This is a genomic window from Flammeovirga sp. EKP202 (assembly GCF_014534745.1).
Lineage (GTDB): Bacteria > Bacteroidota > Bacteroidia > Cytophagales > Flammeovirgaceae > Flammeovirga.
In genome coordinates, this window is the sequence record NZ_JACVVP010000009.1 from 1 (window position 1) to 57,671 (window position 57,671).

Genomic DNA, 57,671 nt, shown 5'->3' on the forward strand with positions numbered 1-57,671 from the left:
GGTAATTAAATATCTCCTTTCAGACTTTTATTTCTAAATGCAATACGAAATATTAAGATCTATTTTTAAATAGCTTCATGAAGTAAGAGTAGAGGGATCAACTATGGAAAGAGACCATCTGAAAATTTTTAATATGACGGGTCAAGAAGTTACTAGAAACGCTAACCTTATTAGTAATAATGAGTATTTCTCAGTATTTGACCTTTCTAATTTGGAACATGGTATGTATTATATAAAAACAAAATCAACAACAAAAAGAGTTATTAAAAAGTAGTTTTTTAAACTTCACTTTTTTCTGTTTTTACCTAAACTTGATAAGAGCATGATTGGAAACTATTCTAATTTTAGAATAGAATTCGAGAGTGCTCTTTGTTTTATTATAGTAGGAGTAATTAGATAGAAGAAGAGGAGGATTCTTTGCTGTTGGGAGCTTTTTGTTTATTTTTAAAATAGTATTACAAAAATTGATATTTTATAAGTATGAAAAATCCTATACTATTAGTTAAAAGAGCATATTATTTTTGGAAGTTTAATGGAATGTATTGGGATGCAATCAATTCTAAAAAAAAAGATCCTATAGATTCTTGTCAGTTACTATACAAGTCTATAGATCTAATGCATAGATACGATTTGCCATTTAAAAATACAAAGCTTGAAATTTACCACTATGCATGTTTATTTCATTTGAAATGTCATAATTGGGTTAAAGCATTCCAATATGTAGAATTGTGTATCAAAATTGATGCATCAAATTCTGTATATTTCTTAGCTAGAGGTGTAATACATTATTTTGAAAAAAACTTTATAGAGGCAGAAAGTGACTTGCTTCATTCTATTTCTATTCAAAAAAATGACGGTTTAGCCTATTATCATTTATCAAGGACTTATTTACAATTATGTGATTATAGTTCAGCTCTAAAAAATATCAATAAAAGCATTGGACTTGCCCCAAATCATGCAATGGCTCAACTAACAAAATCATTTTGCCTATTTTATAATGATAAGTTTCTAAAAGCAGAGAAATTATATAAAAGTCTCGTGACTTCGAATAGTTTCAAATGGATTAAGTTATTAAAAAACTTAAAGGGAGAAGAACAATTTAATGAGGAGTTTTGGATTGATAACCTTGTTACAGAAACAGGTCAGAAAAGATTTCATGAGATTATAAAACGTATTGAAAATTTTTTTATGATTCAGCCATTTTTATTGAAAGGTTTTCATTATGCTGCAAAGAAAGAATTTGATCATGCTTTAAGAGAGTTTGACATTGTTATTAAGTTAGATTCTAATATACGTTCAATTTATACTTTTATGGGCTATATAAAGTATTTACAAGAAGATTTTGAGGCTACTGAAACTTTTCTTATTAAAGCATTTGAAATGGGGTGCACTGATGCAAAGAGTGCTTTAATTGAAATAAAAATTGAGGATTTTTATAGAAAAATGAATTATTCTCAAACCTTATTTTAATAAAATGATATGCTTTTCTTCAAATTGTTCATTTTAAACAAAAAACTACATCAACAATAAAATCAGTACTATTATGCAAGCTCAAAATCCAGTATTTCAACAATTCTTTTTCGGTTCAGATCTGTTCTATACAATAATTATGTTAGTGATTGTAGGCTTATTAGGTGGTGTTATTAATTATTTCCATGAATTCCCAAGCCAAGAAGATAAACAGCAAACTTTGTTACAATGCTTATTTTTAGGGGTTGGAGCCTCTTTAATGATACCCTTATTCTTAAAGTTTACATCTTTTAAATTTCACCCAGAAACTGCTTCAACAGAAGATTTTTTACAAATTATAGGTCTCTGTCTCATCGCCAGTATTTTTGCTAGAAAGTTCATTACCTCCATTGGTGACAAGGTATTAATGGAGCAGCTTAAAAATAAGATCAATAGCATTGAAGAAGGAGTAGAAGAGATTGTAACTGAAGGGTATGAAGAGAAATTTGCAGACTTCAAAAAAGAAGATTTAAAGGAAATTGCCGGGAATGAATTTCTAATTCTTGAAGCTATGAAAAATAAACTACCTCAAAAGAGAAGGAAAGTAGAAGGATTGACAGAAGATACTCAACTTTCAGAAGCTGATGTGAAAGAAAGCCTAGAGAAATTATTAGACTATGCTTATGTTGACCATCTTGTAGTAAATAAAATGGACCGCTGGGAAATCACTAAAAAAGGGAGAAGTTATTTTCATTATTTCCAGTAAATGATTATGTTCTTTAATATGCCTTGTGATACAAGCTGCTAAATCAATTCATAAGCTATTTCTCAATTTTGAAATTACATCATTATCAATGAAAAACCTTATCCAAGAAATCAAAAAATGCCAACTCTGCTTACCACATTTAGAACATGGTGTTAACCCCGTAATGTCAGCGAGTAAGAAGAGCAAAATTATCATTATTGGGCAGGCTCCTGGAAGTGTAGTGCATAAAACAGGAATTCCATGGGATGATAAAAGTGGTGAGCGACTTCGATCTTGGTTAGGTGTAACAGAGGAAGAATTTTATAATGATGAACTATTTGCTTTAATCCCTATGGGGTTCTGTTACCCCGGAAAAGGAAAAAGTGGCGATTTACCACCAAGGCCGGAGTGTGCACCTTTGTGGCATGATCGAGTTTTGAATGAAATTGAGGAGAAACCTTTGATTCTTTTAATCGGAACCTATGCTCAAAAGTATTATTTGAAGGGTTTGATCAAAAAGACGCTGACAGCAACAGTTCAAAATTATAAAGAGTATTTACCGCAACATTTACCTTTACCACATCCATCCCCAAGAAATAATATCTGGTTAAAAAAGAATGAGTGGTTTGAGGATACTGTTATTCCAGAATTAAAGAGGAGGGTCAAAGAGGTTTTATAAGACTTATTAACTAGATGTTTAAAGAACAGCCTGATTATTTATTCAAAATACCTTGTCATGCATAATCTATCGAAACATATTAAAGAATTAATTTCTATATCCGATGAACATTTGGATGAAATTCTAGGCAAATTCAATGAAAAAGTCTTTCAAAAGCGAGAGCATATTTTACAACAAGATGCAAAAGTAGATGAGGTGTATTTTATCATGAGTGGATGTGTAAGAACTTATGTTTATGACTTGAATGGAGAGGAGCATAATATCACATTTTCCATGGAAAACTGGTGGTTTGGTGACTTACAAAGTTTTATCAAAAGAAATACTGGGGTTTATAATATACAAGCATTAGAAGAGACAAAAGTACTTTCCATTAATAATGATAATTGGAACCTTTTACTTCAAGAAGTTCCCGCTTTTGTGAACTATACAAGAATTCTATTTCGGAACACAATGTTTACCCAAGAGAATAGAATTTTACAAAACCTTTCGTATACAGCTGCAGAGCGATATGATTTTTTCTTAAAGAAATATCCTAATTTATCTCAAAGAATTTCTCAAAAACACATTGCAAGCTATTTGGGGATCACTCCTGAGTTTCTGAGTATGATCCGAAGAAATAAGAAAGACTAACTTCTTAAACTACTTTAATTTTTTTCTAATCGATACTACTGATCTTTGTTTCATTAGGTTTTTAGAACAACATAAAACCATCTCAATACTTTAAATCACTGATAAGTAAAAGCGAATATGAACAAAGTAATCACGTTAGAAAATGTACCAATGAGAGAAGGAAGTCGACCAAGAACAACACCTTCAAATCCTCATATGCAGTTAGATCAACAACCTGAAGATACCTCATTTATCAAAAAATTAATGGAATGGTCTTTCGATTTTCAGAACACCATAAAAAGACCGAGTGCAATCTCTGTTCCCGGTTCCACTGCTTTATGGATGGAAGAAACACATGCTTGTTCATCATGTAATGCTTTTATGATAGGCACTGAGTTCGCACATTTTCATCCTCACCCGGACTTCAGTATGCACTTGGGACTTACAAAAAAAGATGCAGAATTTTTTATTGAAAAAGGTTGGGGAGAATGGCATCCGATGATTAAAAGAGGAATTCTACCTCCCAATATGATCATGTTATATGCCCCAAGAAATGAAGAGGAACTAGCCGTTTCGAAATTAATTTTGAACCGTTCTTACGACTTTGCAAGAGGCGAACTAAAATAGAATTTTCATTTAAATATATAGAGGAATAGCGATTTTTGAACTGTTTGAAAGATCAGTCGGAAGTCGCTATTTCTTTTTCATAACATTAATTCAAACTATTAAATGCGTTTTTACTTGTTAAAATAATATCGAAGTGGTCTAGTTACTATTTTTTAGTAACAACATTTCCTAATTTAGTATTAATGAAAAGATAAGTATTTCCTTTTCATAGAAACTAAACAAGCTGTAAACTAATTTTTCGACTATTTTAACTCTAAGAAATCAGGAGATTTCTGATGATTTGAAAGACACGAATGCCGCTTACGCTTAACATTCGCGCCAGTGAATTTACTACCTTATTAGTACGGTAGTGTTCCCATGGCATTGAAGGGAAAAGCGTTAAGAATTTCATGTATTGAGCCGTAAAAAATGATTTTCTTGTTTGAGCAAAGCGAGTTTAAAATCATTTAGGTGAAAGGAATGAAATTTAGCTTTTGACTTCTAAGCCTAGATTTTTTGCTTCGTTTTTCATCAATGGAAAAATGAAGAAGAAAGAACGGTTGAAAGGCAACCCTAGAAAGCTCATAGAATTGTCATTTGAAAGTTGACGATAATTGTAGTTTTACAAAGTACTAAACCAATGAATACAACTATGCAATCCCATAAAGCATTTCTGATATTTCTATTTGGAATGATGATCATTCTAAATGTAAGCGGTCAAAACAAAGCCAATCGCTATAATGATGCCTATAAACAATATTTAAATGCCACTTGCCCTTTGGAGGAAGATAGTATAAAGCACTTTGTCTATTTTGCAAAGGACAGAGCACTTCTTAAAAATCATCAATTACTAAATATTGAGAGAATAGAAGGTGCCCAAATTATGTATTCTTGGCGTCAGTTAGAATCCCAAAGAGGAACGTATGATTTTAGTGAAATTCGAGAAGATTACGAATACCTTTTATCACATGGTAAAAAGTTATTTATTCAATTTCAAGATTTAAGTTTTACAACAAGTTACATACCCGTTCCTGATTATTTAATGTCTGAAGAATTTGATGGTGGCTGTTCGAAAACATTTACTGATGATGGTGTTCATGAAGGTTGGGTAGCCAAGAAATGGAATCCTGCCGTACAAGAACGTTTCGCTCTATTGATGTTGGAATTAGGAAAGGAGTTTGATGGGTAAATTGAAGGTATAAACCTACAAGAAAGTGCAGGTGGAACAAGTGGGGAAGTTGACAAGTCATTTACTCCTGAGCGTTATGCAGAATGTTTGCGACAAAATATGTTGAGCCTTAAAAAAGGATTTCCAACATCAGTGACGATGCAATACGCCAACTTTATGCCTGGGGAGTGGTTGCCTTGGGATGATAAAGGATATCTCCGTTCTTTATATGAATATGGTAAAGAAATAGGAGTAGGATTAGGTGGTCCTGATTTGATGGTGAAAAGAAAACCACAACTCAACCATACCATTGCCATGATGCACGAAAGTAGGTATTCGGTTCCTTTGGGTATTGCGATCCAAGATGGAAATTATATAGGGAAGACAGGGGCAGATAAAGATTATAATGAAAATAGTTCTGAAAGGCATCAGAGTATCGTACCTCTCTTACATGCATTTGCAAAAGATTTCTTAAGAGTGAATTATATGTTTTGGGTATACCAAGAGCCTTATTTTAGTGATGAGGTTGTTCCTTGTTTAAATGATTAACTACATTGTAAACTAAATTATCGTCAATATTTTATCGAAACATCTTCAAGAATTCACTCTTCTACCTTTTACCTCCTTTCTTCTTCATTTTTCCATTGATGAAAAACGAAGCAAAAAATCTAGGCTCTGAAGTCAAAAGCTAAATTCCATTCCTTTCGCCTAAATGATTTTAAACTCGCTAAGGCTCAAACAAAAAAATCATTTTTAACGGCTCAATACATGAAATTCTTAACGCTTTTCCCTTCAATGCCGGGGTGCTACCAAACGAATAGGGAAGAAATTCCACTGGCACGAATGTTTAGCGTAAGCGACATTCGTGTCCTATTGATCATCAGAAATCTCCTGATTTCTAAAAACCATAATTCAGGAAAACTTAGTTTACTATGTATTAAATGAGATGAAAAAGTTATAAGTCTGTCTCTTTTTTTTGATTGCAAAAGCAGACTGCAATTTTCTCTGAAAAATTACATAATATGGAGATTCATTGATAAAAATTATATTTTGGAATAACGATAAACCTAAAGTAAAATATCAGTTCTACAGACAAGGAATTCTTCTGGATTGAAGATACTAATAGACGATTTGATGGTTATAATTATTTCGGTTTACACCCAAAAAGAATGATTGCCTTTTTTGATAAACACATGAAATAATCAAATAAATGAAAATCGCTTGAGACAATAAAAGAATACTATTTATTGATAGAAATCATAAAAGGCATCAAATCAATTATTTGGAATTTGATGCCTTTTTTGTAATCTACTTTTTAGAAACGATAAAGGATACTGACTTGCCCGACGCCATTATTAAATCTCCATTCAGTTCTTGTGATATCAGAAGTTTGCTGATAGTTCGCATTAAAAGTTCTCACCCCAAGATATTCTTGAATTTCGTTATCCGATGAATATTCCTTGTTTTCTCTTTCACCCGTAGTATACATAAAAGCAGGATTGATCTCTATACCGAAAACCAACTTTTCATTGACTACATAATTAACACCTAATACTAGCTGAACACCAATAGAGTTGGTGACTTCTGATGTTTCTGTTTTTCCTTCAACAATAGTTGGGGCAATTAAATTTCCATTATTATCATAGTTCCAATCATAATAATAATTTTCGTTTTTAGACTCAATAGAATTATGCATGTATTTTAGGTCAAGGCCATACCTGAACTCTAGTTGATTACCAATAGATTTTCTGAATTCTCGACCTAATGCAAGACTAGCTGTAAAACCAGATTGGTTTCTTGATGCACTATCAGCTTTGGTATCGTAGGATGAGCCTAGTGCAGCTAATGTACTGAAGCGCCACATTCCATTAGTATTACCTGTTCTATAAGTAAGACCAAATGAATTGAAATCATTAAAGATTACACCGACTTCTTTTTGCTTTTCTTGTGCAAAAATTGATGTTGAGAGAAATAATCCAAGAGCAATAATTACCAGCTTTTTCATCATTTTAGGTTTGTTTAAGTGAATAATGATTGAAAGTATTACACTTTAATTTTCTAGATGTTATTTCAGAAATGAAAGAGGTTTTCTGCCTTGATGTACTATTGAAGTAACTTTGAAGTAGTTGTTTAATATTTATTAAATCAAATGAAAAAATACTATAAAACGGACGATATTAATGAAGATTAATTATAGAAGTTAGCCATAAAGGTAAATTAACAATGTGTAAGTAATTTTTCTGTGAAATAGAAAGAACATCTCGGTAAAACCAGAGAACACGAAAGTAAAATCAGAAAGGATTTCCACTCGTTTATATAATCATATATCAGGTAAACTGATGTATTATTTGTTATAATTTGTAGAATAGATGAAAAAGATATCCTTACTATTTTTAGCAACCTTAATCTCTTTCGGAGGTTTTGCTCAAAAGAAAAATTCGAACAAAAAGCAACCTAACATCCTTGTGATTTGGGGTGATGATATTGGATTTTGGAATATCTCTGCTTACAACAGAGGTATGATGGGCTATAGAACGCCTAACATTGATAGAATTGCAAATGAAGGAGCAATTTTTACAGATCACTATGCTCAACAATCTTGTACTGCCGGTCGTTCTGCATTTGCTTTAGGAGAGCACCCATTCCGTACTGGTCTTTTGACGATTGGTATGCCAGGTGCTGATCATGGTATTCCTGATTGGGCACCGACAATTGGTGATGTTTTGAAAGAGAAAGGATATACTACTGGTCAATTCGGTAAAAACCACTTAGGTGACCAAGACAAGCACCTTCCAACAAACCATGGTTTTGATGAGTTTTTTGGTAATCTATACCACTTAAATGCGGAAGAGGAGCCGGAATCTGATTCTTATCCGAAAGATCCTGAGTTTAGAAAAAAATGGGGACCAAGAGGTGTTTTGCATACTTATGCTGATGGCAGAATCTCAGATACAGGTCCTTTAACACGTAAACGTATGGAAACTGTAGATGATGAGTTTTTGGCTGCTTCAGTAAACTTTATTGAAAATGCAGTTGAAAAAGATGAGCCTTTCTTTGTGTGGTTCAACTCTTCAAGAATGCACTTACATACACGTTTAAAGCCGGAATCAATCGGTGTTACCGGTAAAGGTTTATACCCTGATGGTATGGCTGAGCATGATCAGCAAGTAGGTACTTTATTAGACCTTTTAGAGGAATTGGGTATTGATGACAATACAATTGTAATTTACTCTACAGATAATGGTGCTGAAAAATTCACATGGCCTGACGGTGGTACTTCTCCTTTCCACGGTGAGAAAGGAACTACTTATGAAGGCGGTATGAGAGTTCCTCAAGTAGTGAAATGGCCAGGAGTAATTGAAGCAGGCACAGAAATCAACGATATCATGTCACATGAAGATTGGTTACCTACTTTAGCTGCAGCAGCAGGATATGATGATGTAGTAGCTGATGCCAAAAAAGGTTTTGAAGCCAATGGTAAAGAATGGAGAGTACATTTTGATGGATTTAACTTCATGCCTTACTTCCAAGGAAAAGAAGAAGAAGGTCCTCGTCATGAGATCTACTATTTTGCTCAGAATGGTAAGTTTGATGCTATCAGAATTGATGATTTAAAAATTTCATTTACGCAATTAGAAGGAAACTTCAGAACTGCAGTTCGTCAAAGTACAGCATGGCCTACAGTGACTAACTTAAGATCAGATCCTTTTGAAACAGCAAAATTCGAATCAGAAATGTACTTCCGTTGGTTGGTAGATCAAATGTGGGTAATGGTTCCTGCAGGTACAAAAGTGAAAGAATTCTTAGGTACAATTGAGGGATATCCTTTCCAAATGGGCTTCCAAGTAGATGTATCCAACTTAGGATATGATACATTCAGAATGAAGAAATTCATGACTGATTTGGAAGAAATGAAAAAGCAATTCGACAAGAAATAATTATTTTATATATATTGTCGTAGTGTTGAGACCTACTATCAAATTTTTTGGTAGTAGGCTTTTCTCATTAAATGTCTTAGCATGAATAATATTCCACATATAGAATTTCAGGAAGGTAGTATTCACGATCTTATTCTTCAATTACAAAATCGTTATGGTGGAGAAATCAAGGATCAGCATTATACACTTTCTCATGATTTACTCCATTTTGATATTAGGTATTTCAGGTTAACAGATGGTATTGAAATCACCCTTAATTCCATCAAGTTCAAAGAGGATCATAAAGTGACTTTTTATGGAAATAAAGGAGATAATAGACATTTATGCTTCCGTTTTTCATATCAAGGAGACTTTATGAGGGGACACACTATTGAAAATTCAGAGGTCCAACCTACTGAAGGAATGGCTATTTTTGATACTGCTCTCACTTTTGACGTTTTGATGAGAAAAGGACAGTTACATCAATGGGTAGGAATACGTGTTTCTAACGAAGTCATTCAAAGTAATTTTTTGATGTTTGGAGACTATTTTGGAGATGTTTTTAATACGGAAAAAACATGGTTGATATACGATCACACACCTTTAGAGATTCTTTTACTTCTAAAAGAACTTTTCAATTTAAAAGACTTAAACAAGCCTGTTCCAGTAGAAAACTCGATTATTATTGCAAGGGCTAGTGAGGCGATTGGCCTTTTTTATGAAAGGATATTAGGAAGAGATATTTCAAAAGGTAAGTTCTTGCATCAAAATGATTTAGAGTCTTTATTTAAAATCAAAGATGATATTCTTAGTTCTTATGAGTTGCCACCTTCCTTAGAAGAAATTGCAGAACAATATGGTTTTTCAGTTTCAAAATTGAGAAGAGACTTCAAAAATGTCTATGGAACATCTATCCATCGTTTTCATCAAAATTACAGATTAGAACAAGCGAAAATAAGTCTTGCTACAGATCACCTTTCTATAACAGAAATAGCAAGGAAATATGGCTACAAATCTATTTCAAAATTTTCCTATGCCTTTAAAAAGAAGTTTGGTAAATCACCTAGTGAATTTCAAAATTCTTGATAGAAAATAACCTAAGATAATTGAGTATTGGCTATTACTTTTTTAAAGAAAGTCTGAGTTATTTTTTGACACCGTAAGGAACTTCACACTCCATAATGAAATGCATTCCCAAAGGTGCTATTCTCATTTCTTCTTGAGAAGGAGAAATCTCGATTAACCGTTTCATCAAAAGATTTTCAAGAATGATTTCAATATCAATTCCAGAACAGTCCAGTTCACGGATAGCCCATTGTTCCATTCCTAAAACAGGTACCCAAATTCTAGAGGTTTCAAACTCTATAAATGAATGCTTTTTGAGGTAATGTAATATTTCTACTTCTTCCAAAGAAGCATCTCTAAGGATTTTTACAAGTGTGAGGTGTTGTTGGCAGGGGTTGTTGAAGGTGACAGCATTAGCAAAAAGTATTGCCCAACGTTGTTGTTGTATTTTTAGAGATTCGAGAGCAGAGTCTGTGATAAAAGCATGAATGGTTTTCAAAGGGATTTTTCGGACGGAGATTTGATGTTCCACCAAAAATTTCCTTGCCATTGTAATGATAGTATGTGAGTTAATTTGTTGCCAATTCTCAAAAGATTGCACTTTTCGCTCAGTATCAGCTACGTGTTCAAGAAATTTGAAATTGTCTTGTATGCTCATCTAGTCTTCTTCGTGATTATGTTGATTTGAAAAGAAATCATTGTCAAACTCTTCATTTTGGCGAATGTAATGACTTATTTTCAATAATGCCATTTCTGGCGTACATAATCCGAAAGGAGAAACCCACCTGTTTTGCATAAACTTAAAAGTGAGTGGATGATAAAAATATTGTTGACGATCTTCATCCCAGAAAGGCATGATCATCCATTGTTGATTTCCTTTTTTGCATGAAACCCATTTGAAATTAGGGTGTCTTGAAGCATTGCCCATTACGGCTACTTCATCAAACTTAATTTGGCTGATGTCAATGATATGTTCTAAATCACCAATAGCTTGATTAATCCTAGTTTCTATCAATTGTACATGGGCAAAGTACGCATTGATAAACTCAGCAATATCTTCTGGTGAATTGGTTTTTATTTCACCCGGAATACCATTTTTTAAATCAAATAAATGAGGTTTAGTAAGAAACGTACCTTCATCAGGTAAATAAATAACCGTGATTTGATGGTATTGACCGATAGGGTATGAGCCATAAATTGGAGCTTCAACGGCTTGAGTGTAATCAAACATATTATGCCAAAGGCTTCCAAAAAATTGTTGTTCTTCGGTGGTATGTCCTTTCACTAAACAAGACTTATTGACTTCATTGACCATTCGTTCTAGGTGAAGAACTGTTTTGAATCTTTTGGTACTTTCAAGATCTACAGTTCCCCAATCATGCCATTTACTATCCCAATCGTAAAAAGCAACATTCGGTAACCTTAGTTTGTAATCAAAACAAGAGGGAAGATCAAGAGTGTAACCAGGGTAATAGAATTCGTGATTATTTTCAAGTGCCCAGTTCATTTCCATAAGCATAGAAATAAAACCAAGTCCATCTTTCTTGTAGTCATAATCATAAATAGCCATCAAGCTTGAGATTGCTTTTTCTCCTACATCAAAAAAAGAGGCGGCAATCAATTGGTTCTCTTTCCAAAAGCTGACTTGCCATGTGTTATACGGAAGGGAATTTAATTCATCTAAGGCATTCACGCCGAAGTATTCTATTAAAGACTTATCCTCCTCCTCAAAACGGTTGAGTCTATACTCTTTGTAAAGTTGTATATGCTTTGGTGTGATATTCAGAGGAGTGATTTCTACATTGAATTTCCTGAATGTCTGATTGATTTTCTTTCGCTGTGATTTGGTAAACATTTGGGGGGTGAGGGCACATCGGAGTGGAAGCACTCCATTCATTTGGTCTTCAAAATACATCATTTCATATGATGCCATATTACGGGCATGTCTGAAATATCCCTCAGCTAAAAGCTCATCAATTCTAGTTGGAGTAATTTGCTCATCATCCGGAGAAATCACACCAAATGCAATATCATAATACATTGTAAGAAAAAAACAGAAATCACACTGAATTCGTTCCCTAAATTAGGTAAAGTATAGGAAGTTTGGATAAAAAAGAGGTTTTTTATTACAAAAGAAGCATGATTTAAGATGGTTTTACATAAAAACATCATTAAATCATGCTTCTTACATTGTACAGAAATAATGGTATTCACCAAAACCACAAAAAAGCCTCGAAGAGATTTATATTACATTCTTCGAGGCTTTTTTATGGAATTGATTAAATCTTTGAGATTATTTTCCCCACTCAGATGGAGCAGATCTCCAAGACTTAAGAGATTCAATATCTTCAGATTTGATGTAATCTTTTTCAAGTGCTAATTCCAACATGGCATTGTAGTTAGAAAGCGTTACTAAAGGAATACCTGCATTTTCAAAGTTTTCAACCGATAAGTCGAATCCGTACGTGAAAATAGCAGCCATACCCAACACTTCAATACCTGCCTCTTTTAGAGCTTCAGATGCTTTTAAAGAACTGCCACCTGTAGAGATTAGGTCTTCGATAACCACTACTTTAGCACCTTCTTTTAATTCACCTTCAATCATGTTGGTCATACCGTGCCCTTTAGGCTTTGATCTTACATAGGCAAATGGAAGGCCTAAAGCATCAGCAATCAATGCACCTTGAGGAATACCCGCAGTAGCAACACCTACAATTGCTTCGGCATCTTCAAATTGTTCTTGGATCTTAGCACAAAGTGCATTTTTGATATAAGTTCTGGCATGAGGATGAGATAATGACAAACGGTTGTCACAGTAAATTGGAGATTTCCAACCTGAAGCCCAAGTAAAAGGTGCATTAGGACGGATTTTGATGGCATTAATTTCCAATAAAAGTGAAGCAACTTTTTTTGCAATCGTATTTTCCATGGTTATTGCTGATGTTGAATTAAAGTGAAAGGCGGACCAAAGCCCACTTTTAAATTTTTGCAAAAATAAGAGAGAAATTCGTAAAATAAATTTCTGATATTTGATTTCTGATAAAATATATGTCAATTGAGCGAAATGAGAGAGGGATTCTTACAAATATTAAAGAAGTTTTGGGGATATGATGCATTCAGACCCTTACAAGGTGATATAATTGAAAACGCTTATCAAGGAAAAGATACGTTAGCACTTCTGCCTACTGGAGGAGGAAAATCGATATGTTTCCAAGTGCCGGGTATTGCCAGAAAAGGAGTCTGTATTGTCATCACTCCTTTGATTGCTTTAATGAAGGATCAAGTGGAGCAATTGACCAAAAGAGGGATTCCAGCCAAGGCATTGTATTCGGGATTGAACAACCGAGAGATAGATATCTTATTGGAAAATGTGGTACAAGGTGCCGTTAAATTTCTATATGTCTCTCCAGAAAGGTTGAAAACGCCCATGTTTTTGGAGCGTTTGAAAAGAATGTCTGTAGGACTTTTGGTGGTGGATGAAGCGCACTGTATTTCTCAGTGGGGTTTTGACTTTAGACCTCAATATTTAAAAATTAAAGAAGTCCGTGAGATTATCCCTGAAGTTCCTTGTATGGCTCTAACGGCAACAGCTACCGCAAAAGCTCAAGAAGATATCATCGAACATCTAAATCTTCAAAAATACACGGTATTTAAAGGTAGTTTTGATCGCCCTAATTTATCCTTCTCCATCTTCAAACAAGATGAGCCTTTTCGTAAATTATTGGACATACTAAACAAGGTACAAGGTTCCGGTATAGTGTATGTACGTACCAGGAAGCAGGCCATGCAGTATGCTGAGTGGCTGAATAATCAATACATTAAGGCAGATTTTTATCATGCTGGATTGCCCACTGAAACGAGAGAACTAAAGCAATCGGCTTGGATCAAAGGTCAGGTTAGAATCATTGTCTCCACTAATGCTTTTGGGATGGGTATCGACAAGCCAGATGTTAGAGTTGTAGTCAATATTGGAGCTCCAGAAAGTTTAGAGGCGTATTATCAGGAAGCAGGGAGAGGAGGAAGAGATGGAGAAAAGGCTTATGCCGTATTATTGGTCAGTAATGACCAAAGAAAGAAGCTATTGGAATGGGTAGAACAGAGGCACCCATCTATTGATTTTCTGAGGCGAGTGTATCAGTGTTTAGGGAATCATTATCGATTAGCTGTTGGGAGTGGGGAGATGACTTCTTTTAATTTTTATATCAAACCTTTTATCAAAAAATATGACCTTCCACCTACGGAAACCTATTATGCATTAAAAAGACTGGAAGAACAGGAGGTCTTATTATTCAATGAAAGTGTATTTCATGATCCAACAGTGATGATCAAATCTACTCCTGAAGATTTTTATGCATACCTCATCCGCCACCCGCATTTTGAGTTGATGATGAAAGGAATGTTGAGAATGTACGGGGGAGACCTCTTTAATAGTTTTGTGAGAATCGAAGAGAGAGACATCGCCTTCAAAAATGGTATCCCTCTCGATAGGGTGACTTCGATGTTGAACGAATTACATAAACTAGAAGTGATCAACTATCAACCTAAAAAAGATAGACCACAGGTGACCTTTATTTTACCAAGGTACCTGCATAATCAATTACCACTGAATAAAAAGTTACTTTCTCAACGAAAAAATCAAGATTACTCTAAAGCAAAATCAATGATTAATTTCATTGAGAATCAAGATAAATGTAGAAGTATTGCCTTAAGAGAATACTTTGGTGATTATGAAGGGGAGAATTGTGGGATCTGTGATAATTGTCTTCAGAAGAAAAAAAATAATCAGTGGAATAAAACTGTAAAATCTTATGATGAGGATATATTGGAAACCTTAAAAGAGGATAGCTATTCTCTTCATGAACTTGAAAGCACTTTATTGCCTGTTGATTTGGAAGGATTCACAAAATCGTTGAATGAATTATTTGAACGAAAAAAAGTAAAATGGTCTGAGGATAAGAAGATTATATTGTTTGATTCCTAAAAAGTAGATATAAAAAGAAAGCACCAAAATATTTTGGTGCTCTCTCCTCGACAATTTCATTAACTACAACAATCTTTCTTTACATGTATTAACGAACAACTGTGAATAAGGTTGCGAAAAATGTAAAAATTTATTGAAGTTTTTTAATTACTGCCTTATTTATATTTTTGACAATAGCAGGACCTTCATAAATAAAGCCTGTATATACCTGTACAAGCTTAGCTCCTGCCTCTAGTTTTTCAATAGCATCTTCAGCAGAGTGAATACCACCCACGCCGATAATATCGAGTGTTTTGCCTGATTTCTCGTAAAGATATTTGATGACCTCAGTGGATCTATTCTTTACAGGAACACCGCTTAATCCTCCCATACCGATGGCTTCCACTTTTTCCTTAGGTGTACTTAAGCCCTCACGACTAATAGTAGTGTTGGTCGCAATTACACCATCAATTTTTGTTTCTTGAACTACTTCAAGAATATCATCCAATTGCTCATTCGTCAAATCGGGAGCGATTTTAAGAAGGATTGGTTTAGGGTTGCTCTTCTTAGCATTTAAGGCTTTCAAAGTTCCTAATAATTCTTTTAGCGGCTCTTTATCTTGTAACGCTCTTAAGTTAGGCGTATTTGGAGAAGAAATATTTACCGTGAAATAATCAACATGATCAAAAAGAGCATGGAATCCTTTTTTGTAGTCTTCAACAGCTTCTTCGTTAGGCGTAACTTTATTTTTTCCGATGTTACCACCTACAATCACTTTTGATTTTCTATTTTTCAGACGTTCTACAGCAGCTTCTACACCTTCGTTATTGAAGCCCATTCTGTTGATTAATCCTTGGTCGGGAGGAAGTCTGAAAATTCTTGGTTTTTCATTTCCAGGTTGTCCTACAGGAGTCAACGTTCCTATTTCAATAAAACCAAAACCAAAACATTCAAACTCATCAATCAATTTTGCATCCTTATCAAAACCTGCTGCTAAACCTACTGGAGATGGGAATTTAATACCGAAAACTTCTCTTTCAAGTCGAGTATCATTGACTTTATACATTCCTTTGGCAATGCTTTTGGCAAAAGGTAATGAGAAGGCTGTTTTTAAATAACCAACTGTAAAATGGTGGATTTTCTCAGGGTCAACCTTAAATAAGAAAGGTCTGACAACAGATTTGTAGAAACTCATTTCGACACAAAATTTTAGACAAAAATGAAAACTTACGATTAGTTTTCGCATAAAACGGTGCAAAGGTAGTTAGAATTAAGCAGATTATGATATGAAATTGTAATTTTTAATGAAGGGGAATAAGGAATGCTTAAAAGATGAAAATATAAAGTTCCTACTTCGAATGAATTATCAACTATTAATCGACAGTGTTTTGTTCATTTGGATGAAATACCGACATTTGCAGTCTTGAAAAATAGAAAGCATGGAAAACGATATTAAATTACCTCAAATCGACCTGGCAGAATACCAGTATGAACTGCCAACAGAAAGAATTGCAAAGCATCCTCATTCACCAAGAGATGAATCCAAGTTGATGCTTTACAAAGGTGGAAACATTGAGCATAAAATATTCAAAGACATCGTAAATGAATTCGATGACACTTTTACTTTATTTTTTAATAATACAAAGGTTTTACCTGCTAGACTTTATTTCAAAAAAGAAACAGGTGCTCAAATAGAAGTCTTCCTTTTAAATCCAGTAGCTCCAACTAAAGATATTTCTGCTGCCATGTTAGCAGAAAGTGGAACAGTTTGGGAATGTGCCATCGGTAATTTCAAACGTTGGAAAGATCAAAAGCTTGAAGCTGCTGTTGAAGTAGAAGGGAAGATTGAGAAGTTGACAGTAAGTCATGAAGACCGCACCAAAAGGTATGTGAAGTTTGAATGGGAAAACCCAAATTTAAAATTCGTTGATATTATTTCTGCAGCGGGTAATACACCACTTCCTCCTTACATTAAGAGAGAAGCGACTGAAGAGGATAAAGATACTTATCAAACGGTTTACTCTAAAAATGAAGGTGCTGTTGCTGCACCAACCGCCGGTTTACATTTCACTGAAGCAGTTTTAAAACAATTAGCGGACAAGGGTGTAAGAGAAGAAGAAGTGACACTGCATGTAAGTGCGGGAACATTTAAACCTATTTCATCTGATATTGTAACAGACCATGATATGCATAACGAGCAAATCATTGTTACAAAGGAGAATATGAAAGCACTGATTGAGGCAGAAAAAGTAGCTTGTGTAGGTACAACTTCAATGAGAACTTTGGAAAGCACATATTGGTATGGTGTTCGAGTATTAGAAGATAAAGATGCTACTTTTGATATTAAGAAACTTGAGCCATATGAAAAGGCGAATCAAAACTTGCCTTCAAGAAAAGAAGCTTTCCAAGCAGTTTTGGATTTAATGGAAGAAAGAGGAGTAGATACTTTAAGTGGTGAAACTTCTATTTTCATTATGCCAGGGTATGATTTTAAAGTGATTGATGCATTGGTGACTAATTTCCACTTACCAAGTACAACGTTAGTATTATTGATCGCTGCGTTTATTGGTGAGGACTGGAGAAATATTTATAATGCTGCTTTGGACAATGACTACCGTTTCTTGAGTTATGGAGATTCTTCTCTTTTATTTAGAAAATAATCTGAGAAATTTGAATATAAAAAAACGCCGATCCTTGTAATAAAGATCGGCGTTTTTGTTTTAAAGAATTGTGATTTCCTAGATACCTGTATAGTTATAAGGAGTAATTTTCTTCAATTCTTCTTTGATATTTTCTGGTACATCTAAGCCGCCGATGAAAGCAGAAATACTCTCCGCCGTAATTTTTTCATTCTTACGCGTTAAATCTTTCAACATTTCATAAGGGTTAGGAATACCTTCTCTTCTTAATACTGTTTGAATTGCTTCAGCAACTACTGCCCAGTTGTCTTCTAAATCAGCTTGAAGTTGGTCAGCGTTTAATTCTAACTTATTCAAACCTTTTTGAAGTGACTGTAAAGCAATAAGGATATGTCCTAAAGGAACACCGATGTTTCTCAATACAGTAGAGTCAGTAAGGTCTCTTTGTAATCTTGAGATAGGTAATTTTACTGCTAAGTGTTCTAAAATAGCAGAAGCGATACCCAAGTTACCCTCAGCGTTTTCAAAGTCAATAGGGTTCACTTTGTGAGGCATTGCAGAAGAACCTACTTCGTTCTTATTGATTTTTTGCTTGAAGTAACGCATTGAAACGTACTGCCAGATATCTCTCGATAAATCAATTAAGATGGTGTTGATTCTTTTGAAACCGTCAAACAAAGCGGCAAGGTTGTCGTAGTTTTCAATTTGTGTAGTGAATTGAGAACGATCTAAACCTAATTGTTCGTTAACAAAGTCATTACCAAATTCTACCCAGTCAATAGTAGGGTATGCTACGTGGTGGGCATTGAAGTTACCTGTAGCACCACCAAATTTAGCAGAGTAAGGAATTTGCTTTAATGCTTCCAATTGTTTTTTAGCTCTATAGCTAAATACTTTGAATTCTTTACCCAAACGAGAAGGTGAAGCAGGTTGACCGTGCGTTAATGCAAGAATAGGTTGTTTCTCCCACTCATTTGCTAATACGTCGATCATTGAGATTACCTCTTCGATCATTGGGATGACAACGTCTTCGTTCGCTTTCTTTAAAGAAAGAGGAATCGCTGTATTGTTAACATCTTGAGAAGTTAAACCGAAGTGAACAAATTCTTTTTGTTCTTTGATACCCAAATCGTCAAATTTCTCTTTGATGAAATATTCAACAGACTTAACATCATGGTTTGTTACTTTCTCAAACTCCTTTACTTTTTCAGCGTCTTCTAAGCTGAATTCTTGATAGATTTTTCTGATTGGAGCGTATAAAGATTTATCAAAACCTTCTAGTTGTGGAAGTGGTGACTCACATAAAGCAATGAAGTATTCAATTTCTACCCAAACTCTATATCTTATCAACGCATATTCAGAGAAATATTCTGATAAAGATGAGGTTTTACTTCTGTATCTGCCATCAATAGGTGATACCGCACTTAGTTGATTTAGCTCCATTTTTGTTATAGGAAAATTGTGAAAAACTTTTCAAGTCGCAAATATAATCACTTGTTCAAAATTCTTGATACATATTAAGTAGAATTTTTTAAGCTTTCCATCGATCTCTATTTGACTCTGAGCCTTAATCAGAAGAAGTGTTTGTTTTCTCTACAGGTTTTAAATCTACGGAAGCCCATTTGATCAATGCACCACAAAGGGCAGAAAGCCCTCCTGTTAACCCACCTATAAGAGCACTGATAATTCCTACAAAGTCATTGGAAGGAAGTTTAAACATCTCAGCTACTCTATGGCTTAACTCTGAACCTGTATAGATTTGGATCATTGCGGCATAAACTCCCCAAAGCAGAGCAATGCTAATGAAACCTGTAAGGAAGATAGGAAGGAAGTTTTGCTTTTGTTTTAAAACACCCAAAGCAAAACAAGGAAAAGCAATAATCCACCAAGGAAAAAACAACTGTAATAAGCTACTTCCTATGGCAATACTTGCACCGTATATTATATAATTATTGTACATGTTAATTTTTAATTCTTTCTGATTTAAGTAATTCTTGAGGAGGCTCTTTTAAATAATCGTCTTTTGCGAAGAATATGACTTTGTACAATTCACCTTTCTCAAATTTCGAAATCATATTGTCATAATAAGGGCTTCCCGCATTGCCAGATTGACCACCCGGCATCACTTGGTAAGCTTCAGGTCCTTGAGGAGTCATTTCCACTAGCATTCTAAAACTAGGACCATGTTTTTCTTTTGTAGCATTGACAATCCCCCTATAGCCTCCATTTTGAACATTCTCGATATTAAACCCAGGAAGACGGCCTAAGTGTTGAACCATGGTATTTTTATAATTCGCCCAAGTTAGATCAAGCGTAGGGTTTTTAGTATTCCATTGATCCACTTTCTTCACTGCTGCCAGAAAAGCTTCTGTCATTATATCTTCAATATTTTCTTTTTTGGCTGTTTCTAATTCATCAATAAAAATTAGATCAGGTTTATGTTGAAGTAAATAGAACGTATTCACTCTTGTTGGGATAGCGTATTCTTTAGAAGGGTGATTGTGGAATTCATCCCATATAATATCACTGACTGATTTGGCCCACTCTTCAAAATAAATAGAAGCACTATTTTGAGGAGAGTAATAATAATCCCAAGTTCTTAATTCAGTATAAATGCTTTTTTGACCGTCAGATAAGTCTATGGTTTTGAGGTGTTCAAGCATGAAAGTTAGATTCTCTTCAGCAAATAAGCTGTAGTTATCATTCATCATACCTGAAAGTTCATCAATAGTTAGATCCTTGGCACTGTCTAATAATTGATGAATACGTCTGTTTCTGTAGTATTCAAAATATTGTCCATAGTGGTAGTAAGGGTAGTTATTGTTGGCAGGGTGTTCGTTTGCAGAACTAACATACCCACTTTTGGGGTTGATTACTCTTATATTGTGCTCGTTAGGAATGAAGCCTTGCCATTTTGTATCTAATCGTGTGCCATCCAATACAAATTTACCTTGGTTTTTCCATCGGTTAGGGAATCTACCTTGAATGTTCATGGCAATTGTGCTGTCTTTAGAAGCAAAGGCGAAATTAAGTGCAGGACCAGAGAAATAACTCAGTCCTTTATCAAATTCTTTATAATCTTTAGCATGATTAATAAGGTAAAGCGATCTTAATTCTCTAGAGCCATCATGTGCTGTCCAACGTAAGGCATAACCTTCTTTTTGGTCCGAACTTCCAAAATTTTGATCATAGACAATAGGGCCCCATCGCGTATAACGAACAGTGTCAAGTAGAGCTTCCTTGTCTCTGATTTTGATTTCTTCAATTCTTAAATCAGCCTTTGACCAATAATTGTCAATCAAATAATGGGTTCTTGATTTGTCCTGAAACAAAATTTTATACCAATCTCTATCATCCCTTCTCGCACTCGTAACGCCCCAAGCTATATCTTCATTGAAACCTACAACAATACACGGGATTCCAGGAATAGACATTCCCATTACATTTCCTTTAGGATGAGTAAGCTGATTAGAAAACCAGATAGAAGGCATTGTTAAACTAAGGTGGGGGTCATTACATAAGATCGGATTCCCACTTTTTGTTTTTGATCCACTCACCACCCAGTTATTACTTCCATTATCAGGGTCATCTTTCTCTACAGCATGTTTCCTTAATCCGGAGAGTAATTTCATATTTTGAGGAGCCTTAACCTCAATCACTTCCAAGTTGTCCCAAATAGAATCATTATTGGCAATAGGTTCTTGGAAGGGTAAAATTTCTGGAAATAGAAGATCAAAATTCTTCTTGCCTAAATGTCGTAAGGAGTTGGTGTTTTCGAAATCGTAATCCGGTCCAGATAGTGAGTATTGAATGAACTTAAAAATTAATGCCGTTTTAAGCGGAGTCCAATATTCAGGTTTATAATTAAAGAATTTATATTCAACAGGGTAATCTGCATAAGACAATTGGTCAATATAAGCATTGACACCGTTAGTATAGGCATTCAATACAGACATCATTTTCTTGTCATTTTTTATGCTTTTGATAAACTGTTCTGCACCATATTGCAGTCCTTGTCTTCTCATTCCTTTATCGTACTTTACAGTAAGATTACCAAAGACTTCAGACAATCTTCCCGCAGCGGCCATGGCTTGAAAATCCATCTGCCAAAGTCTATGTCTCGCCGTTACATACCCTTGCAAATAGTAAAGATCATGTTCATTTTCAGAATAGATATGAGGTATTAATAAAGAGTCATAATAAATAACTCCTTCAGAAATCATTTTAGGTAATTGGATGGATTCTGGAAGTTTTTCATTCTTCACTTCATTTTGCCAAAAACCTTGAAAAGGATCGAGAAATCGACCTAATGGAGGAATATTGTTAATTTTTGAGTCTAAGGCGACGATACAAAAAAAAGTAAATGCTGAAATAATGCCTGCTATAGAGGATCTCATTGTATTTAGATTAGTAAGTGTCAAAACAAATGAAACAGGATCTGTACTCTAGCAAATGTTTTGTGACTTAAAATGAAAAAAGTAAAGTAAAAATACATAAACTTAGATCCGATACAAATTGGAATTTAGATTGAAGTATTTTTACTCTTGAATTTCAGAAAAATAGTGATGAATCTTACGATAGAGATTTTTCTGATAGTCTATTAAATCTAAGATTGGAGACTTACTCAAAACCTTTTGGGAGTTATAGCCCCAACTAACGGCAATCATCGGAATTTGTGCAATCTTGCAAGCCTCAGCATCTCTGACTTCATCACCTATGTAAATCAAATATGGACCAAACTGTTGTTTCAGCTCAATAAGCTTTTTATGTTTGCCGAAAAGTTTTGAAGAAGCATGAATCGTTGAAAAGGTATGTTCTAAACCTTCTTTTTGGAGGATTTTTCTTATTGTACTCGATGCATTTGAACTTAAAATCTGTAATTCATATCCTTCTTCCGTCAGTAGGTTTAATTGGTTTTTAATTTCAGGGAAAAGTACAATGGAAGATTTCTGTAGATATAATCTGAATTTCATTTCCAAAACAAAAAAAGGAACCATCCATTTTTTTAGTTTGATCTTATGCATAATCTCTTTCGCGGGTAAATCTTTATATACACTTATTTTTTGTTCAGAAAGATCTAATCGATACCTGGGGCCAATTTTTTGAATGATACTTTCTACAAGCGGTAATGTGTCCGCAATAGTACCATCAAAATCAAAAAGTATAATTTTTTTTATCATCTAAAAAAGGTCAATCATTCTAAAAAGAGTGACTAAAATTAATACAAAAATCATTTTATGTAGCCATATTGCAAACCGCAATTTGAGGATTACAGAATTTTATGAATAAAAAATATATTGATATTAAATTGATAGGATTGAGCCTTACTATTATACCTCTGTTTTTCATTGATATAAGTATAGGTTCTTCAAATATTTCAATATCAGAGATTATACAAACCCTTTTTGGTGGGGAAGAAGAAAGTAGTATTGCAACAATATTGTGGTTGATTCGAATACCAAAAGCATTAGTCGCAATTCTGGTAGGAATTGCATTATCAATAAGTGGCCTATTAATGCAGGCTCTTTTCAGGAATCCTATGGCAGGTCCCTCTGTTTTAGGTATTAACTCAGGAGCATCATTAGGGGTAGCGTTAGTTTCTTTATCATCAGGAATAGGTTTGGGTATTAATTCAATTTCATACCTAGAAAATTTTGGAATTTGGCTCACTGTCATTGCAGCTTCGGCTGGAGCAGGTATTGTGATGTTTATTATTTTGTTAGTGGCACATAAGGTAAACGACAATGTGGCTTTGCTGATTGTGGGTATGATGCTTGGGGCATTAACAGCATCGCTGGTTGGAATTGCTCAATATTTTAGTCACCCTGATCAATTGCAAGAATATATATTATGGACATTTGGTAGCTTGGGAGGTATAGTTTATGAGCAAATTACGATTTTAACCGTATTCGTAATTTTGGGTTTTATCATTGCGTTAACACTATGCAGGTCTATGAATTTAATGCTGTTAGGTGAGCAATATGCTAAAAGCATGGGATTATCTGTTCAAAAATATAGAATACTCAGTATACTATCTGCAAGTCTGTTAGCAGGGAGCGTTACTGGTTTTTGTGGCCCGATTGGATTTGTGGGTATAGCGGCACCACATATAGCAAGAGTGGTAGCAAAATCTTCAGATCACTTTAAATTATTGCCTTTAAGTGCAGTGATAGGTGCAATTGGGATGCTTATTTGTGATACCATATCACACATTAGCGATTCAGGAGTAGTCATTCCAATCAACTCGATTACGTCCTTAATAGGAGCACCAATTGTTATTATAGCCATGTTAAAAGGAAGAAAGTAATGAATGAAAGTGTATTATCAACTCAGAATCTGATTACAGGCTATCAAGACAAAGGTGAGGTACCAAAGGTAGTAGGACAATACGGAGAATTACATTTGAGGAGAGGAGAGTTTAATGTACTGATTGGTATCAATGGAGTGGGGAAATCTACACTATTGAAAACGCTTTCAGGTGAGATTGTTCCATTGGAAGGACAGGTGAGCATCAATAATCAAATATTAGGTGATCTGAACAATACACAAAGGTCATTATTGATCAGTTTTGTATTTTCTAATACTTCAATAGTGGGGAAATTGACTGTTTTTGAAACAGTGCTGATGGGAAGATACCCTTATGTGAATTGGTGGGGTAAATTAAAAGATTCGGATCACACGATAGCTCTAGATGCTTTAAAAGATGTAGGGGCTGATCATCTACAAGATCGTTATATTAATACACTCTCAGATGGAGAAAGACAGAAGGTAATGATTGCAAGGGCAATTGCACAAAATACAGATGTGATTTTTCTGGATGAGCCTTCAGCACACCTTGATTTGATCAATAGAATTGAAATTTTTCAACTATTAAAGAACATTGCAAGAAAAAAGAAAAAGGCGATTTTGTTGAGTACACATGAAATAGAAATGTCATTGCAGGTCGCTGATAATCTTTGGATTTTGTATGGAAATCAAGTGAAAATTGGTTCACCTTCCGCTATCGTGGCTAGCAATTTTATCAATCAGACTTTCTCGTCTCCTTCAATTGCATTCAATGCCAAAAGTGGTGTTTTTAATTTCTGTGCACCTGAAAGTTTATTTTCTTTTACAATTTCACATTCTGATACCGTTCGTCAATATGATGGAACAATTGATCCAGTGGTATACCTCGAATGGGAATGTAAAAAAATGATTTCAGAAGGAGCTTACACTGATGAAAACCCTCAATTTGAAGTTCTTTTAACCCTTTCAGACGATAAAAAAGCACTGATTTGGAATGTAAATTATAATGGTAAAAAGTATACTTATGATTTATGTAACTGCAATCTATTCAGTGAGTTAATGAAATTATATCAGGCGGATTGAAATAATATTAATTAATTATTGTGGTTTTGCTTCGTTTTCATTTATATTTGGTATAATTACAATTGGCATGAAGTCAAATTTTTTTATCATTCATCCTTACTAATGATGAAGCAAATAAGCAAAAGTTACATATTAACTCTATTTTTACTATTAACAACAACCTTCGGTCTTATAGCTCAAGATAAGGTAGTGAAAGGAGTTGTGATTGATGAAGACCAACAACCGGTATACAATTCGATTGTGTATCTTGAAGGGAAGCAAGTGGCTACTACTAACTCTGAAGGGAAATTTTCTTTTTCAGCTGAAAATCCATCCAAAATTAGGAATCTTAATGTCATAAAGAGAGGGTATAAGATGCAAACATGGGCCTTTGAAGGTGCTGGTGTCATCAAAGTACTTCTTACTTTTGCTCCGGTATATATTGATGGTGTGGTCCTAAAAGATGGAAAACCTGTCAGTGGTAAATTTGTAAAAATTTCTGGTCAGAAGTTTACCGCAGTAAAAACAAATGACAAAGGAGCATTCCAACTTATTGTAGATCGAAACTACAAAGTTCAGAATAGCACAATCTTCTTAGTAGATGGTGACCCAGTCAAGAAAAACTTTACGAAATATAATGCTACTGTAAATAAGGTAACGATTACTTTACCATCAGAAAATGGTCAAAAAGAGGTGAAAGTTGCCAAGAAAACTACTTCTACACCAAAGAAAGTTCAGGCTAAACCTTTAGAGGACGAAATTTATGTTGATCCAATATTAGTCGTTGTTGTATATGATGAGGATATTTCTCCTGCTGATTCTTTAAACGTGAGAATCAATGAGAAAAACTTTATTACAGACAAAAACGGTGAATTTGAAGTATATGCGGATTCTTTAAGTGAAGCCAATTTTGAGATTGATGATTATTCAATCATTAAAACAAAGTATGATTATGAAGATAATTATATGTTTGTTTATATCTCAGATGGTTCCGAAGATGGAGGGCAAGGTGTAACGAATATGGAGTATTCTGAAAACTTCCAAGCAGTATTCAATTCATTAGAAGCAGAGAAGCAATTATTGCAAGAAAATGGTTCTAACCTAAGAAAAGAAATTCAGAAGATTTCAGAAAAGTTAGATAAAGATATTAATCCTAAGAATAAAAAATCTTTAGAGAGCTACCTTGAAAGATTGACAAATTCATTGATCGAAAATGAATTGAGATATGAGGAAGCACAATATAAAACATCACAGATGTTAGATAGAATGCGTAACCAAATCTCTAATCAAGAGACAACAATCGTTCAGATAGAGGAGGAAAAAGAAGAAGTTGAAACGGAAAGAATGCTTTATTTCGTAGTAGCAGCAATTTCACTAATCTTAATTTTCTTCTTCTATAAAAACTCTCAAAAATTAAAAGAACAACGTGATGATTTACAAGAAATCACTGGCCGTTTAGAAAAGGCAAATGAGGAAGTTGTAAAATCACACGAGGAAATGTTATCTGTAAAAGATATCGGTCAGAAATTTACCGCAACGCTAGATTTCGATAAACATATGCTCGATTTACAAGAGAGTGTAATGGAACTGGTCCCTGCGAATACATTTGGTATCGGTATTTATAATAAGTTTGAAAAACGCCTTGAGTTTAGAAATCAAGTTTCTGATGTTGGTTTGGAAAACTATTATAGTGTATCTGTTTCAGATGCTTACAGCTTAGCATCATGGTGTTTCAATAATGAGGTAGAATTGATCATCAATAATTTTGATGAAGAAAGTCCTCTTTACATTCCTCAAGGAAGAAAAATGCCAACAAGAATTAATCAATCTATTATCTATATGCCACTAATTGTGGAGACAAAGGTATTAGGTGTGATTACCATGCAAGCAAAAGAGATTGATCAATACAAAGACATCAATATCTCGAACTTAAAGGCTTTAGCATCTTATGCATCAATTGCTGTAGCAAATTACATTTCTTACAAAGAATTATCAGAAAAGAACAAGAGCATTACAGATAGTATGCGTTATGCAAAAACTATTCAGAATGCCATCTTACCTTCTGAGTCATTACTGAAAGAAAACTTTAAAGATCACTTTATTTTATATCGTTCTAAAGACATCGTTTCTGGTGATTTCTACTGGTTCAAACGTAAAGAAGTGAATGGAACAGTAATGAAATTTATTGCTGTGGTAGACTGTACAGGTCATGGTGTTCCTGGTGCATTCATGTCTATGATTGGTAATACTCTATTGAATGATATTGTCAATGTAAAAGGGGTGACGGATACTGTAGAGATCTTGAATGCCTTGAATGTAGGTGTGAAAGAATCATTACAGCAGGAGAACTCAATGAATGATGATGGAATGGACGTTGCACTAATTGCTATGAAAGAAGAAGCTGATGGCGTGCATGTTCAATTCTCAGGTGCTAAGAGACCAATCTTTGTTTTCACTCAAGAAAAACAGGAGTTAGAAGTAATTCAGGGTGATATTAAGTCTATTGGTTACTCAAGTAGAAAAAATAAAGTGTTCTCAGCACATACAATCGTATTACAAAAAGAAGATATTATCTACCTTTCTACAGATGGATATGTTGATCAAAATAATGCGAATAGAGAGAAAATCGGTTCTCTTAAATTGAAAGATATTATTGCTTCAAATGCAACTAAACCTATGGCAGAGCAAGAAGAAGCTCTAGAAGAGATTCTTGATCAGCACTTGGTTGGGGAAATTGAGCAACGTGATGATATTACGGTAATGGGTGTGAAGGTCTAAACTGATCCCATTCTCAAATTAAAAAGGTAGTCATTCTAAATTTAGAGTGGCTACCTTTTTTACTTTAGAAGTCTTGTATTAATTTTCAAAAAATTGAACAACTACTTCTCTAAAGCTTTTACTGACAGGAAGTTCTTCGCCCGCTATTTCCACAAGTTCTCTATTAAATGCTTTTACATGTTCCATATTCACAATGAAAGAACGGTGAATTCTTATAAAAGTAGAAGGAAGTTTAGTTTCTATTGCTGAAAGTGTCTCTTTGGTTTTCCACTTTGTATTATTGGTACCATAAATGATCAGATAGTCCGCTTGACTCTCGATGTATAAAATCTCATTAAAGCTGATCTTGTGGTGTTTACGATCTGCTCTAATAAATAAATTGTCACCCATGACCTTTTTGAAGTCAATACTGTTGGTCGTTTTTAATGACTCATATTTATCTACTGCAGATTTGAAGCGTTCCATCGAGACGGGTTTTAATAAATAATCAACGACATTCAAGTCAAAACCTTCAATAGCATATTCACGATGTGCACTGATAATAATGACTTTAGGAGGTTTCGCTAAAGATCTTAGAAAATCTAACCCAGAAATTTCCGGCATTTCAATATCAAGAAAAATCAGGTCTACTTCTTTTTGTACAATTTCAGTAAATCCAACTTTTGCATCTGCTGCTTCACCAACCACTTCATAGCCTTCAATTTGTGATAAAAAGTTTTTAGTGATTCTTCTGGAGATGGGTTCGTCGTCTATGATTAATACTCTAGTGCTCATAATTGAATGGAAAGAATGGCTTTATAAAAAGCCTCATTTTGAATAATTTTAAATTGATGTTGATTAGGGTAATATAAATTTAGCCTTCTTTTTAAGTTTTCTAAGCCAGTTCCGCCAGATTTATAGTATTCAACTTGTTGAGGTTTACTATTTTCAACTTCAAAGATAAATTCGTTTTCATGAAAAGCAGTAATGATATTAAGATAGGCAGATTGACTGGTTTTTTTTATTCCATGTTTGAAAGCATTTTCTACCATTGGAAATAACAAAAAGGGAGTGATTTGTATTTCAGGATTAATCCCTTCAAAATGCATATTCAGTTGAAAACGATCGTCAAGTCTTAGTTGCTCCAAAGCAATATATTCTTGCAGTAATTTTACCTCCTTAGCCAAAGCTACTTTATCTTCCTTAGATTGATACACCAAATAGTCTAATAGACCACTCAGCTGTAATAGCACTTTTGGAAGGTCATCACTTTTTTCAATAGCCAAACCGTAGATATTGTTTAAGGTATTGAATAGAAAATGTGGGTGTATTTGTTCCTTTAAGGTATTTAACTCCAATTCTTTTAGCTGATAACCTATTTCAAGTTTCTCTTTTTCGAGTTGATGTATAGTTTCTTTTCTTTCTTGTTCGTCTCTGATTTGAACAAGAGAGGTATACATGGCAGAAATAAATAACTGAACAAACCAAAGTACAGAAAAATCATTTAAGATGGGGTTCATCTGATTGTATTGAAGATCAGCAAACACAATAAGGCAGCCAATTACAAGTATCATCTGAACATAGGTGTTGACTAAAATAGCATATATCAAGTAAAGAATAAACTTAAAGTATTTTTTCTGAATGAGAAACTTCTTTACGAGTGTATTGCTTAAATATAAAGTGAAGCCAATTGTAAAAGGAAACCAGCATAAGCAAAATATAAATGTATTAAAATAGTCTTGATGGAAATGCCCTAAGAATAAGAAATTTATTAAGAAGGAACATCCCCAAAACATCACTTCAAAAGTTGTACGGTGCGATATGAAATTCCTGAGTTGTGTCATATTATAAATATTCGGAATTTTTTTGAGATATTATTTTATTGTCGATATTATTTCCCTTTTTGTAGACTAATAGACAAAGTACGTAGATAAATAGAGTTGTAGCGATTAGTAATCTACAGTTTTAGATTATCCTTCGATAAAAAAGGGTCATTGAACGACACTTTGTATTTAAGATCTTAGAGCGGTTTAAGTTTGGGTATTCTTTAACTTTTTAATCATTAGACTTATGAATGCAATAGCAGAGTTTTTCTACATAGGTGGTATTGAAGCCATGACAACAATAACAATCTCAGGAGTTGTAATGTTACTATTACTTTTGGTTCGAATTTTCAATATAAAGTCAAGAAAAATCACTCCAGAACGAGCACTTTCAGCAGCAGGTGAACTAGCAACATTTTCTCTTGTATTAGGAGTGTTTTTTCAATTGATCGGTTTGTACAGTGCATTTATACATATAGAAGCTGTAGGAAGTGTTTCAATGGGGATGTTAGCAGCTGGCCTTAAAGTGTCATCTCATGCCACTTTATATGGATTCTTTTATTTTCTTGTTGGTAAATTGATGGTGATCATTATACGATTGAATGAGAAATAAGGAGATAGTTGAATAAACGAAAACATGAGTCATCCCATTATTATTGTCATATTAATTAGGGATGACTCATGTTTTTTATACCACTAGAGAAGTCCAGAGGTTACATTATATCGTTTTATATAAAGTAATATCCATGGCTTTATCTTCAGCAATAATATCTTTTGAAAAAGGTATTCCTTTGCTATCCATGTATGTCAGTGTATATTTTTTGCCTTTTTCTAGATAGAATTCAAGAATATCATTCATATCTTTCGTAGGCCCTGCAGTAGTGCCATTATCAATAATCTCATTGTCTTTTGATAGAGTAATTTGTGTTTCTACTCTGTTATCACTAATTAATGTACATTCCTTATTTTTAAACATCTTGACACGAACGGTGATTTTATTTCCTTGAGATGCTCTTTTTGCTTCTTCAGCCTTCCAAAGACCAATATATCTATCTGTGACATTATGAGCATGTACATATTTGATGTCATAGTCCCACACTAATGGGAATGCATGAGTAGCAGGTTTCCATGAAGAAGCATAGATCCAGTTTTCTGGCTTATTGACATCGGCCACACCGGCGTCAGCCAAGAACCATCCTTGATCAAGTCCAGAAGGGTAGTACTCCGTGAAATACCATCGTCCATTTACCCAAACCTCATTCCAGTTGTGGTTTCCTTGCTTTAAGGTCCAATTAGGTGTCCCTGCTAAGCGTGCCGGAATACCAACAGCTCTAAAAGCATCTGCCAATAATACTGATAAGCCAGAACAAGAAGCTAGACCTTGGTCAATCGATTCATAAGGTGATTGGTCCGGCTTTTCTCTTTCTGTTGAATATTTCACTTTTACGACATCAATAATCGTATCATTCACAACTTTGATCGCTTCATTGATTGTTTTGCAATCTTTGACAATAGGGGCAAAACGGTTGTAGAAATCTTGTCGCCAGTCGTCTCTTCTTTCATTCATTAATGCATAAGGTAAAACATCATTATAGAAGATAGAATCAGGAAGGTTTTGAGCCCAAGGAAACTCTGCTTTTGCTTTATAAGCTAATTCCACATTATTGATCAGGTAAGCAGCTGAAAGGCTTTTAAGATCTCTTTCCGGCATATATGAAATTAAGTAAGCCATGCCGTTTTTCTGTTCTTTTGATGCATCACTGATCGCCTTTTCGATTTCCACTTTATTGTCTCCAGCTTTATTAATTGCATTTTCTAATAAAGTGTGATATTGTGTGTCAATACCCTCAAATTTTGATTCCGAACAACTCCATAAAACAAGAGTACAAAGAAGTATAGTAATAATTTCTTTCATGTCATTCAATTAGGTTTAATTGGTGTTATTTTATCGAAACTCAAAATACAAAAACGGCATCATTATGAATAATGATGCCGTTTATTTCTTATTAATAATTGTTTATGCGTTTTTATTCTATACTTTCAAGCTCTTGAAGGATCGTATGTGCCAGCATTGCATGAACATTTTCTTTCTTTTCCAATTCTACTGCCTGTTCTGCTAAAACTTTAGCTTCTTTATACTCTTTATTTTTAAATAATAAACCTGCTTTTGTTTCGAGATTCATACAAGTTGGATGTACTTTGATTGCTTCATTAATCCAGTCTAAGCCCGTTTTTACTTTATCTGATTCGTCATAATAATAGTAGATATTCCAAGCCCAATTTCGATAAAGATATGCTTTGATTTCCTGATTTCTATCCTTTAAAATATCAACTCCTTGAAGCATCTTCGAATAGGCGGTATTATAATCTTCAATGTTAAGGTAAAACGTAGGGTTGTAGGCACAATTTAAAGTTTCACCTTGTTTTCCAAGTTCTTTTTCCAAATACGTCATTAATTCCTGCCAACCTTTAATATCTTTCTTTTCAACGTAAGGTTGCATGGAAACTTTTGCAGCACCATTAATAGTCTGAATGATCTCTTTAGTACCATATTGTTTCTCAATTTCCCTTGCATGTTTTATGACATAAGTTAATGCCTTCGAATGTAAACCATTATGGATGGTCACTTCTTTTAGAGCAAACCAAATCTTTTTTATTTCAATATGGTCTTGTTCAATTTTATTCAAAAATGCTGTCAAGATTTCAGGGTCTTCCATTGATGCTCTATAGGTCACATAAATGTATTCACTCAGATCTTGAATTGATGAGTTTTTATTTATAGTCTTTTTTAAAGTATACAATTGTTGATTAGGGTCTTTTGCTTCTTTGGTACTTTTCATAAACTCATTCTCAGACATATTCCCCACAAATAAATGTAGAGGTTGTTTATCTTGCCCAATAAATAAGAAAGAAGGGTAGTCATGAAGTTTATATTCATCAACTAATTGTTTTCCTTCTTGGCTGTTGGCATCAATGAGTAACGAGATGTAGTGTTGATTGTAGTAGTGGCCTACTTTCCTTTCTTCAAATATTTCTTCCTGCATCATATTACAGGCTTCACAATAAGAAGTGTAAACGGTAATAAATACATCTTTGTTCTCTGTCTTCGCTTTTTTAAAAGCATTGTCTATAGACAAGTTTTTAAACTGAATAGCTTGAGCTAGAACTACCGAAGGAAGTAGAAATAAAAATAGTACAAGTGAGCGCATGAACATTAATAATTGGTATACTAAAGTAAAATAAAAAACTACTCTTATAATTTTTGTATAAAAGTGATGAGAGAAACATAATTAAACGTTTGTAGGAAATCTACCGGTATGAATGTTAAAAATTTAGTGTCATTCGTGCCTTACAGACCATTAGAAACCTCCTGATTTCTAAAAGCTAAAAATTATGTTTCTCCTAATTCTTATTTATAATTTAATAATAAAAATGCAATTATTGACTATCTCGCTAATCTTTTTCTTTGTGGAGTAGGTTTAGGCTTTTTATTTGAAATTGAGAGGATTAATGCAAATAATATTAATTGAATAGGAGCTATAGCCAATTGCGGCCCCATGAACATCCACATTACATGTTCCATATTTGTGTAATGTTCCCAATTCCACCAGGACTTGGTAAACTCTGATCCGGCAAACCAAACAGGAATAAATAGAAAAATACTAAGTAAAATTATTTGTTTCTTTTTCAAAGCGTTTTTACCCATGTTAGGAATGAAACTTAATGCACCACCAACACTAATAGTTATCATAAGAGCCGTAAAAGCAAGTGCATAATAGATCCAAGAAAAATCCATTCCATATTCCATCCAAAGTGTATTTGAGACTTTTAGAATACTATGCATATTGTTTAAGGCTACTTTTGTCAGTAAGGTCATCACTGTTAGTAATATGCCTATGTAGATTAATGCATTTTGAATACTTGGAATCTTAAAAAAACCTCCTAGTAATCTAAAAGGGGCGTTTAATAAACGATATAATGCTGTTTTAAATTTAAATCCAAAATTATTACTGCCTTGAAAGGGCGGAGGAGAAGGAAGAATATTATTTTTTCGTTCACCGATACGGTCACTTAATACTTCATGATAAGCATTTTTATTGCCGTCTGTTGTCCATACATATTTTGCTAAAGTGGCACTCGCATAAGAAAAACCTTGATCAATTGCTCCTTGGAAGACGCTTTCAGGAACTCCCTTTTTTTTGCATTCTACAATCATGTAAGGCTGATATCCTTCGGGGTCGTTATAGGTAATAATATCTGCTTCCTTGGTTGCAGAACCCATTTTTACCGGGACACAAACTCTCACATTTTCAGCTGGATAACCATGTTCATATATTAAAGATAAATAGGTTTCTAACTGTACCTGTTCTTCAGGGTTATTCAATGACCTTGTTTTTGTATGAGGCAAATAGGTGACATCGTTCGTTTTATTATTGATAAAAACGACTCTGTCCTTTTTTGCTTTAGACAGCCACTTCATGATAGTATATAATCTTAGATAAAAAAGTTTGATTTAATTGTAATGTTAAATATAAGAGTAAAAATTATTATTTTAAACATTTAGTTCTTGATTTTAGCTAGTTTATAGTAACTGTCAGTTATTTTAAGTTTATATATTTAACAATTGTCTGATGTTCAATAATTTGAAATAAAAAACTTAATAAACTTCAACTTAGCTCTTTTTAAGAATTCACTTCATTACTTTTGACCTCATTTTAAAACTAGGAACAATTATTTATGAGATTTTTATTAGTATTAGCTTTACTGCTAACTTTTTTTCTTAACGAATCATCAGCTCAAAACTCGAACCAAGGAAATATTGAATTATCAGGAAGCATTGGTCCTGCATTTAGTAATGGAAAGACCACTTTTTATGGCAATGCAGAAATGAATTACTTTATGAGTAGTAATATGTCACTGACTGCAGGGTATGAGTTTTTAAATGAACGCCACTCATTAATTTTAGGTAATAGAATCTACTTTGTCCCTGACTTCCATTTCAGTATGAAAGGTGTTTTGGTTAGTCAAACGGACTTTGCCCTTGGTGGTGGATACTCCAGAGGAATTGCTGATAATATAGCCCTTCAAATCAATGGCGATTGGTATTTTGCTAGAAGGATGTTTGCTTTATCATTTGGCCTGGCTTTTAGAATATAAAAAAAGGTGACCATTGTGTCACCTTTATTTTTTATTGATCTTCTTCCGGTTCTGGGTAATCGTCCAGGGAAGTAATGACTGGAGGTTCGTCTTCAAAAACCTCTACTTTTAGTCCATCTTCTTCCGAAAGTCTTATTTTCAGTTGATTTTCATTTTCAAAAACAAGAATCATCTCATCATTTAGGTAGAAATCTTCCTTAATTTTTGAAAGTTTTACTTCAGTGATCGTTTCATGAAGAACGTCAGCCCAAAGATCCATTTTGATGACTCTAAAGCTTTTGATATCAATTTTACCTTGGAATTGCTCTAACAGTTTTTTTCGCTCTTCAATAATATCAAAGATAACAATTTTGATCCCGTCACTTTCCTCACCTGCAGTAAAAGTCAATCTTGTTTTATCCTCAAAACGAAGCTCTAACCAATCCAAACATTGGTATTCTTCATTGTCTTTGGCAATGTTACTCCAAACATGATAGATGACATCATTGATTTTTGCACCTGCCAATCCTTTTAAAGTGTTGATTTCACTAGCCTGAAATTTTTGAATTTCTCCTTCCATAATGCAAAGAAAAAGCCCTCTATTTTGATAACCAAATAGAGGGCGTATATTTTATTGAAATTGAGATCTATTAGTAGAAATCTACGGTTACATTTGGCATGTTGCTTTTAAATGCATCTACCTTTTTCTGATTCAATTTTGTTTTGTAACATTTCAAACTCTTCAGTTTTGGAAGCCCTACCAAATACTTCAAGTTGTTGACACTTGTGTTGTAACATTCAAAAGAAGTTAACTCTTTCATATTAGAAACATATGAGATGTTCTTCACTTTTACAATACCTGAAACTTTCAGTTTTTGAATCTGGTTTAGGCCATTTAGAGCATCAAATTTTGTGACAATAGTATTGGAGATATTTAGTTCCTTGATGCCTTTTAAAGTAGCAACAGGAGAGATATCTGAAATAGGAGTATTATCACAAGATAATTTCTCCAGTGTAGAAATATTTTTGATAGGGTGAAGATCTGTAATCCTAGTGAAAGAAATATCTAGCACTTTCAATTTGTATAACATTGTTAGTGGAGAAAGATCTTTAATTACCTTATGATTACTTAAATCAATTTCCTCAATGATATTAATTTTATGAAGCTCATATTTTGTAGGTACATCTCCTTTTATTTTTGCTTGCTGATCAAAAACTTTTTGCCATTCAGCATTTAAGCCATCCCACCAAGTAGTTAATTTGTCAGTTCTAAAGATAATTTGAGCAGAACTCTCCTTTGAGAAATTGATAATAGTAGCGTCACTACATTGAGTATTATCCGCTTCTAAAGTTTTCAATGAGCTCAATTTTCTTAAAGAGGAAATTGAACTAACAGGAGTATGATTGATTTTTAGACGAGATAATTTAGGTAATGAAGCCAACGGATCAAGATCTGTTACTTTTGTATTGTCTAAAGTGACTCTCTTCAATAATTTCAACTCTGCCAATACTTCGATGGAATTCACATTGGTATTACTTACATTAAGAACTGATAGATTTGGACAGTTTTTTAATGGGTCCAATGAGTTGATACCCGTATTTGAAGCATTTAATTTTTCGAGGTTGACAAGGAAACTTAAAGGCTCAAGATTTTGGATGCCGTTTGTAGTTGAAAGATCAATCTCCTTGATGTTTGCCAATTGTTGTAATTGTTCTTTCTCAGGATTGCCTGATAAACCTGCTTGTGCCAATAAAACTTTCTTCCATACATCTGACATACCGTTCCACCATTCCTTAAGCTGGTTAGAACCGTAAACCACTAATGTATTTGGATGTTTACGCATAAACGATTGTGCAATTGAGGTATTGATACCTGTTTCATCACAATAAACTCTATCTAAGTTTTCAAGAGCATTTAAAGGAGAAAGACTATTGATTTGAGTCTTATCAGCAGATAGCGTTTTTAGAGCTTTAGTGCTACCCAATGCAGAGAGGTCACTTACATTTGTTTTGTCAATTGTTAGCTGCTCTAGGTTCGTTAACCCCATTAAAGCGTCAATTGATGTAATAGGAGTGTTTGAAATGTCCAATGAGCGAAGTGACTTGCATGAATTTAAAGCATCAATCGAAGCAATCTGTGTGTCATTAGCCCAAACTACTTTTAATTTTTCAAGTCCTTCAAGAGACGAAATATCTGAAATAGTAGTATTGAAGCAATATAATTCTTCAAGATTCTCGAAGTTTTCAACAACAGTAATATCTTCTACTTGTGTGTCATTGATCATTAATACTTCAATATTTGTACAATAAATCAATGGGTCCAATGAGTTGATACCTGTCATCTCACATTTTAATGACTTTAAGTTGGTCAAGGTTCTGATAGGAGACAAATCATTGACACCAGTGCCTGAAATGTTTAATTCCTCTAGACTTCTTAATTTACTCAGCGGAGCCAAATCAATGATAACTGGGTTTAAAGAAACGTCTAATTCTGTTTTTTGCAGGAAGTTTTCAAGATGTTTGAAAATACTTTCATCCAATGCTACAGTACTATCATTTTCTGTAATCATTACTGTGTCAATCACAGAAATCACTTCTCTTAATGGAATGTTGTTTTCAAGTGTAATACCATTTCCAACAATTCCTCTCCATGTGTCATCAAGTTTATTCCACCATAAAGCCATATCTTCTTTTTGGCTTAATTTGGTAGTGTAGATGGAAGCAATCTTAAGATCTAATTCTTCAGGATCAAGATTGATTTCCACAAAGCGTTCCATTGAATTTTCAAGCGTATCACCACTTACAGTGATGCCTTCTAATTTTCTAGTGAGTGTTACTGTAAAATAAAGAACGCCTTCATTAGTAACACTATGGCTAATGTTTTCGATGATAAACTCAAAATTAGCTTGTTTAAAAAAGAAGTCAACATCTTTTAAATAAGCCTGAGCATCTTTGTTGGATACTACTTGACGATTTGGATCTAAATCATCTTCGATTTGAGTTTTGTCAGTAGCAAAAACCTTTAAATAAGTATCATTGATAATAATACCTTTTTCTTGGTTAGTATAGTCTTCACCTGCAATATCATTGAGCATCCCTTCAAAATACATCACCAAATCTTTGGCTTCAGATTTATATTGATTGAGTTTCTCGGCAGGAATATCATTTTCTTGACCATCTTGAGCATTTACTTGTGCAGAAATACCAAAGAGCAAGAGCATTAGAAAAATAAGATACCCGTTTCGCATCTTTAATTATGGTTTACTTACTAAAAATCAACATTTAAATAATTAAGATATAGATTAGTTCTTATGCAGAACATACTTTCTCATAGTTTCTATATCTTCTTCTTTCAGTGGCATTAATTGTGAAATCAACCATCCAGAGTTATAAGAATCTCTTTCAAATTTTTCAACAGTAAAATACCACCCATGAATTTGGAAAATATGAAATTTGATACTTTCAACTGTTACAAATTTCAAGTCGCCCGTTTTTATTAAATAGAAAAGAATACTGGTATAGTCTACTTCATATCCTTTTGAAGCATAGTCTTGTACTTCCTTCTTATCTCCAAAAGCCCTATGCAAGTTCATAAAGTCAATTTCATGACTCATTGGGTGAAGGAAGTTTCTTTTAGGGTCATTGTCGCTGAATAGTGCATTCCAGTTTTCAGAGTGAACTTTTGAAATAGCCCATTTGAAACCTAAACTATCGAGTTCTTTGACCATATACAAAGTAACGTTGACATTACGTCCATTGTATAAAAATCTTGAATTTACTTCTGCAAAATACTCACCATTATATTTCTCAATGTATTTTGGAGATTTTGAATTGGTTACATCATCAATGAAATCATTTTTCATTTGACGAGAAATACCAGTGTTTTGCCCATCAAACAATATTTCAAGATAACTTTTTCGGTAAGTGTTTTCTCTAAATTTATAAGAGCCTGTAGGGTAGGGTTGTCCGTTTTTGTCTTCTTCGTTGTTGAATCGTTTCATAAACTGCGTAAACTGTTTGGTCTCCGCATATAATTTGGACTCATCCCCTTTATAATTCCCTATTGTTTGGGAAAAACTCATTTGACAACAAACGAGTAAAAAAAATAGTGTAAATAACTTTTTCATGTATATGAATAGAGCTTGATTGCTATGTTATCGTCTTAACAATATCATACCAACCAAGCTTTATTAATGCTAATTTTTATTAACCTTTTTTCGTTTCTGATACTCTGATGTCACCTAATAGTACATCCCAGAAACCAATTTCTCTACCACCGATTTGTGTTGTTTTACGCTCCACATAGACAGTGATGTCTTTTTTAGTGATGTCTTTGTACACTAAACCGTCTTCAGTTACACCTGTAAACTTTTGGTAAATAGTGATTACCCCTACATAACGACCATCAGGTTGTTTTTCAAGATCCGAAATATACTGAATGTCAAACCAATCGATATTGACAGACTTGTAGTTTAATTTATTTAAACGCTCTAAGTACTTACGGATTCCAAAGTATCTCACTTGTTTCTTTCCTAACGTAGAAACACCCATTTGAGCATCTTCTACAAAAAGCTCCAAAGCTCTCTCGATTACTCTATTCGCTTCCGAGAAAGAAGTTTCTTTGTCACCAATTTTACTGATGTATTTACTTAAATCGTGTACTTTTTCAAGAGACAAAGAGTCAATGGCTGCTTTTCTTGCAGGAGGCATTGGAGGTTCCTCTTTTGGTGCATCTTGAGCAAAAGCTTGAAGTCCGATCAAGCAGAAAAATAGGATACTTAATTTTTTTATAGTATTCATAATTATATGATTTCAATAATTTTTAAACCTGTAATCCGACCTTTGTGGTCAATACCTTCAATATCTTTCGCATTGATAATGATGCCATGTTCAGGCATTTTACTGACCCTGATCAAATATTTTCGAGGGCTGTATAACTTATCGTCTAAACTTGTTCCCAAATAGTCTACTTCCACTTTTGCTTTAGGAGCAAAAAGACTATTAGCATAATCAATCAGACGTCCCACCTCTTTTGGAGGGGTTTTTCTATCTGAAATGTCCTCAAATATTGCGTTGAGTTTAGTGGCTAATACTTCCTTTGCACTACTTTGTGCATTACAGTAGCTTGAGATAGAGAATAGAAAAACGAAGAATAAAAGATACTGAAGAGATTTCATGGATTATCTTTTCTTTAAGATTAATTCAGTGATTTTACCGTTGGCATCCTTTTTAAATTCTTTGATTTGGTCAGGATTTCGGTTAACGTCCTTAAGGTATTCTAAGTACTTTTGAGCAGTTGTAGGTTTGTCGTAGTCTACAATGTCACCATCATTATAAATTTCAATTAAAACAGGAACGTCAGGAGAAGCAAACATAGCCATTGCTTCAGTGATCATTAAGTTCCCTTCTTGAGTAGAACCTGATCCCGCAATATTATCTAATAAGTAGTAAATGTCTCTTTTCTGAGCTTCTTCCACTACTGTTTTTTGAGCTTCCTCTTTTGCTTTTTGTTCCGCTGCTAATTTCTTTTCTAAAGCTTCGCGAGACAATTGAAGATTTTTTTCCACCTGTCCAATTAATTCCTTTACTTCAGCATCTTCTAAGTTGTAAGATTTAATTTCTTCCAAACGAGCTTCATCGGCAGTCACTTCATCAAGAGTAGCATACTCTTTACCGACCATTGCTTTTAAATCAGCTTGTGCTTTGTTTGTTTTGGCTAGTAATTCTGCTTGCGCTTTCTCCTCCGCAATTTTCTTTTGGCTTTTACATCCTGTAAAAGAAATAGACACAATCAATGCCATGATTAAGGCTGTAAAAATTGATGTTTTGTTCATTTTAGATAATTGTTAATTATTCCTTCATTGAAATTTCAGCACAATTTATGGCTTAATTATAAATAAAAAATGATTCTGCAGAAGAAGCCATTATATTTTTCAATGATTTACAAATTTTAAGATCTTTCATTACAAAAATTGAAAATTATAACTTATCCTATAATTGTTGTCAGACATTGATTTTACTTTGTTTTTAAGTTTTGATTCAGACTGACGATCAAATATGTATTTTCAATCTTGAACTAGAGTAAACTAAAATGATTATCTACATTCAAAAAATACAAACCAATTGGATGAAAAGAAGCAGAGGCTTTCCTCACTCCACCTTGAGAAATAGTGTTCCAGAAATATTGCCAATTGAGCCAATTGATTCTACTGATACTATTGTGTTTCAGGAAACAATTTTTGAAGAGGGATGTTTTGAATCTCCAATTATTAAAAAGTCAATTGTATTGAATGAACATCAGTTAAGAGAACAACAGTTGGAAATCAATAAAACAACAGACAATACACTTGAAATTAGTTTTTGGAATCCATTGAAAATTAAAAAGAAGGTAGGGACATTAAATTACAATTCTTGGTGTCAGATTAAATCCAATTGGAGGTTTCCAATGGAATATACTTGGGGGTATAAAAAGGTGGTTTATAATATTTTTTATGGAGACCCGAATAACGTTTATGCTATTCAAAAAGCAACTATTGAGAAAGATTATCAGTCGTTATTGAGGTAACTAGTTCAAGAAATGAGTTTACATTGATACTAGATAGATAAAAGTGGTAGTGTTAATTTAATTGTGAGCAAAGGAAGTACACTTCTGAGTGTTATAGGTAATAGTTATTTATTTTTCACTTCAAAAGAAACATAAGACCTCAAAAATAAGCTTGAAATATTTATAATTGAATTAGAAGTTTGGCACTAATATTATTGCTACTTAAGTTGAAAACTCGTTGAAAGTATAGCGATGTGAAAATTCTTATTATCAAATAATTACAATATTTTTCTATTCAAAATTCTAAAAACCAAACTATGAAACAAGCTTTTATTTTGTCTATCATTCTTTTATTTACGACAAACATTTTTGGTCAAGTTCTAAAATTTGAAAATTCAGCATATAAATTTTATAATAGTTCTATTAGTGCATCAATAATAAAAAAAGTTCAATTGATTTACTATCAGGGAAGTAATTCAAGTGGAGAAACTGGTTTGTATGAACTTAATATTGGTGATGAGGCTTTTGAAATTAAACCGTTAGATTATTATACGTTAAAAAATCACCTTTCACAATCTACTAATGATTCAATTAATTCTTTGGAAGATTTAGAGATAATTAAACTCTATAATGAATTAACTAAAGTAGAAATGAATGACCAACCTGTTGCTGGAGAATTTTATGTTAAAGATAAAATAGAAATAGACTTTGGGGGAGAGAAAGTAGAATTTAAAATAGATAATTTTACATTTGAAATTAATGATGATCAGATAATCAATGCAAGATTAAAGGTTGAAATAAATGATACACTTAAAAAAACATTATCAATTCTAGAACAAAAGATATTAGAAATCATAAAAGACAAATATTCAAAATATGACTCTTTACTATTAGAATTAAATAAATTACAAGTACAATCGAAAAAAGGAAAAAAGGGAAATAATAAAAGTGATATAACTTCTCTTGAACAACAAATTAAGATATTAAAAGATGATGGTAATGGTAATATTGCTTGTGAAAAACCTAAGAGAAAAGAAAGTACTGGTGAGATAATACAATACCAAAACTATCTTAAGGAAATTGATATAATTCAAAAATCAATAGAGATGGAAAACTTAGTTTTTGAAAATAAGTATCCATTATCATTTTCCACCAAGAAAGATTATGGACGCTTGAAAATAATGTCTTTATACTTAACTCAAGATATTGAAATTTCTTTGGATGCTGTAATAGATTATAATCCTGTTTTTATGCCTTTTAGATCAAACTATGCACCTCTAGCAGGGACATATGTTAAAAAGCCAGGTAAACATTATTTGTTAAAAGAGAAAACATCAAATTTGTTTAAGATCAAGGTATTCACTGATGTAAATGCTGTTGTAGGAAATAACCCAGTGGGTGCCGTTCAATTGGAATTAGAAAAAGATATTCCTTTATATTCAACTGTTTTTCCAAAAGAGCATTTCTATATTATGAGTTTAGAGGAAGTGACACCTTACTTTAAGTGGATTGACTTGGGTTCATCAACAAAAAGCACCGACTTTATTTTAAACGGTGTTGTAAAGTCGAATAATTCAACAACGTATTATACTGATGTGATTAGCTTTAAACAAAATACCAAATATTCAGTTGGTGCAAAAATTAATCTAGCAAGTTTCACAATGCCTGCACTTAAATTGAAAGTTTCAGGTTTGTACAGCTCTCAATTTGATTATTTTGAAGCTAATGGAAATAAATATTCTCAAAATGATGATGGAGAATTATCTATTATACCTAATGATTATAAAGAAGTTAAAGCATCAGCATTTCAACATTCATTAATAGGTAAAGTTTTGTATATGAATGATGAAAGATGGAATGTAGAAATGTTTGCTCAATATTCATTATATAATTTAAGGAGTGATGAGTTATATTTTGTAGATGGGAGAGAAAGAAATAATACTCATACAGCAATAGATGAATTAGAAAGCATAACTACTAAAAAATCATTTTTATTTAAATCAGGTATGAATGTGAATCTTCATTTAAATGCAGATAATAATTTTTTTGTGAAATACTTCTACACATTCGATGCTGACTATAATAATAATAATTTTCATAGAATTTTAGTAGGTTACAGTAAAAACTTGAAGTTTGATAGAAGTAAAATTGAAGGTAAGAAAAAATAAATAGTTGAAAAGGTTTTTCAAACCATTCAACCTAATTCACTGTCAGAATAATAGATAAGCAAATAAATGTATAAAACTAAACCCTATTTTACTCTTAAATGAAATACCTATTTATTCTGACGTTTACTTTAATCTCTTTTCAGCTTTTAGCCCAAAAAGAGATCAAAGAGTATTTGAAAAACAATACAAAAGAGATCAAATCTATTGATATCAATTATGATGGAAATGAAGATTTAAAAGCAGTTAAGAATGCCATTGGAAATGCGAAAATAGTCTTACTTGGAGAACAAGATCATGGTGATGCTTCTACTTTTTTGATGAAAGCTAGGCTTGTCAAATATTTACATGAAGAGTGTGGATTTGATGTAATCGCTTTTGAAAGTAACTTTTATCAGCTACATGGTGCCTTTGAAAAAGATGCTTTCAATTTTGAGGATGCCTATGAGGATATCTTTCCTATATGGACGAGATGCGGAGAGTGTGAACCAATTTTTTCTTACTTGGAAAACTCACTAAAAACGGAAAACCCACTTTTCATTTCGGGGTTTGATATGCAAACCTATTTTACCAAAGATTACGCTTCTGATTTCAGGGAGTTTTTGAAAATAAATAATTTAAAAGTTTCGAATGAAGAACAGTTCTTTAGTGTTTTTGATGTATTGGTTGAAAACAACAATGCCAATAATCTAGAAAAAGAGGAGTTAGAATTTTATTTTAAAGAACTGGATCAATTGTATTCCTCTTATCCTAGAGATGATTTTTGGAAGCAAGAATTACATAGTCTAATTGGTTACTCAAAAATGAGAGTTGCACCCAATATGCGAGAAACACTAAATACTCGTGATAAGTACATGGCCGATAATTTACTGTGGTTGTCGAACAAGCGTTTTAAGGACAAAAAAATTATAGTTTGGGCTCATAATTTTCATATTGCTAGAAATTTATCAAAGAAAACGGTCACGCTTGGAGGTGAGACATACAAAGCACTAGGTGATCAAATCTACAGTATAGGTTTTACTTCATTTAGTGGAAGTACAGGCTGGACTAATCAAACGAGTAAAAGGTTTAATTATGAAATCAAAAAGCCATATAAGAAGAGTATTGAAAATGACTTTCAAACATTGGGTTACAAACAGGCTTTCTTAGATTTTAAATCTTATTCTGGTAAAAAATCAATCTTTTCTATGAAGGGATTAAAACATGGTGTTGAAAGAAGAGATTGGTTAAACATCTTTGATGGCGTGATTTATATTGAAGAAATGACTCCTTGTACAAAGAAGATAGAACCGTTGGTGATCAAATAACTAATGTCAATAGAAAAATATTTTGACACAATTATGAAAGGAATACCATAATTATTGTGTCATTTTTTTAGTTTAGATTTTAAAACTAACTCTATGGATTTAACATAGTGTAGTTGTTGTTTTCTAAAAATTAACCAATTAAGATTTATTATATAAACTTGAGATTGCAAACTGACGCCCGTCATTTTTAATACTTTATAAGCCTTCTACTTTTACGACGCTTTGAACAGGGAATCTGGTGAGAATCCAGAACTGTACCCGCAACTGTAAAAGCTCAAAATGCTTGAATTACAAAGCCATTGTTTTAACGAGAAGGCAATTCAGGAAAAGAGCAAAGTCAGGAGACCTACTTAGCGTAAATAAAAAAGGATGAAACTTCGGGAGTTAAGTATCATATTGTTGCCTCACGGGCAAGTTATGCCTATAGTATTCCTAGAAGTTCATCACACATACTAAAATTTAAAAATGATGAACAAACAATCCACATTCTTCAATCAGATCCTTTTATGTACTCTTCTTTTATTCGCAGGCTGTACTTCTAAAGATGACGTAGAACTAAATATTTTTACAGTTTCGTTTGAAACAAACGGAGGGACTGAAATTCTGGCACAAGAGATCATTAAAGGCGATAAAGTAAAAGAGCCAATTAATCCAGAACTTGCAGGACACGAATTTCTTCATTGGACAAAAGACAATGAAAAATATGATTTTGAAGTAGAGGTAGAAAGTGATTTTACATTAACTGCTCAATGGGAAAAAATCAAGGTGACGTATAGTGTTTCTTTTGATTTTGATAATGGAAATGAAATGACTCAAGTTATAGTAGAGGAAGCCCAAAACGTCACTTCTCCAGAAACTCCCACAAAAGAAGGTTTTGTATTTGACGGTTGGTATCTAGAGGATCAACTATTCGACTTTGAAAGTATAATCACTCAAGATTTAGTCTTAAAAGCGAAGTGGGTAAGCCTTTATGAAACGGTAAACTTAAACGACGGAACACTTACAACAACAAATTCTTTTTGGTGGGGTAAAGGAGGGAATTATTTTGAGACCTTCAATGAATTGGACTGTTATGACGAGAAGATTATTGATGGGAAAGTGAAAATTAGTAATCTTAACTTCTTGGATATGATGACTATCGTTGGATTTGGTTTATCGAACTACGATGCTTCATCGGTTGATCCTGATAACTATCCTGCAAATCAATTGGACGTTCAATATGCAGCATATCCTGCACCGGTCAAAGATGGAGAACAATATATTGTAATGTATAAAGCACCAAAATCTTTTGGCCCAACATGGAATCCAGATAGTTTAGCATTTGTAGAGCCTGTACAAGTGAATACAATCTCTTTCACCAATAACGCATACGGTTATTTAAGTATGACAAAAGGGGATTATATCGCCAAAAAATTTGAAGAGGGAGACTGGTTTAAAATTATTGTAAAAGGATGGGATGTGAATGGACAAGAAACTGGAACCATTGAAGTTTTCCTAGCTGAAGGAGAAGAGATTTTAGATACATGGAAAAAAGTAGATTTATCTTCGCTTGGAGTGGTTCAAAAATTAACGTTTGATATGGCTTCATCTGATCCCGCAGATAGACCACAAGGTGACTTTAAAACACCTATGTATTTCTGTATGAAAGATATTAGTCTCTTCAAGAACTTATCAACTGAGGTAGAATAGCATTAATAAAGATTTTAGCCATTAGGCAATTAAGGTCTGAAAGAAGTTCTTCACAAAAAACACTTCTTTCAGACCTTTTTAATTTAAGTTTTCCTTAAAATTGAGGTAAAATATTGTAATTCAATTTAGAATTGATAGCCGTTGACTGATAATCTAATTTTTCGATTCTTACGCTTCTTTTGAAAGAACATTTTATCAATTCCATACAATACACCTGCTCCGATAGCACCTCTTGTTGCTGTTTTCCAAAGATCAATAGAACAAAACTTATTACCTTCCTCGGTCATATCCATAAGTTCTTTTGATGTTGCAACAATTGTAGTTACGCCGACTGAAATGATTAATTTTTCTTCTGGTTTAATGTTAGGAATTGCAGATAAAGTAAGATAAGAACCTGCTCCAATTGTGTATCCTACAGCTTTATGTAGAGATTTGTCAGGTGTTCTCCATTCTGATTGACCAAAAGAATGAATAGAAATTAAAGTAAATAATATGATAAATAGCTTTTTCATGATAATAGACTCAATAGATTTAATGATTGAGAAGGCATAGTAAAAGAAACCTTAACCATTAATTGTAGATAAGAAATAGGGTGATACATTAATGTATTGAAATAGCAATTAATTGTATCAACACATTGAAATAGATTGTAGACAATGAAAATAGTCTATTCTTCTTCTTCAAAGTGAATTGCTTTAATAACAAGTTGAATATTTCTATTACCATCAGGTGTATCGATCCACTCGAAATAATCAAGATTAAGGTCCTTTATTTCAAGGTTTGCATTTTCAATAAGCTGCAATAAAGTAATACCCGCAATTTCATATTGAACTTCTTGATTTTGACCATTAGTCACATAAATACTAGCATACTCTATACTTTCTTCAAGATAAGTTTGATTCAAATCGCTTTCAGTGACGTTTTCATTGATTTGATAAATAGTTACTCTTCTTGTGCCTGCATTGTCTACTGTTGAACACTGTTCTAAAGTTGTAATAGACTGATTATCCGGAGTAATAATCATTTTACTTCCACATCCTGAAAGAATTAAACTTACTAATGCTGCTAAAATTGTAATTGTTTTTTTCATTTTCTTAAATTTTTTTTGAATGATATGACTTTTTTATTCTAGTATTCTTTATTACTGTAATATGAGATTACTCTTTTTGATAAATGCTGGAAGATCTCTGAAACATTAGTTCTTTTCTTCCAAGCTATTTCTTTTAGGCTATCAAACTCCTCTTGAGTTACCCTAAATTGTATTGTTTTTTTCTTTAATGTTTTCATGTTTTTCCTTTGATGTGTTACAAATGTACTACAGTGTAACAGTGTTACAAAATTACTTAACGTTCATTAGGTAACAATGTTTCCTTTTTTTATTTATTCTGTTTTAAATTTGACTATACCTTTATTTTGTTGTGTTTTTTCAATGTATTTGTGCTTGTTTTCTACCATCTACCGATTATATTTTTTTGTCATAAGCTCATCAACTGCTATTTTTGATGAAAATGTTGGCTCTTAGTATATTTTTAATCTCTTTATAATAGTGTACATTAAAATGAACAAACAAATCATTCTTACTTTTCTTTCAACAATATTTCTGATTATCTCTTGTAATGACATCAATAATGGTTCAACTCAAGACGATCCTATAAGCTCCAAAGAGAAGTGGCTTCACTTTCACCATATTACAGCAGATGCATTTGATATAAAAGGAATGCCATTACAAATCAAACCAGAAGAAGTGAGATATGGGTTATTTGAGGAAGAAGAAAAAATGTATTCCAAAACCTTTATGTATTCACCTGATTCTACTTATTATATTGATATGGATAGCTATGGGTTGGAAATCGCAGAAAATGACGATGGAAGTTTAGAATACTTAGGGAGGGAGATTGATATAAAAGTTCAATTAGTGAACGTTTTAACATCAGATTCTTCGGCGATTGAATTGATGATGTGTGGAACATCGTGTTTCCCTGAAGAAGCATACTGGGAAAATAAAACAACAGTTTCAATTTTAGGGCTTTCTACTGATCGTTCAGAAAAAGTATATCCTACTATTTGGACTTATGATTTGACAAATGGAGCATTTGTGAAATATATTTCTGAAAAGGAAGTAATACCAACTGATGAAAACTATTTTGAAAAATATAGATTAAACAAACTACTCTCTCTTACCATGTAGATTGAAAAGAAAGTGAAAATGATCAAAAGCATATCTAGTATTGAGGAGCTGTACCAGTTTATTGGCTTAAAAAGAACACCAATTGATAAAGGTTTCGATGTTTTTACACACGAAGAAACTTATCCTGGTACCCATAAAATGGTTTCTGCTCATCGTCGTGATTTTTATTCTATCATTTTTTTGGAAACTCAGCAAGATGGTGAAATGCATATCGATCAAAATGTACATTCAAGCCAGCGTGATATATTGTTTTTTCAGTCTCCTCAACATGTTTTTAGTTTTGTGAGGGGGGAGTCTATGAAAGGTTTTCTGATTTTCTTTACACCTGAAATTTTATTGCCACATGTAACTGATGTTGTATCAGAGTTTTCTTTTTTCAGTACGCTTCAAAATAACCTTGTACATCTCAATAGAGAAGAAAAAAAGGAAATTATCACTCTTCTTAAATTCATTTTAAAAGAGAAGAAAAATACTAAACTAGTAAAATATTTGTTGCTCTCTTTATTAGAGAAAAGTAAAATTATTTTTAGTAAACAGATAGATAGCGTAGAGGAAACGTCTGAAAAGCAATTTGTTGAAAAATTTAAGCGTTTAGTGGAGAATAATTTTATCGAACAAAAGTCAGTAGCCTTTTATGCTGAACAGTTAAACTTGACGGCAAACTATCTGAATGATAAAATAAAAGGATATACAGGTTTAAATGCGAAAGAACATATTACCAACAGAATACTTTTAGAAGCTAAAAATATGTTGATCTATACAAATATGGACATTGCAGAAGTAAGTTATACTCTTCAATTTAGTCAGCCCTCTTATTTTGGTCGTTTTTTTAGAAAACATACTAATGTCACACCTAAAGCATATAGAGAGCATCGGTAAAAAGTGACAGAACTTCCTTTTTTTGTATTACTCCTTATGGCCTTATGTATGGTACTTTTGTATCATCAAATAAATATAGATTATAGCCATGAAAGCAGTTCAAATCACTGAAACAGGAGGAGCGGAAGTATTAACCCTCAAAGAAATCAATCGACCTGCACCAAAAGCAGGTCAAGTTTTAATAAAAGTACATACCGCCCCAGTTAACTTTATTGATACTATTATCAGAGAAGGTAATATGCCTCCCGGTATGATGCCAGAATTACCGTTTATACCAGGAGTAGAAGGTGCGGGCATTATTGAAGATGCAAATAATACAGGGCTCAAAGAGGGGAGTAAGGTAGCCTTTTTAGGAGTGATTGGTTCTTCTGTTTATGCCGAATATGCCTTAGTAGATGCGGATAAATTGATCGTCCTAAATGATGATATTGATTTATTGAAAGCGGCCGTTTTACCTGTAAATTATTTTACGGCGTATCATATGCTTAAAAATGTGGCAAGAGTTGAAGAAGGAAAAACTGTATTGATATATGCAGCTTCAGGTGGAGTAGGTACAGCAATCGTTCAAATTTCAAAGCTTTTGAAACTTAACATCATTGCCTTGGAGCGTAAAGAAGAGAAAGTTCAGAATGCTTTAAATAGGGGTGCAAATTATGCGTTCAATACCTCCGATGATAACTGGAAACAAAAAGTAAAGGAAGCAATAGGAGAAAATAGTATTGATTATGTGTTCAATCCAGTGGTAGGTAATTCAGTGAAAGATGATCTAGAGTTATTAGCACCATTAGGACATATCGTCATTTTTGGCTTTTTGGCAGGGTTTGGAGATTTCTCTTTAATGGAAGAAAGTATTAAACATTTCGGAAAGGCTCCAACTATTTCTTTTTCTGAATTATATGCGACTTATCATCATCAATATGAATTAGTAGAAAGTGGTTTAAAAGAATTATTCCAATGGTTAGAAGAGGGTAAGATTAATCCAATTTATGAAACAATGCCATTGGATGAGGTGAAGGCAGCTCATGAAAAATTACAAGCTGGTAAAGTGAAAGGAAAACTACTATTGACAGTTTAGAGATCATCAAATATTAGGTCAGTAGCGTAAATTGGGATTAAGTGTTTCTATTATTTGGGAACCTTGATCCTTTTTTATTTTATTTCTTTTTTGAGGGGTAATAATATGAAATTCAGACTTTGAATGCAGTAGGTAATTAACTACTTTACTAGCATAATTAAGTACCAAGACAAGAATTAAATAAGATCTATTTATGGCTTAGTACTTATTAGATAAATGTGTGCCCTGTTTTTGTCTTACCATTCGGTTGGATTAAAAAATCGATCTGCAGAATTCAACTTTAATAATTACATTTTCGATTACCTAATTATTTTACAAATGAAACTATTGTCAATAACTATATTACTATTCACCATTTTTGAAAATAGACTAATAGAAACCAATGATGATTTATCAAACAAACTCATCAAAGAAATAAGAAGTGCAAATCTCAATCACGAATTTGGTCAAGACGACTTTTTCCGTATTGATCATCTTTTGAAAGATTACCCCATTTCAAACGGTTTAAGTCTCGTAAGAAATAGTCCAGAATATAAAAACTCGATTTGCACTTTTTTAAATTCTCCTAATGAGAACAAAAGGGTATTTGCTTATAGATTGATTGGTGTCGCTAAAGATCATAATTTTGATGATGTTTTAATTGAAAGACTTCATTCTGATGAATCTTCTTTGCTTAAAACTTGTTGTGCTACTACTTTAATGACAAATGAAGTTCAAGAAGCTTCCGATGATTTATTTCAGCTTTTGTCATCATCATCTAGCGGTTTACCCCTAGATATTTTGATTGATAGATATGTAGAATATGACACAAATGCTGTCAAAAAATCTTGTTGGAAGTACATGCATTCCACTTCCAGAAGTGAACAGATAATGTCAATCCAGATCTTAGCAAATTTTGAGTGTGATCATAAATTACAATCTAAACTTATCGATTTTTTAGAGGAGTGGGAAGATGAATATAAAGGTTGGGTGATTTCTTCTATGGCCCTCCAAAAAATGAGTCATTTAAAGCCAATTCTGTCAAAGTATTACGAATTTGAATTCTTAAAAGGAATAATTATTGAAGCGTTAGAGGTTAGTCCATCAAAGGAAGATAATATTTATGCTCAGGAGCTGAAAAGGCTGAATTGATGTATTCTCCAAAGAAGGATGAAAAATTACTTAAAGATGTAATACAAAAACTTTGATTTGAAATGAAAAAACTATTATTTCTCCTTCTATTGATATTAATATCCAATTTCTTATTGGCTCAAAGTCCAACCTCTTTGACGTTCCAAGTAATAGATTCACCTGATGGGTCAAAATATAGTAAAGTGACTGAACTAGTTTTTAAAAAAAACAAAAAAGGTAATTATGAATCATATGATTATACAATAAAAGGTGAAAAAGAAGAACGATTGAAATTAGAGGAAAGTCTTATTATTTCTCAATCTCTAGTAGAGAGAATGCTCTTAACCAAAAGAACCAAAGAGTATTATTGGACTGATTTAGAAAAAGGAAATCAAAAGTGGAATAAGGAATTAATTTTAAGGGAAATAGACTCCAATTATCCAATTTTAATTGATTCTATAAAGTTCTGTAACAAATGGGATGCTTACTCATTGAAAGGGGAGTGGATTGGTAGTCAGAGTATTATTATAAAATCGGATTCAAAAGTCATTTTTGAATACAGTTATGGAGACCGTAAAAATAGAACATTTGATTTAGAAGGTTACCTTTTAACATACCCTTTATTCAATGAACAATTGTCATCTATTATTTCTACGGAAAGGTTTGATTTTACATTTACAAGTTTGATCAGTATTTTAGAATATTACAATAAAACACTAGAATGTGAAGAGTACTATTATGCTGAATTTATGAAGGAGAATCCAGAACGTACAAGAGTTGAAAATAGAATGAGAGTAGGGTGGGACTTTCATCAATATTTAAGTCAAAGAGAGAAGAAATAAGAGAATTGAGAATGAATTTGCTAAGAACTCAATCAACATGCCGTATTGGGAAATATCAAATCTCAGCAGTAATTAATGCGATAAAGAATAAAATTCCTGTTTTAGGTATACACCCTATAAAAATTCTAGATTGAATTTTTGAACTTAGTTATTCAGTTTTCTATTTTGGTTGATATTATCCCAATTCAAAAATTGGTTTATCATTTAACAATAGCAGAGTTGCGAATGAATACTATAAAAACATTTCTAGTTGTAGTCTCAATCATTATGATAGGATTTTCTTGTGCTAAAAACGATGTAAATTCAAATACAATTGAAATTACGGGTGTCATCAAAGCACAAGGAATTACTACTTATCAATATGGAACTCATACCGTATCTGGGTATGCATTGAGAAGTAGTTCTGTGAATCTAGATAATTATATTGATCAGGAGGTGACAATTGTTGGGCAAAAAGTAGAAGGATACCCTGTAGATGGAGGGCCTGATTACATAGAGGTTGAAAAAGTAAAGTAGATAAAAAAACATCTCTAATGTTTGATTTTACCACACATTAGAGATGTTTTTTATTGAATTATAATTCCAATTCAATCGAAGGATCCCAATAAATCTGATCCATATTTTGAATTTTATTGTCTATGACAACAATGCCTTCTTCTTCCAAACGAACTTGCATGGGATTTTTCACATCGAAATGATGTTTTCCTGTAAGTAACCCTTGTTTGTTGACGACTCGATGAGCAGGTACAGTATCGTCTCCATGAGAAGCATTCATAGCCCAACCCACCATGCGTGCACTTCCTTTTCTGCCCAAATAAGCACCAATTGCTCCATAAGAAGTGACTCTACCGGCAGGAATGAGGCGAACAACCTCCCAAACATCTTGAAAGAAGGACGATTTGTCGTTATTCTCTTTTTGGGGCATTATTCTCTATGATTTGATTGTAAGTAACCGTATAGATTTTCTGACCATACATTTTTATTCTTGATAAAACCTCTTCTCCGTTTTCAGACGCAATTCCTTGGTAATCAATATTAAGTTCTTGGGTTTTAATCTTTAAAAGATCTTCAATTAAAAGAAGGTTCTTTTTAGTGTTTTGAGAAAGTGATTTTAATTCAGCTATACTTGCTTCCGCGGCTGATTTAGCGGTTTGTTCTAACTCTATTTCTTGTTTTAAAAGATCATTGGTCAGAAGTTTTGTAGCGGTTGCTTCAATGGAATCCACTTCAGTATCAAAAGCATTGGTGTTGATTTCATCAAAAGAAATTTTCTCTTGTGTTAACTTCTGCTTTAGATTTTCGCTGTATCGTTCAGATAATTCAACGCATTGTTCTTTCTCATAAATATTCATTACAGTCCATGATTTACCCATATAGCATTCCCACATTAAAGTGTCTTTAGGGTTTAACATAAATTGTTCAATGACATTTTCTTTGTTTTTTAAATCTTGAGCAGTACTAATGAATGGTATAATTAAGAAAATTAGATAAAATGTGATTTTTAGTTTCATATGAAAAAAATATTGTATCATTCTGACTAAGTCCATTAATAAATTTAATTTGAGCATAGGTAAGAGCCTACTTAATGGTATATACGTACTTATCAAGAAATTGAACTATTTTTAGTAATAATAAGGCAGTAATTCCAACAAAATAAATGATCAACTGATTTTATTACGGACTTCATCCAATAATATTAAAAAAGTAATCGTTATAGTTTACAATCAAAAATTTGACCATTATATTCATCTTATTATCATACACATTCTTAATTTTTATATGCCTAAGCAAGATTTGATCGGAATTTGCGAAATGTGTGAAAAAAAGAAAGAATTAACCTTTCATCATCTTATTCCCAAAAGTACTCACAAGAACAAATGGTTTAAGAAAAATTTCACAAAAGAAGAAATGACCTTAAGTGGCATAAATATTTGTAGAAAATGCCATAACTTTATACATCATTCATATTCAGAAAAAGAATTGGGAAGGAACTTTAACACCAAAGAGAAAATTCTTTCTGATGAGAAGATTAGTAAATTTGTCGAATGGGCAAGAAAACATTGATTATGAAATACCTCTTTCTGTTTACTTTTTTTATCTATTCATTTCACTCTTTTGGACAAGATCAATTACCTACAAAACCAAAATCTATTTTAGAATTAGGCGTAGGGTTGGGATCTTATAAAGGTGATTTATCTCCAAATTTTTCAAAGGTAAATGGTGGTTTTAACCTTGGGCTAATTATGAGAGCTCAAAAAAGGTTGAATTTAAAATTGGATGTAAGTTATTTATATCTTCAAGGGCAAAAATTAGATGATCCCAACGTACTTCCTCCACTAGAACCACCTTTTCCTAACAACTTTTTTCAATCTCATACACTAAATACCAGTTTGTCTTTGATGTTTAACTTGATAAATAGTAAACACTTTAAGTTGTATGTGGCTCAAGGAGTGGGGATATTTTATTTCAATCCATTGGATGAAGAGGGGACAGAATTAATAGAAAATTTCAAAGATGAAACAAATGGCGTTTTTGAAACCAGAAATAAAAATGAGACTTATTCAAATTTTGCAATGTCCTTACCTACAAGGGTAGGAATGACTTATTATTTTGATAACAATTTTGGGTTTGGTTTAAGTGCCACATTTGTGAATCCATTTACAGATTACCTCGATAATATTTCAGAATTGGGGACAGTAAACGGTAATGATCAAGCAATGTCAATTAATTTTTCATGCTTTATACCATTGTCTTATGGGAAATTATCAAGTCCAAAAAAGGAGAATTAATGCACAAAGACATTAATTCTCCTTTATCATTTATTTGTCAAGATTGGACAATTGATCAAGTTCAATTTTTCTGTAAAAGCAAGATTTACGAGTGATTCCCTTACTATTTTTAGTATGACAAGCTCCATTACCCATCATTTTCACTTTATAAATGAGAGAATCTTGGTCACAATCCGTTAAAATTTCAACGATTTCCAAATAATCACCAGAAGTGAGTCCTTTTGTCCAAAGCTCATCTCTAGAAGTACTCCAAAAAGTAGCCTTACCTAATTCTATCGTTTTTTGCAAAGCTAATTTGTTAGCCCATCCTTGCATCAGGATTTCCATATTTTCAACTTCTTGAACTATAACTGGAACGAAACCACCTCTTTTTTCAAATTGAATATCAATAGCGGTCCCTTCTTCTAAAACTTTTTTATTCATTTGGTTTATTTTGTAGTGTAAAAAATTGCTTAGGTTGTTTTTGTCTGAAAAATATTAACCCTAAATCATAAAGGTCAACAGAAATACCAACACTTGGATGCTTACAGATTTCATTCCATGCCTTTTTCATTCCTTTAGACCAGTAAATATCATCAAAGATGAACAAAGTATTCTCATGAATATGAGGAAGACATTGTTCAAAGTATCTCATTGTGGGTTTATATTTGTGGTTTGCATCAAAATAGACCACGTCTACTTTACCAAAAGCATCTAATGCTGGTTGGAGGTGGTCGTCGATATTTCCCTCAATCAATCTGATATTTACCCCATTCAACTTTTTGAAATTTTCTTTAGCAATGGAGGCAATTGTACTACTTCCTTCAATAGTAACAGTTTGTATGTCTTTGCTATAAGTAGATAGATACAAAGTAGAAATACCAAAAGAAGTGCCTAGTTCTAAAATCTTTTTGTATTTGTATTTTCCTATGATTTCAAACAACAGAGCACCTTCCCTAGGTGAACATAAAGAAGAGGAGGCAATTTTAGAGATTTTTCTATTTTTTTGCTTGATGACTTTTGAACCTGCCCCTAAATCTTCTACCTCTATCTTTTTATCATTATTCAAAAGTTGCTCACGGATATTTTCAATCTCATCAAAAATATAATACTGTTTTTCAGGGGCAATCACCTGTGTATAAAGTTCAAATACAAATGGAGAGTGCAACCCATGAGCATTACCTGCTATAAATTTATATTTTATAAAGTCTAAAACTTGCATATACCTGTCTGTTTAGTCCTCCTCGAAAAAACAGTTTATCCTGCTAGAAGCTTGCAATTTACTACGGATGCTGTTGAATTATTTTACGCTTATGTTTTCGAGGAAGTAATCGCAAATTAATCATAATAAATAGTATTAGATAATTTTGATCGTAGACTTATAGTTAAATATTCCACAGTTTACATTATCTTTGCGCGGAATTCATGCTATTTAGCATGCAAAAATAGACAAAGAATTAATCTTCTGAAACAAGATATAGATCCATGGGATTAAAATGTGGTATTGTTGGTTTACCAAACGTAGGAAAATCAACGTTATTTAATGCTTTAACAAGCGCTGAAAATGCTGAGTCAGCAAACTTTCCATTCTGTACAATTGACCCTAACGTAGGAGTTGTAGTGGTTCCAGATCCAAGAATCAAAGTTCTTGAGCAATTGGTAAACCCTCAAAAAACATTACCAACAGTTATTGAGTTTGTTGATATTGCAGGTTTGGTAAAGGGAGCAAGTAAGGGTGAAGGTTTAGGAAATAAATTCTTAGCCAATATCCGTGAAGTAGATGCTATTATCCACGTAGTAAGATGCTTCGATGATCCAAATATTGTTCACGTTGCAGGTAAAGTAGACCCAGAAGAAGATAAAGCTGTAATCGATATGGAGCTTCAGTTGAAAGACTTGGAGTCTGTAGAGAAAAAATTGCAGAAAAACACTAAAATGGCAAAGACGGGTAATGCAGAAGCGAAGAAAATCGTAGAGGCATTAGAAAAGTTCCAAGCACATTTAGAAAGTGGTGAAAATGCTCGTTCTATAGATGCCACTGAAGAGGAGTGGGAAGTAGTAGCAGATTTAATGCTTTTAACGGCAAAACCTGTTATCTACTTAGCGAATGTAGACGAAGATGGAATTCATGAGGACAATGACCTTGTGAATAATATGAAAGCAATTGCTGAAAAAGAAAATGCACAATTAATCAAAGTTTGTGC

57 protein-coding genes and 1 riboswitch (1 of these 58 running past the window's edge) are annotated in these 57,671 nt (G+C 33.1%); of the genes, 30 read left to right on the top strand and 27 right to left on the bottom strand.

Going from position 1 to position 57,671, the window contains the following annotated elements:
• Nucleotides 1-103: 103 nt before the first annotated feature.
• From IC221_RS29880 to IC221_RS29515, 8 genes are all read left to right on the top strand, one after another.
• On the top strand, nt 104-274 hold the full coding sequence (locus IC221_RS29880; protein ID WP_223241323.1) for a T9SS type A sorting domain-containing protein: 171 nt from the start codon (nt 104-106) through the stop codon (nt 272-274).
• A 206-nt stretch (nt 275-480) separates the two neighbouring features.
• On the top strand, nt 481-1,470 hold the full coding sequence (locus tag IC221_RS07310; protein ID WP_188168328.1) for a hypothetical protein: 990 nt from the start codon (nt 481-483) through the stop codon (nt 1,468-1,470).
• 73 nt (nt 1,471-1,543) lie between these two features.
• The gene (locus IC221_RS07315) at nt 1,544-2,215 is read left to right on the top strand and encodes a YEATS-associated helix-containing protein (RefSeq protein WP_188168329.1); all 672 of its coding nucleotides are present in this window, start codon (nt 1,544-1,546) and stop codon (nt 2,213-2,215) included.
• Between the two features lie 88 nt (nt 2,216-2,303).
• Nucleotides 2,304-2,873 (top strand): uracil-DNA glycosylase family protein, encoded by a 570-nt coding sequence (locus IC221_RS07320; RefSeq protein ID WP_188168330.1) that lies wholly within the window; start codon nt 2,304-2,306, stop codon nt 2,871-2,873.
• Between the two features lie 57 nt (nt 2,874-2,930).
• Complete coding sequence (locus IC221_RS07325; protein WP_188168331.1) at nt 2,931-3,503, top strand: Crp/Fnr family transcriptional regulator; 573 nt, start codon at nt 2,931-2,933, stop codon at nt 3,501-3,503.
• A gap of 117 nt (nt 3,504-3,620) precedes the next feature.
• Nucleotides 3,621-4,109: a luciferase family protein gene (locus tag IC221_RS07330; RefSeq protein ID WP_188168332.1), complete on the top strand. Its 489-nt coding sequence runs from the start codon at nt 3,621-3,623 to the stop codon at nt 4,107-4,109.
• A 631-nt stretch (nt 4,110-4,740) separates the two neighbouring features.
• Nucleotides 4,741-5,277, top strand: a complete 537-nt coding sequence (locus tag IC221_RS29510) for a hypothetical protein (protein ID WP_223241324.1) — start codon at nt 4,741-4,743, stop codon at nt 5,275-5,277.
• A 99-nt stretch (nt 5,278-5,376) separates the two neighbouring features.
• Nucleotides 5,377-5,805, top strand: a complete 429-nt coding sequence (locus tag IC221_RS29515) for a hypothetical protein (protein ID WP_223241325.1) — start codon at nt 5,377-5,379, stop codon at nt 5,803-5,805.
• A gap of 766 nt (nt 5,806-6,571) precedes the next feature.
• Here IC221_RS29515 and IC221_RS07340 read toward each other — a convergent pair.
• Complete coding sequence (locus IC221_RS07340) at nt 6,572-7,264, bottom strand: hypothetical protein (RefSeq protein WP_188168333.1); 693 nt, start codon at nt 7,262-7,264, stop codon at nt 6,572-6,574.
• Between the two features lie 361 nt (nt 7,265-7,625).
• Here IC221_RS07340 and IC221_RS07345 point away from each other — a divergent pair, with 361 nt between their 5' ends.
• Entirely contained in the window at nt 7,626-9,194 is a 1,569-nt protein-coding gene (locus IC221_RS07345; RefSeq protein ID WP_188168334.1) for an arylsulfatase, read from the top strand.
• A gap of 81 nt (nt 9,195-9,275) precedes the next feature.
• A complete protein-coding gene (locus IC221_RS07350; protein WP_188168335.1) occupies nt 9,276-10,259 on the top strand; it encodes a helix-turn-helix transcriptional regulator in 984 nt (327 codons plus the stop codon).
• A 58-nt stretch (nt 10,260-10,317) separates the two neighbouring features.
• On the opposite strand, the gene IC221_RS07355 is transcribed toward IC221_RS07350, so the two are convergent.
• The 3 genes from IC221_RS07355 to pyrE form a co-directional block, all read right to left on the bottom strand.
• On the bottom strand, nt 10,318-10,788 hold the full coding sequence (locus IC221_RS07355; RefSeq protein WP_188168336.1) for a hypothetical protein: 471 nt from the start codon (nt 10,786-10,788) through the stop codon (nt 10,318-10,320).
• 108 nt (nt 10,789-10,896) lie between these two features.
• Nucleotides 10,897-12,279 (bottom strand): hypothetical protein, encoded by a 1,383-nt coding sequence (locus tag IC221_RS07360; protein ID WP_188168337.1) that lies wholly within the window; start codon nt 12,277-12,279, stop codon nt 10,897-10,899.
• 252 nt (nt 12,280-12,531) lie between these two features.
• Nucleotides 12,532-13,167 carry an orotate phosphoribosyltransferase gene (gene pyrE / locus IC221_RS07365; RefSeq protein ID WP_044200907.1) on the bottom strand — a complete coding sequence of 212 codons (636 nt, stop codon included), beginning with the start codon at nt 13,165-13,167 and terminating at the stop codon, nt 12,532-12,534.
• Between the two features lie 135 nt (nt 13,168-13,302).
• On the opposite strand from pyrE, the gene IC221_RS07370 reads away from it, so the two are divergent.
• Entirely contained in the window at nt 13,303-15,219 is a 1,917-nt protein-coding gene (locus tag IC221_RS07370; protein WP_188168338.1) for an ATP-dependent DNA helicase RecQ, read from the top strand.
• Nucleotides 15,220-15,349: 130 nt separating this feature from the next.
• Here IC221_RS07370 and IC221_RS07375 read toward each other — a convergent pair whose 3' ends face one another.
• Nucleotides 15,350-16,393, bottom strand: coding sequence for a quinone-dependent dihydroorotate dehydrogenase (locus IC221_RS07375; protein WP_188168339.1), 1,044 nt, complete (start codon nt 16,391-16,393; stop codon nt 15,350-15,352).
• Nucleotides 16,394-16,637: 244 nt separating this feature from the next.
• Here IC221_RS07375 and IC221_RS07380 point away from each other — a divergent pair, with 244 nt between their 5' ends.
• Nucleotides 16,638-17,858, top strand: a complete 1,221-nt coding sequence (locus tag IC221_RS07380; protein ID WP_188168340.1) for an S-adenosylmethionine:tRNA ribosyltransferase-isomerase — start codon at nt 16,638-16,640, stop codon at nt 17,856-17,858.
• Nucleotides 17,859-17,936: 78 nt separating this feature from the next.
• Here the strand turns inward: IC221_RS07380 and purB are convergent, their stop codons facing one another.
• The 4 genes from purB to IC221_RS07400 form a co-directional block, all read right to left on the bottom strand.
• Nucleotides 17,937-19,280: an adenylosuccinate lyase gene (purB, locus tag IC221_RS07385; RefSeq protein ID WP_188168341.1), complete on the bottom strand. Its 1,344-nt coding sequence runs from the start codon at nt 19,278-19,280 to the stop codon at nt 17,937-17,939.
• A 124-nt stretch (nt 19,281-19,404) separates the two neighbouring features.
• Nucleotides 19,405-19,797, bottom strand: coding sequence for a hypothetical protein (locus IC221_RS07390; protein WP_188168342.1), 393 nt, complete (start codon nt 19,795-19,797; stop codon nt 19,405-19,407).
• Nucleotide 19,798: 1 nt separating this feature from the next.
• Nucleotides 19,799-22,234: a penicillin acylase family protein gene (locus tag IC221_RS07395; RefSeq protein ID WP_188168343.1), complete on the bottom strand. Its 2,436-nt coding sequence runs from the start codon at nt 22,232-22,234 to the stop codon at nt 19,799-19,801.
• A gap of 141 nt (nt 22,235-22,375) precedes the next feature.
• Nucleotides 22,376-23,017, bottom strand: a complete 642-nt coding sequence (locus IC221_RS07400; RefSeq protein ID WP_188168344.1) for an HAD hydrolase-like protein — start codon at nt 23,015-23,017, stop codon at nt 22,376-22,378.
• A 101-nt stretch (nt 23,018-23,118) separates the two neighbouring features.
• Between IC221_RS07400 and IC221_RS07405 the strand changes: the two genes are divergently transcribed.
• The 3 genes from IC221_RS07405 to IC221_RS07415 all read left to right on the top strand — a co-directional run bounded on the left by IC221_RS07405 (nt 23,119) and on the right by IC221_RS07415 (nt 27,962).
• On the top strand, nt 23,119-24,144 hold the full coding sequence (locus IC221_RS07405) for an iron ABC transporter permease (protein ID WP_188168345.1): 1,026 nt from the start codon (nt 23,119-23,121) through the stop codon (nt 24,142-24,144).
• Nucleotides 24,144-25,205, top strand: a complete 1,062-nt coding sequence (locus IC221_RS07410; RefSeq protein WP_188168346.1) for an ABC transporter ATP-binding protein — start codon at nt 24,144-24,146, stop codon at nt 25,203-25,205. Before IC221_RS07405 ends, IC221_RS07410 begins: the two co-directional genes overlap by 1 nt.
• 102 nt (nt 25,206-25,307) lie before the next feature.
• On the top strand, nt 25,308-27,962 hold the full coding sequence (locus IC221_RS07415; protein WP_188168347.1) for a GAF domain-containing SpoIIE family protein phosphatase: 2,655 nt from the start codon (nt 25,308-25,310) through the stop codon (nt 27,960-27,962).
• Nucleotides 27,963-28,040: 78 nt separating this feature from the next.
• On the opposite strand, the gene IC221_RS07420 is transcribed toward IC221_RS07415, so the two are convergent.
• Both IC221_RS07420 and IC221_RS07425 read right to left on the bottom strand, forming a co-directional pair.
• Nucleotides 28,041-28,736, bottom strand: a complete 696-nt coding sequence (locus IC221_RS07420) for a LytTR family DNA-binding domain-containing protein (protein ID WP_188168348.1) — start codon at nt 28,734-28,736, stop codon at nt 28,041-28,043.
• Nucleotides 28,733-29,515, bottom strand: a complete 783-nt coding sequence (locus IC221_RS07425; RefSeq protein WP_188168349.1) for a sensor histidine kinase — start codon at nt 29,513-29,515, stop codon at nt 28,733-28,735. Before IC221_RS07425 ends, IC221_RS07420 begins: the two co-directional genes overlap by 4 nt.
• 496 nt (nt 29,516-30,011) lie before the next feature.
• Between IC221_RS07425 and IC221_RS07430 the strand changes: the two genes are divergently transcribed.
• Entirely contained in the window at nt 30,012-30,377 is a 366-nt protein-coding gene (locus tag IC221_RS07430; RefSeq protein ID WP_188168350.1) for a hypothetical protein, read from the top strand.
• A 105-nt stretch (nt 30,378-30,482) separates the two neighbouring features.
• Here IC221_RS07430 and IC221_RS07435 read toward each other — a convergent pair whose 3' ends face one another.
• The 3 genes from IC221_RS07435 to IC221_RS07445 form a co-directional block, all read right to left on the bottom strand.
• Nucleotides 30,483-31,679, bottom strand: a complete 1,197-nt coding sequence (locus tag IC221_RS07435; protein WP_188168351.1) for a transglutaminase family protein — start codon at nt 31,677-31,679, stop codon at nt 30,483-30,485.
• 112 nt (nt 31,680-31,791) lie between these two features.
• A complete protein-coding gene (locus tag IC221_RS07440; protein WP_188168352.1) occupies nt 31,792-32,973 on the bottom strand; it encodes a DUF255 domain-containing protein in 1,182 nt (393 codons plus the stop codon).
• A gap of 236 nt (nt 32,974-33,209) precedes the next feature.
• On the bottom strand, nt 33,210-34,244 hold the full coding sequence (locus IC221_RS07445) for a type I restriction enzyme HsdR N-terminal domain-containing protein (protein WP_188168353.1): 1,035 nt from the start codon (nt 34,242-34,244) through the stop codon (nt 33,210-33,212).
• 257 nt (nt 34,245-34,501) lie between these two features.
• Between IC221_RS07445 and IC221_RS07450 the strand changes: the two genes are divergently transcribed.
• Nucleotides 34,502-34,921: a hypothetical protein gene (locus IC221_RS07450; RefSeq protein WP_188168354.1), complete on the top strand. Its 420-nt coding sequence runs from the start codon at nt 34,502-34,504 to the stop codon at nt 34,919-34,921.
• 31 nt (nt 34,922-34,952) lie between these two features.
• Here IC221_RS07450 and IC221_RS07455 read toward each other — a convergent pair whose 3' ends face one another.
• The 6 genes from IC221_RS07455 to IC221_RS07480 all read right to left on the bottom strand — a co-directional run bounded on the left by IC221_RS07455 (nt 34,953) and on the right by IC221_RS07480 (nt 40,734).
• The gene (locus tag IC221_RS07455) at nt 34,953-35,480 is read right to left on the bottom strand and encodes a hypothetical protein (RefSeq protein WP_188168355.1); all 528 of its coding nucleotides are present in this window, start codon (nt 35,478-35,480) and stop codon (nt 34,953-34,955) included.
• Between the two features lie 70 nt (nt 35,481-35,550).
• Nucleotides 35,551-38,148 (bottom strand): leucine-rich repeat domain-containing protein, encoded by a 2,598-nt coding sequence (locus tag IC221_RS07460; RefSeq protein WP_188168356.1) that lies wholly within the window; start codon nt 38,146-38,148, stop codon nt 35,551-35,553.
• Between the two features lie 54 nt (nt 38,149-38,202).
• The gene (locus tag IC221_RS07465; protein ID WP_188168357.1) at nt 38,203-38,982 is read right to left on the bottom strand and encodes a hypothetical protein; all 780 of its coding nucleotides are present in this window, start codon (nt 38,980-38,982) and stop codon (nt 38,203-38,205) included.
• A gap of 124 nt (nt 38,983-39,106) precedes the next feature.
• Nucleotides 39,107-39,610 (bottom strand): hypothetical protein, encoded by a 504-nt coding sequence (locus tag IC221_RS07470; RefSeq protein WP_223241328.1) that lies wholly within the window; start codon nt 39,608-39,610, stop codon nt 39,107-39,109.
• 92 nt (nt 39,611-39,702) lie between these two features.
• Nucleotides 39,703-40,077, bottom strand: a complete 375-nt coding sequence (locus IC221_RS07475) for a hypothetical protein (protein WP_188168358.1) — start codon at nt 40,075-40,077, stop codon at nt 39,703-39,705.
• A 3-nt stretch (nt 40,078-40,080) separates the two neighbouring features.
• Nucleotides 40,081-40,734: a hypothetical protein gene (locus tag IC221_RS07480; RefSeq protein WP_188168359.1), complete on the bottom strand. Its 654-nt coding sequence runs from the start codon at nt 40,732-40,734 to the stop codon at nt 40,081-40,083.
• Between the two features lie 257 nt (nt 40,735-40,991).
• On the opposite strand from IC221_RS07480, the gene IC221_RS07485 reads away from it, so the two are divergent.
• The 4 genes from IC221_RS07485 (at nt 40,992) to IC221_RS07500 (ending at nt 46,605) form a co-directional block, all read left to right on the top strand.
• Nucleotides 40,992-41,465: a hypothetical protein gene (locus IC221_RS07485; protein ID WP_188168360.1), complete on the top strand. Its 474-nt coding sequence runs from the start codon at nt 40,992-40,994 to the stop codon at nt 41,463-41,465.
• Nucleotides 41,466-41,761: 296 nt separating this feature from the next.
• On the top strand, nt 41,762-43,612 hold the full coding sequence (locus tag IC221_RS07490) for a hypothetical protein (RefSeq protein WP_188168361.1): 1,851 nt from the start codon (nt 41,762-41,764) through the stop codon (nt 43,610-43,612).
• A 98-nt stretch (nt 43,613-43,710) separates the two neighbouring features.
• The gene (locus IC221_RS07495) at nt 43,711-44,916 is read left to right on the top strand and encodes an erythromycin esterase family protein (protein ID WP_188168362.1); all 1,206 of its coding nucleotides are present in this window, start codon (nt 43,711-43,713) and stop codon (nt 44,914-44,916) included.
• A gap of 182 nt (nt 44,917-45,098) precedes the next feature.
• Nucleotides 45,099-45,285, top strand: a riboswitch (cobalamin riboswitch).
• Between the two features lie 96 nt (nt 45,286-45,381).
• A complete protein-coding gene (locus IC221_RS07500; RefSeq protein WP_188168363.1) occupies nt 45,382-46,605 on the top strand; it encodes a DUF4465 domain-containing protein in 1,224 nt (407 codons plus the stop codon).
• Between the two features lie 125 nt (nt 46,606-46,730).
• Here IC221_RS07500 and IC221_RS07505 read toward each other — a convergent pair whose 3' ends face one another.
• The 3 genes from IC221_RS07505 to IC221_RS07515 form a co-directional block, all read right to left on the bottom strand.
• Complete coding sequence (locus IC221_RS07505) at nt 46,731-47,117, bottom strand: hypothetical protein (RefSeq protein ID WP_188168364.1); 387 nt, start codon at nt 47,115-47,117, stop codon at nt 46,731-46,733.
• 155 nt (nt 47,118-47,272) lie between these two features.
• Complete coding sequence (locus tag IC221_RS07510; RefSeq protein ID WP_188168365.1) at nt 47,273-47,695, bottom strand: hypothetical protein; 423 nt, start codon at nt 47,693-47,695, stop codon at nt 47,273-47,275.
• A 38-nt stretch (nt 47,696-47,733) separates the two neighbouring features.
• On the bottom strand, nt 47,734-47,892 hold the full coding sequence (locus IC221_RS07515) for a hypothetical protein (RefSeq protein ID WP_188168366.1): 159 nt from the start codon (nt 47,890-47,892) through the stop codon (nt 47,734-47,736).
• Between the two features lie 271 nt (nt 47,893-48,163).
• Here IC221_RS07515 and IC221_RS07520 point away from each other — a divergent pair, with 271 nt between their 5' ends.
• The 6 genes from IC221_RS07520 (at nt 48,164) to IC221_RS07545 (ending at nt 53,215) form a co-directional block, all read left to right on the top strand.
• Nucleotides 48,164-48,793 carry a hypothetical protein gene (locus tag IC221_RS07520; RefSeq protein WP_188168367.1) on the top strand — a complete coding sequence of 210 codons (630 nt, stop codon included), beginning with the start codon at nt 48,164-48,166 and terminating at the stop codon, nt 48,791-48,793.
• 18 nt (nt 48,794-48,811) lie between these two features.
• Nucleotides 48,812-49,672, top strand: a complete 861-nt coding sequence (locus tag IC221_RS07525; RefSeq protein ID WP_188168368.1) for an AraC family transcriptional regulator — start codon at nt 48,812-48,814, stop codon at nt 49,670-49,672.
• An 88-nt stretch (nt 49,673-49,760) separates the two neighbouring features.
• Nucleotides 49,761-50,747 (top strand): zinc-binding dehydrogenase, encoded by a 987-nt coding sequence (locus IC221_RS07530; protein WP_188168369.1) that lies wholly within the window; start codon nt 49,761-49,763, stop codon nt 50,745-50,747.
• Nucleotides 50,748-51,065: 318 nt separating this feature from the next.
• A complete protein-coding gene (locus IC221_RS07535) occupies nt 51,066-51,878 on the top strand; it encodes a hypothetical protein (RefSeq protein WP_188168370.1) in 813 nt (270 codons plus the stop codon).
• A 62-nt stretch (nt 51,879-51,940) separates the two neighbouring features.
• Nucleotides 51,941-52,699, top strand: a complete 759-nt coding sequence (locus tag IC221_RS07540) for a hypothetical protein (protein ID WP_188168371.1) — start codon at nt 51,941-51,943, stop codon at nt 52,697-52,699.
• Nucleotides 52,700-52,924: 225 nt separating this feature from the next.
• Nucleotides 52,925-53,215, top strand: coding sequence for a hypothetical protein (locus IC221_RS07545; protein WP_188168372.1), 291 nt, complete (start codon nt 52,925-52,927; stop codon nt 53,213-53,215).
• Between the two features lie 58 nt (nt 53,216-53,273).
• On the opposite strand, the gene IC221_RS07550 is transcribed toward IC221_RS07545, so the two are convergent.
• Both IC221_RS07550 and IC221_RS07555 read right to left on the bottom strand, forming a co-directional pair.
• Complete coding sequence (locus tag IC221_RS07550) at nt 53,274-53,624, bottom strand: MGMT family protein (RefSeq protein WP_188168373.1); 351 nt, start codon at nt 53,622-53,624, stop codon at nt 53,274-53,276.
• Entirely contained in the window at nt 53,605-54,210 is a 606-nt protein-coding gene (locus IC221_RS07555; RefSeq protein WP_188168374.1) for a hypothetical protein, read from the bottom strand. Before IC221_RS07555 ends, IC221_RS07550 begins: the two co-directional genes overlap by 20 nt.
• A gap of 268 nt (nt 54,211-54,478) precedes the next feature.
• Between IC221_RS07555 and IC221_RS07560 the strand changes: the two genes are divergently transcribed.
• Together IC221_RS07560 and IC221_RS07565 are read left to right on the top strand one after the other, a co-directional pair.
• Nucleotides 54,479-54,763, top strand: coding sequence for a hypothetical protein (locus IC221_RS07560; protein ID WP_044200848.1), 285 nt, complete (start codon nt 54,479-54,481; stop codon nt 54,761-54,763).
• Between the two features lie 2 nt (nt 54,764-54,765).
• The gene (locus tag IC221_RS07565) at nt 54,766-55,488 is read left to right on the top strand and encodes an outer membrane beta-barrel protein (RefSeq protein WP_188168375.1); all 723 of its coding nucleotides are present in this window, start codon (nt 54,766-54,768) and stop codon (nt 55,486-55,488) included.
• Between the two features lie 30 nt (nt 55,489-55,518).
• On the opposite strand, the gene IC221_RS07570 is transcribed toward IC221_RS07565, so the two are convergent.
• Together IC221_RS07570 and IC221_RS07575 are read right to left on the bottom strand one after the other, a co-directional pair.
• Nucleotides 55,519-55,911 (bottom strand): phosphoribosyl-AMP cyclohydrolase, encoded by a 393-nt coding sequence (locus IC221_RS07570; protein ID WP_188168376.1) that lies wholly within the window; start codon nt 55,909-55,911, stop codon nt 55,519-55,521.
• Nucleotides 55,904-56,689, bottom strand: coding sequence for an O-methyltransferase (locus IC221_RS07575; protein WP_188168377.1), 786 nt, complete (start codon nt 56,687-56,689; stop codon nt 55,904-55,906). The genes IC221_RS07570 and IC221_RS07575 overlap by 8 nt, the downstream gene beginning before the upstream one ends.
• Before the next feature lie 263 nt (nt 56,690-56,952).
• Here IC221_RS07575 and ychF point away from each other — a divergent pair, with 263 nt between their 5' ends.
• Nucleotides 56,953-57,671: the 5' portion of a redox-regulated ATPase YchF gene (ychF, locus tag IC221_RS07580; RefSeq protein WP_188168378.1), read on the top strand. The gene runs 382 nt beyond the window's last position; the window shows 719 of its 1,101 coding nt (coding positions 1-719); it begins with the start codon at nt 56,953-56,955; the stop codon falls past the right edge of the window.

Coding starts and splice junctions, on each gene's coding strand:
- IC221_RS29880 (WP_223241323.1), top strand. CDS start 104: ATGGAAAGAGACCATCTGAAAATTTTTAATATGACGGGTCAAGAAGTT.
- IC221_RS07310 (WP_188168328.1), top strand. CDS start 481: ATGAAAAATCCTATACTATTAGTTAAAAGAGCATATTATTTTTGGAAG.
- IC221_RS07315 (WP_188168329.1), top strand. CDS start 1,544: ATGCAAGCTCAAAATCCAGTATTTCAACAATTCTTTTTCGGTTCAGAT.
- IC221_RS07320 (WP_188168330.1), top strand. CDS start 2,304: ATGAAAAACCTTATCCAAGAAATCAAAAAATGCCAACTCTGCTTACCA.
- IC221_RS07325 (WP_188168331.1), top strand. CDS start 2,931: ATGCATAATCTATCGAAACATATTAAAGAATTAATTTCTATATCCGAT.
- IC221_RS07330 (WP_188168332.1), top strand. CDS start 3,621: ATGAACAAAGTAATCACGTTAGAAAATGTACCAATGAGAGAAGGAAGT.
- IC221_RS29510 (WP_223241324.1), top strand. CDS start 4,741: ATGCAATCCCATAAAGCATTTCTGATATTTCTATTTGGAATGATGATC.
- IC221_RS29515 (WP_223241325.1), top strand. CDS start 5,377: ATGTTGAGCCTTAAAAAAGGATTTCCAACATCAGTGACGATGCAATAC.
- IC221_RS07340 (WP_188168333.1), bottom strand. CDS start 7,264: ATGATGAAAAAGCTGGTAATTATTGCTCTTGGATTATTTCTCTCAACA.
- IC221_RS07345 (WP_188168334.1), top strand. CDS start 7,626: ATGAAAAAGATATCCTTACTATTTTTAGCAACCTTAATCTCTTTCGGA.
- IC221_RS07350 (WP_188168335.1), top strand. CDS start 9,276: ATGAATAATATTCCACATATAGAATTTCAGGAAGGTAGTATTCACGAT.
- IC221_RS07355 (WP_188168336.1), bottom strand. CDS start 10,788: ATGGCAAGGAAATTTTTGGTGGAACATCAAATCTCCGTCCGAAAAATC.
- IC221_RS07360 (WP_188168337.1), bottom strand. CDS start 12,279: ATGTATTATGATATTGCATTTGGTGTGATTTCTCCGGATGATGAGCAA.
- pyrE (WP_044200907.1), bottom strand. CDS start 13,167: ATGGAAAATACGATTGCAAAAAAAGTTGCTTCACTTTTATTGGAAATT.
- IC221_RS07370 (WP_188168338.1), top strand. CDS start 13,303: ATGAGAGAGGGATTCTTACAAATATTAAAGAAGTTTTGGGGATATGAT.
- IC221_RS07375 (WP_188168339.1), bottom strand. CDS start 16,393: ATGAGTTTCTACAAATCTGTTGTCAGACCTTTCTTATTTAAGGTTGAC.
- IC221_RS07380 (WP_188168340.1), top strand. CDS start 16,638: ATGGAAAACGATATTAAATTACCTCAAATCGACCTGGCAGAATACCAG.
- purB (WP_188168341.1), bottom strand. CDS start 19,280: ATGGAGCTAAATCAACTAAGTGCGGTATCACCTATTGATGGCAGATAC.
- IC221_RS07390 (WP_188168342.1), bottom strand. CDS start 19,797: ATGTACAATAATTATATAATATACGGTGCAAGTATTGCCATAGGAAGT.
- IC221_RS07395 (WP_188168343.1), bottom strand. CDS start 22,234: ATGAGATCCTCTATAGCAGGCATTATTTCAGCATTTACTTTTTTTTGT.
- IC221_RS07400 (WP_188168344.1), bottom strand. CDS start 23,017: ATGATAAAAAAAATTATACTTTTTGATTTTGATGGTACTATTGCGGAC.
- IC221_RS07405 (WP_188168345.1), top strand. CDS start 23,119: ATGAATAAAAAATATATTGATATTAAATTGATAGGATTGAGCCTTACT.
- IC221_RS07410 (WP_188168346.1), top strand. CDS start 24,144: ATGAATGAAAGTGTATTATCAACTCAGAATCTGATTACAGGCTATCAA.
- IC221_RS07415 (WP_188168347.1), top strand. CDS start 25,308: ATGATGAAGCAAATAAGCAAAAGTTACATATTAACTCTATTTTTACTA.
- IC221_RS07420 (WP_188168348.1), bottom strand. CDS start 28,736: ATGAGCACTAGAGTATTAATCATAGACGACGAACCCATCTCCAGAAGA.
- IC221_RS07425 (WP_188168349.1), bottom strand. CDS start 29,515: ATGATACTTGTAATTGGCTGCCTTATTGTGTTTGCTGATCTTCAATAC.
- IC221_RS07430 (WP_188168350.1), top strand. CDS start 30,012: ATGAATGCAATAGCAGAGTTTTTCTACATAGGTGGTATTGAAGCCATG.
- IC221_RS07435 (WP_188168351.1), bottom strand. CDS start 31,679: ATGAAAGAAATTATTACTATACTTCTTTGTACTCTTGTTTTATGGAGT.
- IC221_RS07440 (WP_188168352.1), bottom strand. CDS start 32,973: ATGCGCTCACTTGTACTATTTTTATTTCTACTTCCTTCGGTAGTTCTA.
- IC221_RS07445 (WP_188168353.1), bottom strand. CDS start 34,244: ATGAAGTGGCTGTCTAAAGCAAAAAAGGACAGAGTCGTTTTTATCAAT.
- IC221_RS07450 (WP_188168354.1), top strand. CDS start 34,502: ATGAGATTTTTATTAGTATTAGCTTTACTGCTAACTTTTTTTCTTAAC.
- IC221_RS07455 (WP_188168355.1), bottom strand. CDS start 35,480: ATGGAAGGAGAAATTCAAAAATTTCAGGCTAGTGAAATCAACACTTTA.
- IC221_RS07460 (WP_188168356.1), bottom strand. CDS start 38,148: ATGCGAAACGGGTATCTTATTTTTCTAATGCTCTTGCTCTTTGGTATT.
- IC221_RS07465 (WP_188168357.1), bottom strand. CDS start 38,982: ATGAGTTTTTCCCAAACAATAGGGAATTATAAAGGGGATGAGTCCAAA.
- IC221_RS07470 (WP_223241328.1), bottom strand. CDS start 39,610: ATGCCTCCTGCAAGAAAAGCAGCCATTGACTCTTTGTCTCTTGAAAAA.
- IC221_RS07475 (WP_188168358.1), bottom strand. CDS start 40,077: ATGAAATCTCTTCAGTATCTTTTATTCTTCGTTTTTCTATTCTCTATC.
- IC221_RS07480 (WP_188168359.1), bottom strand. CDS start 40,734: ATGAACAAAACATCAATTTTTACAGCCTTAATCATGGCATTGATTGTG.
- IC221_RS07485 (WP_188168360.1), top strand. CDS start 40,992: ATGATTATCTACATTCAAAAAATACAAACCAATTGGATGAAAAGAAGC.
- IC221_RS07490 (WP_188168361.1), top strand. CDS start 41,762: ATGAAACAAGCTTTTATTTTGTCTATCATTCTTTTATTTACGACAAAC.
- IC221_RS07495 (WP_188168362.1), top strand. CDS start 43,711: ATGAAATACCTATTTATTCTGACGTTTACTTTAATCTCTTTTCAGCTT.
- IC221_RS07500 (WP_188168363.1), top strand. CDS start 45,382: ATGATGAACAAACAATCCACATTCTTCAATCAGATCCTTTTATGTACT.
- IC221_RS07505 (WP_188168364.1), bottom strand. CDS start 47,117: ATGAAAAAGCTATTTATCATATTATTTACTTTAATTTCTATTCATTCT.
- IC221_RS07510 (WP_188168365.1), bottom strand. CDS start 47,695: ATGAAAAAAACAATTACAATTTTAGCAGCATTAGTAAGTTTAATTCTT.
- IC221_RS07515 (WP_188168366.1), bottom strand. CDS start 47,892: ATGAAAACATTAAAGAAAAAAACAATACAATTTAGGGTAACTCAAGAG.
- IC221_RS07520 (WP_188168367.1), top strand. CDS start 48,164: ATGAACAAACAAATCATTCTTACTTTTCTTTCAACAATATTTCTGATT.
- IC221_RS07525 (WP_188168368.1), top strand. CDS start 48,812: ATGATCAAAAGCATATCTAGTATTGAGGAGCTGTACCAGTTTATTGGC.
- IC221_RS07530 (WP_188168369.1), top strand. CDS start 49,761: ATGAAAGCAGTTCAAATCACTGAAACAGGAGGAGCGGAAGTATTAACC.
- IC221_RS07535 (WP_188168370.1), top strand. CDS start 51,066: ATGAAACTATTGTCAATAACTATATTACTATTCACCATTTTTGAAAAT.
- IC221_RS07540 (WP_188168371.1), top strand. CDS start 51,941: ATGAAAAAACTATTATTTCTCCTTCTATTGATATTAATATCCAATTTC.
- IC221_RS07545 (WP_188168372.1), top strand. CDS start 52,925: ATGAATACTATAAAAACATTTCTAGTTGTAGTCTCAATCATTATGATA.
- IC221_RS07550 (WP_188168373.1), bottom strand. CDS start 53,624: ATGCCCCAAAAAGAGAATAACGACAAATCGTCCTTCTTTCAAGATGTT.
- IC221_RS07555 (WP_188168374.1), bottom strand. CDS start 54,210: ATGAAACTAAAAATCACATTTTATCTAATTTTCTTAATTATACCATTC.
- IC221_RS07560 (WP_044200848.1), top strand. CDS start 54,479: ATGCCTAAGCAAGATTTGATCGGAATTTGCGAAATGTGTGAAAAAAAG.
- IC221_RS07565 (WP_188168375.1), top strand. CDS start 54,766: ATGAAATACCTCTTTCTGTTTACTTTTTTTATCTATTCATTTCACTCT.
- IC221_RS07570 (WP_188168376.1), bottom strand. CDS start 55,911: ATGAATAAAAAAGTTTTAGAAGAAGGGACCGCTATTGATATTCAATTT.
- IC221_RS07575 (WP_188168377.1), bottom strand. CDS start 56,689: ATGCAAGTTTTAGACTTTATAAAATATAAATTTATAGCAGGTAATGCT.